Origin of the sequence: Rhizomicrobium electricum (assembly GCF_011762045.1) — a bacterium.
Classification (GTDB): Bacteria; Pseudomonadota; Alphaproteobacteria; order Micropepsales; family Micropepsaceae; genus Rhizomicrobium; species Rhizomicrobium electricum.
Map to the genome: position 1 here is coordinate 286,202 of NZ_JAASQS010000007.1, position 57,671 is coordinate 343,872.

Annotated in this window: 41 protein-coding genes and 3 pseudogenes (1 of these 44 cut by a window edge); 21 read left to right on the forward strand and 23 right to left on the reverse strand. The window is 61.2% G+C overall.

Annotated elements, in window-relative coordinates; all coding sequences use genetic code 11:
- From FHS84_RS15390 to FHS84_RS21925, 7 genes are all read left to right on the forward strand, one after another.
- Nucleotides 1-1,029, forward strand: partial view of an ATP-grasp domain-containing protein gene (locus FHS84_RS15390; protein WP_166935900.1) — the 3' portion only. It extends 99 nt beyond the left edge of the window; the window shows 1,029 of its 1,128 coding nt (coding positions 100-1,128); its start codon lies beyond the left edge, outside the window; its stop codon occupies nt 1,027-1,029.
- Between the two features lie 51 nt (nt 1,030-1,080).
- Nucleotides 1,081-3,201, forward strand: coding sequence for an exopolysaccharide transport family protein (locus FHS84_RS15395; RefSeq protein WP_166935902.1), 2,121 nt, complete (start codon nt 1,081-1,083; stop codon nt 3,199-3,201).
- A 278-nt stretch (nt 3,202-3,479) separates the two neighbouring features.
- Nucleotides 3,480-3,995: an invasion associated locus B family protein gene (locus tag FHS84_RS15400; RefSeq protein WP_166935904.1), complete on the forward strand. Its 516-nt coding sequence runs from the start codon at nt 3,480-3,482 to the stop codon at nt 3,993-3,995.
- Complete coding sequence (locus FHS84_RS15405) at nt 3,992-4,570, forward strand: invasion associated locus B family protein (protein ID WP_166935906.1); 579 nt, start codon at nt 3,992-3,994, stop codon at nt 4,568-4,570. Before FHS84_RS15400 ends, FHS84_RS15405 begins: the two co-directional genes overlap by 4 nt.
- Before the next feature lie 154 nt (nt 4,571-4,724).
- Nucleotides 4,725-6,287, forward strand: coding sequence for an MdtA/MuxA family multidrug efflux RND transporter periplasmic adaptor subunit (locus FHS84_RS15410; RefSeq protein ID WP_166935908.1), 1,563 nt, complete (start codon nt 4,725-4,727; stop codon nt 6,285-6,287).
- 18 nt (nt 6,288-6,305) lie between these two features.
- A complete protein-coding gene (locus tag FHS84_RS15415) occupies nt 6,306-9,413 on the forward strand; it encodes an MdtB/MuxB family multidrug efflux RND transporter permease subunit (protein ID WP_166935910.1) in 3,108 nt (1,035 codons plus the stop codon).
- Nucleotides 9,410-12,739: an efflux RND transporter permease subunit gene (locus tag FHS84_RS21925; RefSeq protein ID WP_166935912.1), complete on the forward strand. Its 3,330-nt coding sequence runs from the start codon at nt 9,410-9,412 to the stop codon at nt 12,737-12,739. Before FHS84_RS15415 ends, FHS84_RS21925 begins: the two co-directional genes overlap by 4 nt.
- 16 nt (nt 12,740-12,755) lie before the next feature.
- Here the strand turns inward: FHS84_RS21925 and FHS84_RS15425 are convergent, their stop codons facing one another.
- The 3 genes from FHS84_RS15425 to FHS84_RS15435 all read right to left on the reverse strand — a co-directional run bounded on the left by FHS84_RS15425 (nt 12,756) and on the right by FHS84_RS15435 (nt 15,192).
- On the reverse strand, nt 12,756-13,484 hold the full coding sequence (locus FHS84_RS15425) for an MlaA family lipoprotein (protein WP_166935914.1): 729 nt from the start codon (nt 13,482-13,484) through the stop codon (nt 12,756-12,758).
- Between the two features lie 90 nt (nt 13,485-13,574).
- On the reverse strand, nt 13,575-14,357 hold the full coding sequence (locus FHS84_RS15430; RefSeq protein ID WP_166935916.1) for a molybdopterin-binding protein: 783 nt from the start codon (nt 14,355-14,357) through the stop codon (nt 13,575-13,577).
- The gene (locus tag FHS84_RS15435) at nt 14,347-15,192 is read right to left on the reverse strand and encodes a cytochrome b/b6 domain-containing protein (RefSeq protein ID WP_166935918.1); all 846 of its coding nucleotides are present in this window, start codon (nt 15,190-15,192) and stop codon (nt 14,347-14,349) included. The genes FHS84_RS15430 and FHS84_RS15435 overlap by 11 nt, the downstream gene beginning before the upstream one ends.
- 140 nt (nt 15,193-15,332) lie before the next feature.
- On the opposite strand from FHS84_RS15435, the gene uxaC reads away from it, so the two are divergent.
- The gene (gene uxaC, locus FHS84_RS15440; protein ID WP_166935920.1) at nt 15,333-16,748 is read left to right on the forward strand and encodes a glucuronate isomerase; all 1,416 of its coding nucleotides are present in this window, start codon (nt 15,333-15,335) and stop codon (nt 16,746-16,748) included.
- Nucleotides 16,749-16,819: 71 nt separating this feature from the next.
- Here uxaC and FHS84_RS15445 read toward each other — a convergent pair whose 3' ends face one another.
- Nucleotides 16,820-17,521: a hypothetical protein gene (locus FHS84_RS15445; RefSeq protein ID WP_166935922.1), complete on the reverse strand. Its 702-nt coding sequence runs from the start codon at nt 17,519-17,521 to the stop codon at nt 16,820-16,822.
- A 163-nt stretch (nt 17,522-17,684) separates the two neighbouring features.
- Here FHS84_RS15445 and FHS84_RS15450 point away from each other — a divergent pair, with 163 nt between their 5' ends.
- Nucleotides 17,685-18,359 carry an HAD family hydrolase gene (locus tag FHS84_RS15450; RefSeq protein WP_166935924.1) on the forward strand — a complete coding sequence of 225 codons (675 nt, stop codon included), beginning with the start codon at nt 17,685-17,687 and terminating at the stop codon, nt 18,357-18,359.
- Nucleotides 18,360-18,388: 29 nt separating this feature from the next.
- Here the strand turns inward: FHS84_RS15450 and FHS84_RS15455 are convergent, their stop codons facing one another.
- The 3 genes from FHS84_RS15455 to dusB all read right to left on the reverse strand — a co-directional run bounded on the left by FHS84_RS15455 (nt 18,389) and on the right by dusB (nt 22,204).
- Nucleotides 18,389-18,967 carry a hypothetical protein gene (locus FHS84_RS15455; protein WP_166935926.1) on the reverse strand — a complete coding sequence of 193 codons (579 nt, stop codon included), beginning with the start codon at nt 18,965-18,967 and terminating at the stop codon, nt 18,389-18,391.
- Nucleotides 18,968-19,061: 94 nt separating this feature from the next.
- The gene (locus FHS84_RS15460) at nt 19,062-20,966 is read right to left on the reverse strand and encodes a potassium transporter Kup (protein WP_166935928.1); all 1,905 of its coding nucleotides are present in this window, start codon (nt 20,964-20,966) and stop codon (nt 19,062-19,064) included.
- Between the two features lie 242 nt (nt 20,967-21,208).
- A complete protein-coding gene (dusB, locus tag FHS84_RS15465) occupies nt 21,209-22,204 on the reverse strand; it encodes a tRNA dihydrouridine synthase DusB (protein ID WP_166935930.1) in 996 nt (331 codons plus the stop codon).
- Between the two features lie 121 nt (nt 22,205-22,325).
- Between dusB and FHS84_RS22265 the strand changes: the two genes are divergently transcribed.
- Nucleotides 22,326-23,717 (forward strand): histidine kinase dimerization/phospho-acceptor domain-containing protein, encoded by a 1,392-nt coding sequence (locus FHS84_RS22265; protein WP_166935932.1) that lies wholly within the window; start codon nt 22,326-22,328, stop codon nt 23,715-23,717.
- On the opposite strand, the gene recQ is transcribed toward FHS84_RS22265, so the two are convergent.
- Both recQ and FHS84_RS15480 read right to left on the reverse strand, forming a co-directional pair.
- Nucleotides 23,718-25,532 carry a DNA helicase RecQ gene (gene recQ, locus FHS84_RS15475; protein WP_166935934.1) on the reverse strand — a complete coding sequence of 605 codons (1,815 nt, stop codon included), beginning with the start codon at nt 25,530-25,532 and terminating at the stop codon, nt 23,718-23,720.
- A gap of 70 nt (nt 25,533-25,602) precedes the next feature.
- Nucleotides 25,603-26,271, reverse strand: coding sequence for an MBL fold metallo-hydrolase (locus FHS84_RS15480; protein WP_166935936.1), 669 nt, complete (start codon nt 26,269-26,271; stop codon nt 25,603-25,605).
- Nucleotides 26,272-26,443: 172 nt separating this feature from the next.
- Here FHS84_RS15480 and FHS84_RS15485 point away from each other — a divergent pair, with 172 nt between their 5' ends.
- Nucleotides 26,444-27,121 carry a FadR/GntR family transcriptional regulator gene (locus tag FHS84_RS15485; protein WP_166935938.1) on the forward strand — a complete coding sequence of 226 codons (678 nt, stop codon included), beginning with the start codon at nt 26,444-26,446 and terminating at the stop codon, nt 27,119-27,121.
- A 2-nt stretch (nt 27,122-27,123) separates the two neighbouring features.
- On the opposite strand, the gene FHS84_RS15490 is transcribed toward FHS84_RS15485, so the two are convergent.
- The 4 genes from FHS84_RS15490 to FHS84_RS15505 form a co-directional block, all read right to left on the reverse strand.
- Entirely contained in the window at nt 27,124-27,465 is a 342-nt protein-coding gene (locus FHS84_RS15490; RefSeq protein WP_166935940.1) for a TetR/AcrR family transcriptional regulator, read from the reverse strand.
- Between the two features lie 100 nt (nt 27,466-27,565).
- Nucleotides 27,566-29,098 carry a DHA2 family efflux MFS transporter permease subunit gene (locus FHS84_RS15495; RefSeq protein WP_166935942.1) on the reverse strand — a complete coding sequence of 511 codons (1,533 nt, stop codon included), beginning with the start codon at nt 29,096-29,098 and terminating at the stop codon, nt 27,566-27,568.
- A gap of 14 nt (nt 29,099-29,112) precedes the next feature.
- The gene (locus FHS84_RS15500) at nt 29,113-30,135 is read right to left on the reverse strand and encodes an HlyD family secretion protein (protein ID WP_208393901.1); all 1,023 of its coding nucleotides are present in this window, start codon (nt 30,133-30,135) and stop codon (nt 29,113-29,115) included.
- Nucleotides 30,136-30,148: 13 nt separating this feature from the next.
- Nucleotides 30,149-31,573, reverse strand: a complete 1,425-nt coding sequence (locus tag FHS84_RS15505; RefSeq protein ID WP_425061567.1) for an efflux transporter outer membrane subunit — start codon at nt 31,571-31,573, stop codon at nt 30,149-30,151.
- A 227-nt stretch (nt 31,574-31,800) separates the two neighbouring features.
- Here FHS84_RS15505 and FHS84_RS15510 point away from each other — a divergent pair, with 227 nt between their 5' ends.
- Entirely contained in the window at nt 31,801-32,583 is a 783-nt protein-coding gene (locus tag FHS84_RS15510; RefSeq protein WP_166935946.1) for a TetR/AcrR family transcriptional regulator, read from the forward strand.
- A gap of 328 nt (nt 32,584-32,911) precedes the next feature.
- On the forward strand, nt 32,912-34,114 hold the full coding sequence (locus FHS84_RS15515; RefSeq protein WP_208393902.1) for an alpha/beta hydrolase: 1,203 nt from the start codon (nt 32,912-32,914) through the stop codon (nt 34,112-34,114).
- A gap of 64 nt (nt 34,115-34,178) precedes the next feature.
- Here the strand turns inward: FHS84_RS15515 and FHS84_RS15520 are convergent, their stop codons facing one another.
- Genes FHS84_RS15520 through gtfA form a run of 6 tightly spaced genes read right to left on the reverse strand, consistent with a single transcriptional unit; the run spans nt 34,179 to nt 43,116 of the window.
- Nucleotides 34,179-35,900, reverse strand: a complete 1,722-nt coding sequence (locus tag FHS84_RS15520) for a glycoside hydrolase family 13 protein (RefSeq protein ID WP_166935948.1) — start codon at nt 35,898-35,900, stop codon at nt 34,179-34,181.
- A 45-nt stretch (nt 35,901-35,945) separates the two neighbouring features.
- Entirely contained in the window at nt 35,946-37,472 is a 1,527-nt protein-coding gene (locus FHS84_RS15525) for a carboxylesterase/lipase family protein (RefSeq protein WP_166935950.1), read from the reverse strand.
- A 50-nt stretch (nt 37,473-37,522) separates the two neighbouring features.
- Nucleotides 37,523-38,779: a ComEC/Rec2 family competence protein gene (locus FHS84_RS15530; protein ID WP_166935952.1), complete on the reverse strand. Its 1,257-nt coding sequence runs from the start codon at nt 38,777-38,779 to the stop codon at nt 37,523-37,525.
- A 17-nt stretch (nt 38,780-38,796) separates the two neighbouring features.
- Nucleotides 38,797-40,602: an alkaline phosphatase family protein gene (locus FHS84_RS15535; protein WP_243851127.1), complete on the reverse strand. Its 1,806-nt coding sequence runs from the start codon at nt 40,600-40,602 to the stop codon at nt 38,797-38,799.
- Between the two features lie 24 nt (nt 40,603-40,626).
- Complete coding sequence (locus tag FHS84_RS15540) at nt 40,627-41,550, reverse strand: ROK family protein (protein ID WP_208393903.1); 924 nt, start codon at nt 41,548-41,550, stop codon at nt 40,627-40,629.
- Nucleotides 41,551-41,577: 27 nt separating this feature from the next.
- Nucleotides 41,578-43,116, reverse strand: a complete 1,539-nt coding sequence (gene gtfA, locus FHS84_RS15545; protein WP_166935956.1) for a sucrose phosphorylase — start codon at nt 43,114-43,116, stop codon at nt 41,578-41,580.
- A gap of 136 nt (nt 43,117-43,252) precedes the next feature.
- Between gtfA and FHS84_RS15550 the strand changes: the two genes are divergently transcribed.
- Nucleotides 43,253-44,425 (forward strand): MFS transporter, encoded by a 1,173-nt coding sequence (locus tag FHS84_RS15550; protein WP_279589345.1) that lies wholly within the window; start codon nt 43,253-43,255, stop codon nt 44,423-44,425.
- Nucleotides 44,426-44,440: 15 nt separating this feature from the next.
- Here FHS84_RS15550 and FHS84_RS15555 read toward each other — a convergent pair whose 3' ends face one another.
- Nucleotides 44,441-45,469 (reverse strand): LacI family DNA-binding transcriptional regulator, encoded by a 1,029-nt coding sequence (locus FHS84_RS15555; protein WP_208393905.1) that lies wholly within the window; start codon nt 45,467-45,469, stop codon nt 44,441-44,443.
- Between the two features lie 1,180 nt (nt 45,470-46,649).
- On the opposite strand from FHS84_RS15555, the gene FHS84_RS15560 reads away from it, so the two are divergent.
- Together FHS84_RS15560 and FHS84_RS15565 are read left to right on the forward strand one after the other, a co-directional pair.
- Nucleotides 46,650-49,163, forward strand: a complete 2,514-nt coding sequence (locus FHS84_RS15560) for a TonB-dependent receptor (protein ID WP_166935960.1) — start codon at nt 46,650-46,652, stop codon at nt 49,161-49,163.
- A 117-nt stretch (nt 49,164-49,280) separates the two neighbouring features.
- On the forward strand, nt 49,281-50,198 hold the full coding sequence (locus FHS84_RS15565; RefSeq protein ID WP_166935963.1) for a glycerophosphodiester phosphodiesterase family protein: 918 nt from the start codon (nt 49,281-49,283) through the stop codon (nt 50,196-50,198).
- A gap of 14 nt (nt 50,199-50,212) precedes the next feature.
- Here the strand turns inward: FHS84_RS15565 and FHS84_RS23115 are convergent.
- Both FHS84_RS23115 and FHS84_RS22270 read right to left on the reverse strand, forming a co-directional pair.
- Nucleotides 50,213-50,431 (reverse strand): annotated as a pseudogene (locus FHS84_RS23115) (hypothetical protein); the annotation flags it as partial.
- Between the two features lie 38 nt (nt 50,432-50,469).
- A pseudogene (locus tag FHS84_RS22270) lies at nt 50,470-50,751 on the reverse strand (hypothetical protein); the annotation flags it as partial.
- Nucleotides 50,752-50,961: 210 nt separating this feature from the next.
- On the opposite strand from FHS84_RS22270, the gene FHS84_RS15575 reads away from it, so the two are divergent.
- From FHS84_RS15575 to FHS84_RS15590, 5 genes and pseudogenes are all read left to right on the forward strand, one after another.
- The gene (locus tag FHS84_RS15575) at nt 50,962-51,252 is read left to right on the forward strand and encodes a type II toxin-antitoxin system ParD family antitoxin (RefSeq protein ID WP_166935967.1); all 291 of its coding nucleotides are present in this window, start codon (nt 50,962-50,964) and stop codon (nt 51,250-51,252) included.
- Between the two features lie 115 nt (nt 51,253-51,367).
- Nucleotides 51,368-51,676: pseudogene (locus tag FHS84_RS23120) on the forward strand (DEAD/DEAH box helicase family protein); the annotation flags it as partial.
- 69 nt (nt 51,677-51,745) lie between these two features.
- On the forward strand, nt 51,746-53,911 hold the full coding sequence (locus FHS84_RS15580; RefSeq protein ID WP_425061568.1) for a DEAD/DEAH box helicase family protein: 2,166 nt from the start codon (nt 51,746-51,748) through the stop codon (nt 53,909-53,911).
- Between the two features lie 9 nt (nt 53,912-53,920).
- On the forward strand, nt 53,921-56,383 hold the full coding sequence (locus FHS84_RS15585; protein ID WP_166935971.1) for an N-6 DNA methylase: 2,463 nt from the start codon (nt 53,921-53,923) through the stop codon (nt 56,381-56,383).
- 3 nt (nt 56,384-56,386) lie between these two features.
- Nucleotides 56,387-57,115, forward strand: a complete 729-nt coding sequence (locus FHS84_RS15590; RefSeq protein WP_166935973.1) for a hypothetical protein — start codon at nt 56,387-56,389, stop codon at nt 57,113-57,115.
- A gap of 75 nt (nt 57,116-57,190) precedes the next feature.
- Here the strand turns inward: FHS84_RS15590 and FHS84_RS23125 are convergent, their stop codons facing one another.
- Nucleotides 57,191-57,421, reverse strand: coding sequence for a helix-turn-helix transcriptional regulator (locus FHS84_RS23125; protein WP_166935975.1), 231 nt, complete (start codon nt 57,419-57,421; stop codon nt 57,191-57,193).
- Nucleotides 57,422-57,671 lie beyond the last annotated feature (250 nt).

Sequence of the window (57,671 nt, forward strand, 5' to 3'; positions counted from 1 at the left end):
TATCGGCCGCTGGCGTCCGAAGAATCGCTGGCGGACGCGCTTCGCACCGCAGAGCCCGATTTTGTTATTCCCTGCGATGACCGCGCCGCGGCGCTGCTGGCGGGGTTGACGGCTTTTGCGCCGCGGCTCGAACGCTGCCTGGGGCCGCTTGCCGCCTATCGTGTGTTGATGGCGCGGGCGCCGTCGATGGCAGTCGCGCGGGAGGAGGGGGTCGTCGCGCCGTTGACCCGCGCGGTCGATAGCCTCGCCGCTTTGCCCGAAGCCCTGCACGAGGTGGGCCTTCCGTGCGTGATGAAAGCCGATTTTTCTTGGGGTGGGGCCGGTGTGAAGTTCGTGTGCTCCGCCGACGAGGCGCGACGTGCCTTCGTCAAGCTGCAGGGGCCTCCCTCGCGGCTCCGCAGCCTTGTCCGGGTGGTCAAGCGCCGGGATTTGCATTTTCTCGACGCCGCACGCAATCCGGTCAAAGCGACCGTCAATCTGCAGGCGTTCGTTCCCGGCAAGCCTGCCACCAGTGTGTTTGCGGCTGAAGATGGCAAGGTCCTCGCCGCCCAGCATATGGACGTCGTCACATGGCAAGGCGATGCCGGTCCGGCGACCGTGATGGCGCGCGTTTCCGACCCGGTCATGGATGACGCGGTCGCCAAGATCGCGGCACGTTTCCGGCTCAGCGGCTTGCACGGCCTGGATTTCGTCCGCGATGCGGCGGGCCTGCCGCACCTCATTGAGATCAATCCGCGTGCCACCCAGATCTGCCACTTGCCGCTCGATGCTGACTTACCCGCGGCCTTGCTGGGAGTGCCGGGGCGTCTGCCGGTAACGGATCGGAAACAAATTGCGCTCTTCCCGCAGCTCTTAACGGCAGACGCGCTGCCGCCGCACATCTTCCGCGACATTCCCTGGGACGATCCCAGAGTTTTGCGCTTCCAGAGCGGCGAGGCTTTGCCGGAGGCGGCGGAACTTGAAGCGATCGCCGAATTCGATCGGCCGGTCCGGCGCTTCGGTTATCGTCCGCCCGCGGGCAATCGTTAACCGTTCCTCAGCCGTAATGCGCGTAAACCTTACCGGTTAGGTTGGCGAAATATGTCCACACGCGAAGCGCGTCCGGTATCGACCACTCCGCCCGAACCCTCGTTCGGGCCGGCCGATTTCCTGCGCGTCGTTCGCGAGCGTGCCCGCCTCATCCGCAATGTGACGCTCGCGATCGTGGCGCTCACCGCTGCGGTGATGTTCGCGCTGCCGACGCGCTATTCGACCAGCGCGGTGGTGATGCTCGATCAGCGCAAGAACAATGTCGCCGATACGTCGAGTGTGTTGTCGGCGCTGCCCACTGATCCTTCCAGCGTGCAGAACCAGATCCAGGTGCTGTCGTCACGCGATCTGGCGCTGAAGGTGATCGACAAGCTGCATCTCGAGGCCGACCCCGAATTCAATCCGACGCTGGCAAAAGGCGGCCTGCCGGACCTCAATCCTCTGCATTACTTGCGTAGCCGTCCGGCCGGCGGACCGGCCGACATACGCGAAGGCGTGGTCAGTGCGTTTCTCAACAATCTTGATGTCAGTTCGCTCGGCCTATCGACGTCGCTCCAGGTGTCCTTCAGCGCCAAGGATCCGGCGAAGGCGGCGCGCATCGCCAATGCGCTGGCCAAGAGCTACACCGAAGACCAGATCGCGGTGAAACGCGACGCGGCGCGGCAGGCCGCAACATGGTTGTCGGATCGCATGCACCAGCTGGCGGCTCAGGTGCAGCAGCAGGAAGCCGCCGTCCAGCTCTACAAGGCCGAACACGATCTCGTCGAATCCGCCGATGGCAAGTCGCTGGTGGACGATCAGCTTCTGGCCATCAACGCCCAGCTCATCGCCGCCCAGTCCGATCTCGCCGAAAAGCGCGCCGCCTACGAACGCGTGTCGGCGCTGTCGCGCACCGGCAATGCCGCCGCCATCACGCCGGTGGTCAATTCCAAGATGATCGGCGATTTGCGTACGCAGGAAGCCGAACTGGTACGCCAGGAGTCCGATCTCGCCACCCGCTATGGACCGAACCATCCCAAGATGGTGGCGATCCGCAACGAGAAGCGCGACCTGTCGGCCAAAATCGCTCGCGAGGTGCAGGGCATCGCCGGTTCGCTCGAGAGCGATCTCGAAGTGGCGCGCGCCCATGTCGGCTCGATTCAAGCGAGCCTCGCCAAGGTCGAGCGTCAGGCGCGCGGGGAAAACATGGCACGGGTGCAGCTCAAGGCGCTCGAAGCCAATCTCGCCTCCACCCGCGCCACCTATGAATCGTTCGTTGCCCGTTTGCGTGCCGTGCAGGATCAGGACGACATCCAGATTCCGGAAGCGCGCGTCATCTCGACCGCTCCGGTGCCGACGGCACCGTCCTCGCCTCATCGCACCTTGTTCATCGGCGCCTCGATCCCCGGCGGCCTCCTGATCGGCATCCTGATCGCTCTCTTGCTCGAGCGGTTCGGGGCACCGGTTCGGGCCGCACCGACGCCTATCCGCCGGAGCGAACGCCCGGCCGTCGTGCCTCCCGCCGCCGCCCCGGCTTTCGCTCAGGCTCCGGCTCAGCCGGTCCCGCCGCCGCAGCCCGAACTTCCGCCTGTCCTTGCGGAATTGGCGGCGTCATCCGATCTGCGGCTGGCCGACTGGGTTCTCGATCACCCGGATTCGCCCTATGGCCGCGGCCTCGTCGCGGTGCTTGCGGCGCTGGCGTCATTCCGGAAGGGCCAAGCTCAGATCGTCAGTCTGACCTCGGCCGCGCCGGACGCCAGCCAGTCGGTGACTGCCCTGGCTCTGGCTCGGATGGCGGTTCGCAGCGGCTTGCGCACCTTGTTGATCGATGCGGAGAGCGGCCGTCTGGCACCGGCATCGCCCGCCACGGGGCTGGCCGCCATGGCCGCCGGCACCCCGTTCGCGACGGCGGTGCTCAAGGATCGCCGCAGTAACCTCTATTGCCTTTCGGCTCCGCCGTCGGTCTGGCCCCAGGCGGAAACCGTCCTCGCCGGGCTGCGGCAGACCTGCGATCTGGTCCTGGTAAATGCCCCCGCGGCCGGCTCTGCGGCCGTCTGGCCGCATCTGGCCCGCCTCAGCGACGTCGTCGTGCTGCAGAGCCCGGCGACGGCGGCTCCCAGCCTCACAGCCCATGCGCTGCGTTGGCTAGTCGCAATGCGCGCCCCCCTGTGCGGCCTCGTTGTTACCCGATAAGTCCCTGACCGGGCAGCGTTCTTGCCTGAGACCAGCCGCAACTAGGGGTACGGGTGATAACCAACCTTGCGAAGATTTTCGTTGAGATTGCGGCAAGATATGGATACGCGGAGCCTCGGATTTGGCTCGCAAGTCCGTAATTTCGATCCACCGTAACAAAGCGAACCCAAATGAGCGAAATATCTCCTCCGCCAACGCGCACGAGTTTCGTTGACGGGTTACCGCCTAGCGCGAGAAATGCCGCGATCTGGGCGGGTTTGTTCATCGTCGGTGCACTCTTGGGTTGGATTGGCCGCGGCGTGATCGCCGGACCGGCCGATGTCCCGACCGTGCAAGTGTACCAGGATTGGCGCGTGATCTGCCCGGCCCGCAAGGACAAGGACAAGCATTGCACGCTCATAAGCGATGTCGCTGACCCGCAGAGCGGCCAGACGGTCGCCAGCGTGTCGATCATGACCGAGATCGACAAAGACAAGAAAGAAAGCAAGGTTCTGGTCGTGAACGTCCCGCTGGGCGTTGCGCTTGAACCCGGCCTCGGCCTCAAGTTCGGCAGCGATACCAAGTCCGCCGCTTACAAGACCTGTCTCCAGGGCGGTTGCATCGCGGTTCTTCCGGACACGGACGACATCGAAAAGACCATCGGCCAGACCAGCGATGCTTCGATCGTGGTTGCCGGCCTCGACAACAAGTCCGTCGCGGTGCCGTTCTCGACCAAGGGTTTTGTCGAAGCGCGCAAGGCCTACAAGAACTTTGAAGCGAAGCGTGCCAATCTGTGGTGGAGGCTGTGGATATGAAATCTCTCCGTATTTCCCTGGCCCTGGCCGCCGCCCTGTTCGTCGCTCCGGCGATCGCGCAGGAAGCCGCTCCGCAGGCAGCGAAAGCCAATCAGCCGACCGATGTGAAAGAAATCGGCGACTGGACGGTACGTTGCATTCCCGGCAAGTCGGCTACGCCGTGCCACATGGTCGAGCTGCGCGTCGCCAAGAAGTCCGGCCAGCGCGTCCTCGGCGTGCTCCTGGCTTATGCGCCGTCGAATAACGCCACGCTGCTCCAGATCTCGGTGCCGCTCGGCGTTTCGCTGCAGAACGGTCTCGTCATCAACAGCGACACCTGGAAGTCGCCGCCGATCAAGTTCCGGCGCTGCGACCAGGGCGGCTGCTATATCGAGTCCGCCGTGGGCGACGACGTGATCAACCAGCTCGCCAAGGCGACCAACGCGAAAATGCAAATCGTGTCGGTCGAGGGCAAGCGCTTCGATCTCGCCTTCTCGCTCAAGGGCTTCACCGAAGCGCGCAGCGCGATGGTGGAACTCGCCAAGCAGAAGGCCGGCAAAGGTGCTGCTGCCGAACCCGCTGCTCCGGCACAATAGTCACTGGTTCCCTGTTCGTTCAGGATTAAAGGGCGCGCAGAATTGTCTGCGCGCCCTTAGTTTTAGCGACAAATCGGACAAACCTAGGAAAAATCGCTCTGTTATTCCGACCGGGTTCCGCGCCCAGCGCGTTTGACCCGTTAAGGGTGGAGCCATGAACGATCAGTCGAGCCGATTTGATACTGCCAAAAACGCAGCCAAGCGCAATTTCACCGAAGCCCACCGTCGCTTCGGGACAGGTGCCGACGGGGAGCTCAACGCCTACGGGCGTTGGCGCGAGCGCCATCCGCAATTGAACAAATGGCTCTGGATCGCGCTCGCGCTGGTGCTGGTCGGGCTGTTCGTCTGGTGGCTTCTGCCGACCGAAAGCAATGAGATGCCGCGCGGCATGGGCGGCCCTCAGCCGGTCGGTGTGGCGCGCGCTGTCAAGGGGCCGATCGACGTCACGCTCAACGCGCTCGGCACCGTAACCCCGCTCGCGACCGTCAGTGTGCGGCCGCAGGTCTCGGGACAGGTCATCCGCTTCACCTTCCATGAAGGTCAGATGGTGAAGGCCGGTGACGTGCTCGCCGAGATCGATCCGCGCTCGTTCCAGGCGGCGCTCGATCAGGCCAAAGGGCAGCTCGCCCGCGATATGGCTTCGCTCCAGAACGCCCGTCTCGAGTTGAAGCGTCAGCAGGCTCTGATGGCCGCCAAAGCCACCTCGCAGCAGAATCTCGACAACCAGATCGCGACGGTGAAACAGGACGAAGGCACCGTCGTTTCCGATCGGGCCAACGTACAGGCTGCCGAGGTCAATTTCGGCTACACCAAGGTCATCGCGCCGGTGGCCGGTCGCGCCGGTATCCGTCAGGTCGATGTCGGAAATTTCGTCAGCGCCGGACAGACCACGCCGATCGTGGTGGTGACGCAGATGGAGCCGATCTCGGTACTGTTCACGGTGCCCGAAGACAATGTCGGCGCCATCATGGAGCGCTTCAGTGCCGGCGAGGCCATGCAGGTCGACGCCTACGACCGCGCCCAGACGGAAAAGCTCGCCACCGGGCGGCTGACGGCCGTCGACAGCCAGATTGATACCACCACCGGTACGGTCAAGCTCAGGGCCATGTTCACCAACGAGGACGGCCGGCTGTTCCCCAACCAGTTCGTCAATGTGCGTCTGCTGGTCAATACGCTTCAGGATCAAGTCGTGATTCCGGCTGCCGCCATCCAGCGCGGCGCCTCCGGCACGTTCGTGTTCGTGGTACGCAACGACGAAACCGACAAGTCCAAGAAAGTCGTGTTGATGCGTACCGTGACGCTTGGTGTGCAGCAGGGCGACAAGGTCGCCGTCGCCAATGGACTTAATCCCGGCGAAACCGTCGTGACCGATGGTGCCGACCGCCTGCGCGACGGCGGGCAGGTCACCATTCCGGGCGGCGAAAAAGTCGTCGGCGTCAAGGCACCGGCCGGGACCGCCGCTGGCGGGTTGAGCGATGCCGACAAAGCCAAGCGTCGTGCCGCGATGCAAGCTGCGTGCGGTGCCGACATCAAGAAGTACTGCGACGGCAAGCAGGGGCCCGAGATGTTCATGTGCATGCGTGAGCATCGCGACGATTTCAGCGACACCTGCAAGGCCGAGATGAAGAAGATGCGCCGCCACGGCGGCGGTGCTGGCGGTGGCGGATTCGGTCGTCCTGGCGGCGGCCCGCCTCCAGGAGGACCGCCTCCGGGTTGATGTGAGGGCACCTATCCCATGAACCCCTCCGCACCGTTCATCAAACGCCCGGTGGCCACTTCGCTTCTGATGCTGGCGATCATGCTGGTCGGCATCCTCGGCTACCGGTTCCTGCCGCTGTCGGCGCTGCCGCAGGTCGATTACCCGACCATCCAGGTCGTGACCTTCCTGCCCGGCGCCAGCCCGGACGTGATGACGACCTCGGTGACGGCGCCGCTCGAACGCCAGTTCGGGCAGATGCCCGGCCTCAAGCAGATGTCGTCGATCTCCTCCGGCGGAGCGTCGGTCATTACCCTGCAGTTCGACCTCAGCCTGTCGCTCGATATCGCCGAGCAGGAGGTTCAGGCGGCGATCAACGCGGGCGGCAACATGCTGCCGCAATCGCTGCCGGCGCCGCCGATCTACAACAAGGTCAATCCGGCCGATGCGCCGATCCTGACCTTGGCGGTGCATTCCAAGACCATGACGCTGCCGCAGCTCGAGAATCTGGCCGAGACGCGCATCGTCCAGAAGATGCAGCAGCTCAACGGCGTCGGTCTGGTTTCGATCAACGGCGGCCAGCGGCCGGCGGTGCGGGTGCGGGCCAACATCCAGGCGCTGGCCCATTACGGCCTCAATATCGACGACCTGCGGACTACCATTTCGAACGCCAACACCAACGCGCCGAAAGGCAGCTTCGACGGGCCGTCGCGCTCCTACACGATCAACGCCAACGACCAGATCCAGACTCCCGAGGAATACAAGAAGATCGTTGTCGCCTTCAAAAACGGCGCGCCGGTCTATCTGTCGGACGTGGCGACGGTCGAAGACTCGGCCGAGAACACCAAGCTCGCGAGCTGGATGAACACCACGCCGGCGATCATTGTGAACGTCCAGCGTCAGCCGGGCGCCAACGTCATCGCCGTGGCGGATTCGGTAAAGAAGGTCCTGAAGGAAATCGAAGCGGGATTGCCGGGCTCGGTCCAGGTCGACGTCGTTTCCGACCGCACCAACACCATCCGCGCCTCGGTCGCCGACGTGCAATTCGAACTGGCGCTTGCCGTCGTGCTGGTCGTGCTGGTGATCTTCGTATTCCTACGCAATCTGTCGGCAACGTTCATCCCGTCCCTGAGCGTGCCCCTCAGTATCGTCGGCACTTTCGCGGCGATGTACCTGCTCGGCTATTCGCTCAACAATCTGTCGCTGATGGCGCTCACCATCGCCGCCGGCTTCGTGGTCGACGATGCCATCGTGATGATCGAGAACATTTCCCGCTATCTCGAGCAGGGGATGTCGCCGTACGAAGCGGCGATGAAGGGATCGGGCGAGATCGGCTTCACCATCGTGTCGCTGACCATTTCGCTGATCGCCGTGCTGATTCCGCTCCTGTTCATGCAGGAGGTGGTCGGCCGTCTGTTCCGCGAATTCGCCGTGACGCTCGCCATCACCATTCTGATTTCGGCCGTGGTGTCGCTTACGCTGGTGCCGATGCTGTGCGCCAAGCTTCTGCGCCACCGGACCGAAGGCAAGCCGCAAGGGCGCGTAGCCGCGAAATCGGAGGAATACTACAACCGCCTCGTCGCTGCTTACGATCGCGGCCTCATCTGGGTCTTGAGCCACCAGCGCCTGACCTTGCAGGTCACCGTCGGTACGCTGCTGTTCACCGTCTTCCTCTATGCGGTCATCTCGAAGGGCTTCTTCCCGGTGCAGGACACCGGTCTCGTGCAAGGCATCAGTCAGGCCGGACCGACGGTCTCGTTCGCCGAGATGTCGAAGCGCCAGGAAGCGTTGGCCGCCGCTTTGCTCAAAGACCCGGATGTCGCCGGCCTGTCGAGCTACATCGGCGTCGACGGCACCAACACCACGCTCAATTCCGGCCGTCTGCTGATCAATCTCAAGCCCAAAGGCGAGCGCAGCTCGAGTTTCGAAAACATTCTCGCCCGCTTGTCGAATAGCTCCCGCTCGGTTGCCGGCATTTCGCTGTTCGTGCAGCCGGTGCAGGATCTGACCATCGACTCTACGGTCAGCCGGGCGCAATACCAGTTCGTGCTCGAAGACGCTTCCACCTCGGTCCTCAATCATTGGGTGCCGCGGCTGGTCGAAAGCATGCAGAAGCGGCACGAGCTCGCCAACGTGTCGACCGACTTCACCGACAAGGGTTTGGCCGCCTTCGTGACCGTCGACCGCGACGACGCCGCCCGCTTCGGCATCACGGCGGCGACCATCGACAACGCGCTTTACGACGCGTTCGGTCAGCGCATCATTTCGACCATCTTCACCCAGTCGAACCAGTACCGCGTCATCCTCGAATCCGGCGGGCCGGAACAGAAATCGCTGGCGGCGATGGGCGATATCTATCTGCCGTCGTCGGGCGGCGGGCAGGTGCCGCTATCCTCCATCGCCCGTGTCGAAGAGCGTCTGACGCCGCTCGCCAACAACCATTTGGGCCAGTTCCCCGCCGCCACGGTGTCGTTCGATGCGGCCCCCGGCTATTCGCTCGGCAGCGCGGTCGATGCGGTGCGCAAGGCCGAGGCCGACGCGAAGCTGCCCACCAGCATCAACACCAGCTTCCAGGGCTCGGCGCTCGCTTTCCAGTCGACGCTCGGCAACGAGCTGCTCCTGATCCTCGCCGCCATCGTGACGGTCTACATCGTGCTTGGGGTGCTCTACGAGAGCTTCATCCATCCGGTCACGATCCTGTCGACACTGCCGTCGGCCGGTATCGGAGCGCTGCTCGCCCTCATGATCACCGGTAACGATCTCAATGTCGTCTCGATCATAGGCATCATTCTGTTGATCGGTATCGTCAAGAAGAACGCGATCATGATGATCGACTTCGCGCTCGAAGCCGAACGCCACGAAGGAAAGTCGCCGCGCGATGCCATCTATCAGGCTGCACTGCTGCGCTTCCGCCCGATCATGATGACGACCATGGCCGCCATGCTCGGCGCCATGCCGTTGATGATCGGCTCGGGCACCGGGTCGGAGCTGCGTCACCCGCTCGGCCTCGCCATCGTCGGCGGCCTTCTGGTCAGCCAGCTTCTCACCCTGTTCACCACGCCGGTGGTCTATATCTACTTCGATACGCTGGTGCAGCGCGTCCGCCGCCGCCGCGGTGGGCCTCCGGCGGGCGCGGTGCCGCAATGAATATCTCCAGGGTCTTCATCGAGCGCCCGGTGGCCACCACGTTGCTGACCATGGGGCTCGCTTTGGCCGGCATCGTGTCCTACTTCCTGTTGCCGGTGGCGCCGTTGCCCTCGGTCGACATGCCGGTGATCTTCGTATCGGCCCAGATGGCCGGCGCCAGTCCCGAGGTCATGGCGTCCACCGTGGCGACTCCCTTGGAGCGTCATCTCGGCACTATCGCCGGGGTCAACGAGATGACCTCGTCGAGTTCGGTCGGCTCGTCGCGCATCACGCTCCAGTTCGACATCAATCGCGACATCGACGGGGCGGCGCGCGACGTGCAGGCTGCGATCGTGGCGGCGCGTGCCGATCTTCCCGCTGCACTGCGGTCCAATCCGACCTATCGCAAGATCAATCCGGCCGATCAGCCGGTGATGATCCTGGCTTTGACTTCCGACACGCTGACGCCCGGCCAGATTTACGACTCCGCCTCCACCATTCTGTCGCAGAAGCTCAGCCAGGTTGGCGGCATCGGGCAGGTGCAGGTGTCGGGCTCGTCGTTGCCGGCGGTGCGCGTCGATCTCAATCCGCGGGCGCTGTTCAAATACGGAGTCGGTCTGGAGACCGTTCGTGCCGCGCTCAGTGCGGCCAATGCCAACGCGCCCAAAGGCGCGCTGGAAGATGGGCCCCGGCGCTACCAGGTCTATGTCAATGACCAGGCGCGCACCGCGAACGATTTCAAAAGCCTGATCGTCGCTTACCGCAACGGCGCCGCGGTGCGCCTGCAGGATGTCGCCGAGGTCAGCGACGGCGTCGAGGATGTCCGCAATCTCGGGATGGCCAACGGTAAGCCGGCGGTGCTGGTGATCCTGACCCGGCAGCCCGGTGCCAATATCATCGAGACGGTCGCCAACGTGAAAAAGGTGCTGCCGCAGCTTCAGGCCGCGCTGCCGCCTGCCATCCATCTCGACATCGTCAACGACCGCACCCAGTCGATCCAGGCCTCTGTCACCGACGTGCAGATCACCATGGTGATCGCCGTGCTCTTGGTGATGATGGTGGTCTACCTGTTCCTGCGCAACGGGCGCGCCACCATCATCCCTTCGGTTGCAGTGCCGCTGTCCATTCTGGGCACCTTCGGGGTGATGTATCTCTGCGGCTTCACGCTCGACGTCCTGTCGCTGATGGCGTTGACGGTGGCGACGGGGTTTGTGGTCGACGACGCCATCGTGGTGCTGGAAAATGTCACCCGCCACATCGAGGCGGGCATGCCGCGGCTCCAAGCGGCGATGGTCGGTACCGGCGAGGTCGGCTTTACTGTGGTGGCGATGAGCCTCAGCCTGATCGCGGTGTTCATTCCGATCCTTCTGATGGGCGGTCCGATCGGGCGGATGTTCCAGGAATTCGCCGTGGTCCTCGCCGCCGCGGTCGGCATCTCGCTGGTCATTTCGCTGACCACGACCGCGATGCTGTGCGGCCATCTCGATTTCAAGCACGGCGAAGGCGGGCAGGGTCCCATTCTGCGGCGGTCCGAAGCGGCATTCGAGTGGATGAAGCGCACCTATGCCCGCACGCTGGGCTGGGCCCTGATGAACCCCTTGACCATCATGTTTGTGTTCGTCGTCACTTTCGCCCTCAACATATTCCTTTGGATTAACATGCCGACCGGCTTGCTGCCGGCCGAAGATACCGGCCAGGTACAGGCCCAAATTCGCGCCGATCAAGCGATCAGCTTCCAGCTGATGCAGCAGAAGTTCACCCAGTTCGTGAAAATCATCGCGGCCGATCCGGCGGTCGACACCGTGTCCGGCTTCACCGGCGGTGGCGGCGGCGGGCCGCGCGGCGGCTCAGTCAATTCGGCGAACGTGTTCATCCAGCTGAAGCCGCTGCCGCAGCGCGGCGGCATGAAGACCAACGATGTGGTCGAGCGCTTGAACACCAAGCTGAAAGGCATCGCAGGGGCGCGTATTTTCCTTCGTGCGGCGGGCAATTTCCGCGCCGGCGGCCGCCAGAGCGATTCCAGTTATCAGTACTCCATGCTCGGCGACACGCTCAGCGATCTCGACACTTGGGTGCCGCGCATCACCGATGCGCTTCTCAACGTGCCGGAGATCGCCGATGTCAATTCCGACCGCCAGGATGCCGGGCTCGAAGTCCAGCTCCAGATCGATCGCGCCACCGCCGCCCGCCTCGGCGTTTCGACGACCCAGATCACCTCGACTCTCTACGACGCCTTCGGCCAGCGCCAAGTCTCGACCATCTACGAAGACCTCAATCAGTATCACGTCGTGATGGGTGTGGCGCCCGCCTTCTGGCAGAGCCCGGAGACTTTGAAGGACATCTACGTCTCGACCTCGGGTGGAGCGATTTCCGGTACCGCTTCGTCGGGCGCGGCCGCTGGCACGGTGGTGTCGTCGACCGCCCAGCTCACCGCCGCCGACGTCGCCAACGACGCCCGCCGCAATCAGCAGATGAACGCGCTGGTGACATCGGTCGGCGGCAGCGCCTCCACCGCGGCGTCGATTTCGACGCGGCAGGAAAAGATGGTGCCGCTCTCCGCCTTCACCTCGTTCGGCCCCGGCCTGATGCCGTTGTCGATCAATCATCAGGGCCCGTTCGTAGCGACGACCTTTTCGTTCGAACTCGCCAAGGGCAAGACGCTGGGCGATGCGGTCAATGCCATCCACCGCGTCATGGCGCAGTTGAACGTACCGATCTCGATCCATGGCGAGTTCGCCGGCAATGCGCGGCTGTTCCAGTCGCAGAATTCCGGTCAGCTCTGGCAGATTCTGGCGGCGGTGGTGGCGGTCTATATCGTGCTGGGCGTGCTCTATGAGAGCCTGATCCATCCGATCACGATCATCTCGACCCTGCCGTCGGCAGGCGTCGGCGCGCTGATTGCGCTCCTGTTTGCGCGCAAGTTCAATCAGACGATCGATTTCAATACCATCAGCTTCATCGGCATCATCCTGTTGATCGGCATCGTGAAGAAGAACGCGATCATGATGGTCGACTTCGCGCTCGATGCGGAACGCCGTCGCGGGCTGACCTCGCGCGAGGCGATCTACGAAGCCTGCCAGCTCCGCTTCCGCCCGATCATGATGACGACCTTCGCGGCCATTCTCGGTGCGCTGCCGCTGGCGATGGGCTTCGGAACGGGCTCGGAAATGCGTCAGCCGCTTGGCATCTCGATCGTCGGCGGCCTCATCGTCAGCCAGGTCCTGACGCTCTACACCACGCCGGTGATCTATCTCTATATGGATCGTTTCCGGTTATGGGCCGGTCGCCGCTGGAATCGCTTCTACGCGCGCCTGCTCGGCGATCCGATGCCGGAAGCCGGGGAATAGCCGCGCGGACGGAAGATCAGAAGTCCGGCGTGTCGGAGTCCGAGGTATCGGGGGCGCCGTTGCGGATTTCCGAATTGCGGTACTGCCGGTAGAGGCTGCGCGTCGTCGCGTAGAGATCGATCGAGGTGCGCTCGATCTGGTCCAACGTGTCGATGTTGCGCGCTCTGAGGTCGAGCACCGAAACACCCGAACGCACCGCATACCACGTATCGGATCCGTGGAAGCTGATATAGGTGGTGGGGTCGATGAAGATATCGACGATGCCGCCGGCGAGATCCCGCGGCGGCTTCGGTCCCATGAACGGCATCACCAGATAGGGGCCTTCGCCGACGCCGTAGACGCCGAGCGTCTGGCCGAAATCCTCGCTGTGGTCGGGAATGCCGATCATGGTGGCGACGTCGACGAGACCGCCGACGCCGAGCGTGACGTTCACGGTGAAGCGGCCGAGCGTTTCGCCCGCGCGCGTGCCTTCGCCCTGCAACAGGTCGTTACCGAAGGTGACGGGCTTGTCGAGCGTGGCCAGGAAATTGTGCACGCCGGTACGGGCGAATTGCGGCACGACGGTGTTGTAGCCCTGGGCGACGGGCTTGGCGAAATACTTGTCGAGCTTGGTGTTGAGATCGAAGATCGACCGGTTGGTCGACTCGTAAGGATCGTTCTGAGCGATGGCTTCAGGGTCTTTGCTGGCGGCGCAACCCGCCGCCAATACGCCCACTATGGCGATCGTGAATATCTTCTGCAGCATACAAAAGCCCACCCGGGGAAACGAACACGTACTGTTCAACGCAATGGTGAATATCGGGTTTCAAGCCTCAGCCTTCAAGGGGAATTCGGGTCAGATTCCGGCGTACCAGCTATACCCCTGATCTTCCCAATATCCGCCCCGTCCGCCGGCGATGCCGGACAGGTCCGTAACGAGTTCGATGCCATTGATGTACTTGGCCATTTTGTAGCCGAGCTGACGTTCGGCCCGGAGCCGGACGGGGGCGCCGTTCTTGACCGGCAAGGGCGCGCCGTTGAGTTCGTAAGCGAGAATCGTTTGCGGATGCGTCGCTTCCAACAGGTCCAGGCTCTCGTAATAGAACTGCGGCACGTCTCCCGCCGCCGCCATGTTGTCGGCACAGTGGAAGACGACGTAGCGCGCTTGCGGTCTCACTTTCGCGGCCGCCAACACGGTTGCGAGCGGAACGCCCGTCCATTTGCCGATGCAGCTCCAGCCCTCGACGCAGTCGTGACGCGTGATCTGGGTTCGTGACGGCAGCGCCTTCAACGCGGCCAGCGACAAGGAGAGGGGATGTTCGACCAAGCCGCTAACCGTAATGCGCCAGTCGGCAAAGCCGTTCGCCACATGGGCGCTATAGGCATCGCTGGCCGGATCTTGCGTACCGTTGGCGCGGAAGTCGGGCGCGATGTCGGCTTCGGCGTATTCGGGGGCCAGAGCGTGGCTGCCGGCAAACAGGCGCTGAGCCCGCAGGGTCAGTTTCTCGACTTCGCCCAGCAGATTGGCCACCCACGGCTTTTGCGACAGCTTCGTGCATCCGGACAGGGTCAGAAGGGTTCCGGCCGCGCCGATGCGCGCGAGAAAACGGCGGCGGGCAAGCGCGCGGTCAGTCGCCATGATTGTCCTCGATGACGTAGCGGCCGGTAATCATCGACTTCAGATTGTTCCAGGCGCCCGACAGAACCACCATGACGATATGGACGAGGAAAAAACCGAAAAACGAGAAAGCACAGAGAAAATGAATGGTGCGCGCGGTCTGGCGGCCGCCGAACAGCCATAACAGCTGCGGGAAGGCGGCATCCATGGTCGGCGACATCGTAAGGCCGGTTGCGAGCACGAGCGGTCCGAGCCCGAATATGACGATCAGGTAGCTGAGCTTCTGCAGGCTGTTGTAGCGCCGGGCCGCGTCGCCTTTGGGGAAACGCAGCTTGAGGTGCTCGATCACGGTGTGCGGCAGCGCCTTCAAGTCTCTCCGCGTCGGCAGCAGGTCGCGGCGGAGATGCCCGCGCCAGACGGCCCACAGCGCGAACAGCAAGCCGTTCACGGCGAACAGCCAGGCGGCGGCGAAGTGCCAGAGCCGGCCCATGGCGAGCCATTGGGGGGCGGGCAGGGTGGCCCAGGCGGGAAACCCGCGCGGTGTGGCAACGCCCTCGACGTTAGAGACGCCCAGCAGGCCCGTGGTGTTGATCCGGTGCTGGCCGATCCAGGTGTAGCCCTTGAGCCCGTCAGGGCCTTCCCAAGCCGTCATGGCGAGAACCGGGCGGGTAAACTCGGACGCCTCTCCCAGGTAGAGGGCCGGGTGGGCGTTGAAGATTTGAAGCCCGCTCATCAGCAGAACGAGCAGACACACTGCGTTCACCCAATGCGCGATCCGCGTCACTACGGCATGGCGGCGGACCACAATGACGGGGCCGGGCGGCGCAAGGCCGAAAATCCGTTGCCAGGACGGCATTTTCACGGCTCCCGCGATATTTCGCCGCGCAGCCTAACAGGGTCGGCCTAGACCTGCCAACCGGAGCCAAGTCTCTGATATCGATAGACATCGCTTGAACGGGAAGATTACCTTACCCCCGCCTTGCCAGAGGAACTTCCATGCCAACCCCGCTTCGCCTGCACCCCGATCGATTTTTTCAGCCGGATACCGATACCGGTAACATCGCCCGTCGCCTGTTCGCCAAAGTCGAAAACCTTCCGATCATCAGCCCGCACGGCCATACCGATCCGTCGTGGTTCGCCAATGACACGCCGTTCGAAGATGCGACGTCGCTGTTCCTGTGGCCCGACCACTATGTGCATCGGATGCTCTACAGCCAGGGCATCAAGCTGACCCAGCTCGGCCTCGCCCCCAAGGGCGGCACGGCCGAACCCGATCGCCGCAAAGCGTGGCGGCTGTTTGCCGAGCACTATTACCTGTTCCGCGGTACGCCCTCGCGCACTTGGCTCGACCACGCATTCTCGACCGTGTTCGGGATCGACGTGCGCCTCGATGGCTCGACTGCCGATCACTATTACGACGTCATCAAAGCAAAGCTGGCGACCCCCGAATTCAAGCCGCGCGCCCTGTTCAAGCGTTTCAACATCGAGACGCTGGCGACCACCGAAGGGGCAACCGACCCGCTCGTCCATCACCAGAAGATCAAGAAGGAATGGGACGGCCACGTCATCACCACCTTCCGGCCCGATGGCGTCGTCAATCCCGAGATCGACGGGTTCGTCCAGAACATGGCCGACCTCGCCGAACTCACCAAGGAGAATGTGGCGACCTGGAAGGGCTATCTCGCCGCCCTCAAGAACCGCCGCCAGTATTTCCGCGAAGTCGGCGGCGCGACGGCGACCGATCATGGCCATCCGACACCGATCACCGCCGATCTGCCGGAAGTCGAATGCCAGCGTATGCTCGACCGCGCCCTGAAGGGCGTGCTCACGCCGACCGAATGCGAGATGTTCCGCGGCCAGATGCTGACAGAGATGGCGCTGATGTCGATCGAAGACGGCATGACCATGCAGATCCATCCAGGTTCGTTCCGCAACCACAATCCGGAACTGTTTGCCGGCTACGGTCCCGACCGCGGCGCCGACATTCCGATGCGCGTTTCGTATGTCGACAATCTGAAGCCGCTGCTCGACAAGGTCGGAAACCGCGCCGATCTCACGATCCTGCTTTTCACGCTCGATGAATCGAACTATGCGCGCGAACTGGCGCCGCTGGCCGGCCATTATCCGTGCCTGACGCTCGGCCCGGCATGGTGGTTCCACGATTCACCGGAAGGCATGATCCGCTTCCGTCGCAACTGCACCGAGACGGCCGGCTTCTACAACACCGCCGGCTTCAACGACGACACCCGCGCCTTCCTGTCGATCCCGGCCCGCCACAACGTCGCCCGCCGGATGGATTGCGTGTATCTCGCCGAACTCGTTGCCACCAAGCGGCTCGATGAAGAAGAGGCTGCCGACGTCGCCGTGGCGCTCGCCTATCATCTGCCGAAGAAGGCCTATCATCTGAAATAGGCGTTCGGCAAACCCAACAAAAAAGCCCCCGTCTCGCGGCGGGGGCTTTTCGTTTTTGGTGATGTCGGAGCTTATTTCTTCTTCTTGGCTTCTTCTTCCGCCTTCTTGGCGTCTTCGGCCGCCTTGGCGTCGGCAGCAGCCTTCACCTTGGTCAGCTCGTCCTGGAGGAACTGCCGCGACGGATCGAGGCTCACCGCATCCTGCATCTTGGCGACGGCAGTGGCCGGATCGCCGGCCGTCAGCGCAACCTGCGCCTCGGCGACGTCGCAATTGATCCTGGCCGCCTTGTTGGTCGGATCGAGGTCCAGCACCTGTTTGAACTTCTCGACCGCACCGGCCGCATTACCGGCCTTGAGGAGGTTGACGCCTTCCTGATTGAGCGAGGCGCCCTTCACTGCGGAAAGGCTCTCCTTGACCTTCTTGGTTACGGCGTATTTGCCCGCCGGATCGAGCGCCACGGCTTCTTCCAGAAGGGCAACGGCGCCGGCCTGATCCTTGGCATTGAACTTGGCATTCGCCGCGTTGAGCAGCGTGATCTCGAAGTTCTCTTTGAAGGTGGCCGTCTTCTTGGCGTACTTGGCGATGGGCTCGAGCAGCTTGATGGCTTCACGGTGCTTGGCGACGGCGCCGTCGAGATTGCCGGCCTTTTCGAGATCCATCGCGGTGATTTCCGCTTCGTCCGCCTGATCGGCGATCGATTGGGCCTGTGCGCCCGGAAGAACCATGATGAAAGCCGCGAAGACGGCTGAAATACCCAGACGCGAGAACCGCATACGAATCTCCCCTTGCTGACCGTTCCCAGGGGAATAATTTTAGTGCAGGCTGCGGGTAAGGGCCAAGGCGGTGACGAATATGTCGCAACCCCGTCTTGCCGCTGTTTCGATTGCGCCCTATGCACGCAGTCGGCCCTTCTGGCCCAGATTCGCAAGGTGAACCATGCACATCCAGTCGGTCTTCCTGTTCGATCTCGATGGCACGCTGGTCGACAGCGTCTATCAGCATGTTCTGGCCTGGATGGAGGCACTCGACGCCGAAGGGGTCGAACTGTCGGTGTGGCGCATCCATCGCAAGATCGGCATGAGCGGCGGCCTGTTCGTCGACCAGTTCTTGCGTGAGACCGGTCTCACCATCACCCCGGAACTGCTGCAGCGCCTCAGGGAGCGCCATGCGGCGGCTTACAACCGCATCGGCAAAATGGTGAAGCCGCTGCCCGGCGCCCGCGAATTGCTTGCGGCGCTGGACGAGGGCGGTATTCCGTGGGCGATCGCCACCTCCGGCCGCATCGAGACCGCCAAGCCGAACCTGGACGCTCTCGGCGTCGATCCGGACAAACACGTCGTCGTCACGCGCGACATGGTGCGATACGCCAAACCCGATCCGGACTTGTTCCTCACTGCGGCCGAAAAGCTGGGGCAGCCGATCGAGAACTGCGTCGTGGTCGGCGACTCGATCTGGGACATGCTGGCGGCCCGCCGCTGCCGCGCTCTCGGCGTGGGGCTGCTGTCGGGCGGTTACGGCCAGGACGAACTCGAGCGCTCCGGCGCCGTGCGCGTCTACGAAGACCCGTCGGATCTGCTCAAACACCTCGACGAGGTGGGCGGGCGGCGCTAGCGGGACAACGGATTGCTTCGGATCGCCGGCTATTTGATGCGCCGGACGTGGTATTTGGTCGGAGAGTTGTCGATCTTCAGGACGAACTCGCCGCTCGCCTTGCGCCAAATCTTGACTTGGTTCTTGCGTTCCTGACTGAGAGGAACGCGATCGCCTAGCGCTGCGACCTGACGCCAGACCTGCCCGTTATCGAGCGTCACAACGAAGATGCCGTAATCGAAGGTGTAGGATTCGACCGTTGCGGTGGTGATTTCAGCCGGGAGCGGGTCGTCATCCGAATCAAAAAGGCTGGCCAAGAAACCCTTCGATTCCGGCCGAGCAGGCGTTGCCGGGGCGGGTGCCGGTGTTGCTGCTGCCGCCGTCGGGGTCGCTGCCGGCATCGGGGTTGTCGCCGGCATCGGGGCTGCTGCCGATGCCTGAGCTGTCGCTTGTGTTGTCAGCGATTTCACGACCGCCGGAAGCCTGTCGTAGCAGGTGTGGCGCGTGTTCGTGTCGGGCATCGACTCGCATTTGTTGATGGCAGCGATCAGCTCTTCGGCAAGGCCGGCGTGAGCGGCAGAGGCGCTGACCAAAAGCACGGCCACGGCCGCCATGAAACGCAAGTGCATGATGAATTTCCCCAGAACCGGGTGTGCTATAGCATAGTTGCGTGCCCCGTTGCAGCGGGCGGGCGCGAGACGCGAAGACCGTCGGCAGATCAGCCTAGAGCGCCACCTGTGCGCCTAATTCGACAACGCGATTGGTCGGCAGGCGGTAGTAGCGGGCCTGCGATTGGGCGTTGGTGACGAGCCAGGTAAACAGCGCCAGCCGCCAGCGGCGCAGCACCGGGGCATCGGCCGCCACCAGAGTATCGCGGCCGAGGAAATAGCTGGTCGTCTCGGGGTCGATGGCAAGTCCGAAGCGGCGGGCCTCGGCGAGCGACTTGGGCAGATCGGGGCTTTCGAAGAAACCGTGCCGGATGTGGACGGCAAAGAAGCCTTTGCCCAGCTTTTCGATATCAAGCTTCTTGTCGGCCGGCACGAACGGCGTTTCGGCAACGCGCACGTCGACGATCAGGACGCGCTCGTGCAGGACCTTATTGTGCTTGAGATTGTGCAGCAGCGATCCCGGTACCGCATCGGCGCGCGGCGCCAGAAACACGCCGGTACCCGCGACGCGCGTGGAAATGCGGTCGACATTGGCCAGGAACGGCGTCAGCGCGATAGCCGTGGTGTGATGGCGGTCGGTCTGCGCCCGGCGGCCTCGGCGCCAAGTGTCCATGACCACGTAAACGGCGGCGGCCATCAGCAGCGGAAGCCAGCCGCCTTCGAAAATCTTGAGCGCGTTGGAGGCGAGGAACGCGAAATCGACCAGCGCCAGCACGCCGAACAGCGGCACCACGATACTGGGCCGCCAGCCCCACTGTTTGATCGCGACGATGCCGACCAGGATGGTGGAAAGTCCCATCACGCCGGTCACCGCGATGCCGTAGGCCGCGGCGAGATTGTCGGAGGTGCGGAAGATCAAGACCACCAGCACCACGCCCACGGCGAGATAGACGTTCATGCGCGGGACGTAGATCTGGCCGGATTCCTCAGCCGAGGTATGGCGGATTTCCATCCGCGGCAGCTGGCCGAGCTGCACCGCCTGCCGGGTTATCGAATAGACGCCGGTGATGACGGCCTGGCTCGCGATGATCGTGGCCATGGTGGCGAGCGCGACCAGCGGATAGTGGGCCCAATGCGGTGCAATCGAGAAGAATGCGATGGCGGCATGGTCGGGATCGCGCAGAACCGAGGCGCCTTGGCCGAAATAGTTCAGCAGCAGCGCCGGAAACACGAAGCCGAGCCATGCCACGCGGATCGGCCTTTTGCCGAAATGCCCCATGTCGGCGTAAAGCGCTTCGCACCCCGTTACCGCCAGCACGATCGAGCCGAGCGCAACAAATGCGGTCCACGGTTCTTCGACGAATAGCATCAAGCCATAGACCGGATTGATCGCCAGTAGAATTCGCGGCGTCTGGACCAGCGAAACGAGACCGAGAGCGGCGATCACGACGAACCACACCACCATGACCGGGCCGAACAGGCGTCCAACTCTTTCGGTGCCGTGCGACTGGATGACGAACAGCCCGACCAGGATAACGAGCGACAGCGGCAGCACCAGATGATCGAAGGCCTTGTTTTCGACTGCGAGTCCTTCGACTGCGGACAGCACCGACATCGCCGGTGTCAGGACGCCGTCGCCCAAAAAAAGCGCAAGGCCGAAGATCGCCGCCGTGCCGATCGCGGTTTTTGCCGGTCGCGACAGGCGCCGCACGCGATGCGCCATCGACGCGAGGGCGAGAATGCCGCCTTCGCCGTCATTGTCGGCGCGCATGATGAGCACGACATATTTCAGCGTCACCACGACGATCAGCGCCCATACGATGAGGCTGGTCACGCCCATGATCGCGCCCTGCACCGAGAGGTGGTGGCCGGCCGCGAGTGCCGATTGTTTGAGGGCGTAAAGCGGACTGGTGCCGATGTCGCCATAGACGACACCGAGCGCGCCGATCGTCAGCGCCACATTGCGCTGGGCGTGGTCGGCAGGCGGGGAAGCTTCGATGGTGGTGCTCACTCTGTCCATGCACATGCCCCCGAGCGTCGGAGCCGGAGGGCGGCGGAAAATAGCTTCGTCCACCGGCCCCGCAAGAGGGAGTTCCCTCGAAAGTCGCGATTTTACGCTGCTTTTCCGCGTTCGCCTGACGAATTCATGAAAGCGGCCATCGGCCTATATCGGTTCCACACGAAACCGCATCGTCAAATATATGGAATTTATATTTTCGCCGTCAGCGTCAGCGTCAGCGTCAGCGTTCGCGTTCCCGAACGTTAGGATGCGCTGGACGACCACAGTGCAGTCAAACCGGCTTCCACCGCTTTGGGATCGGCGAGGCGGCAGAGGTGCGATTTGGCGGCCCGCCGCTTTTCGGCATCGACGGGCAGCGGTGCCTGTTCGACATACCAGGCAAGGTGTTTGCGGAAAATCTTCACGCCGTTCTTGTCGCCGTAGAACGCGACGCTGTCGGCAAGATGATTGAGCGCGATAGCGAGCCGTTCCGTCATGGACGGTTCCCTTACCTCGGCACCGGTGCGCAGATGCCGGTCAATCGCGGCCGCGATCCACGGCCGGCCGCAGGCGCCGCGCCCGATCATCACCGCATCGGCACCCGATTGCTTCAATGCTTCGCGGGCCGAGGCGGCATCGACGATATCGCCGTTGACGATCACCGGCACTTTGACGGCGGTCTTGATCGCCTTCACGGCATGCCAATCGCAATCGCCTTTGTAGAACTGGTTGCGGGTCCGGGCGTGCACCGTGATCGCCCGGACGCCGCATTGTTCCGCTCGGACCGCCAGTTCCGGCGCATTGCGACTGGCATCGTCCCAGCCCAGCCGCATCTTCAGTGTCACCGGACGCGTGGTACCGGCGACCGCCGCGTCGATCAGCCGTTCGGCATGATCGAGATTTCGCATCAGTGCCGCGCCGCACAGGACGCCGGTGACCTCGCGCGAGGGACAGCCCATGTTGAGATCGACGATGTCGGCACCGGCCTCTTCCGCCAGTTTGGCGCCGAGCCCGATCCAGCGGGCTTCCCGGCCGACCAGCTGCACCACGTTGAGGTCGTCGCCATTGAGGCGTGCCCGGCGCACCACATCCGGGCGCCCGCTGGCCAGCGCATCGGCCGCCACCATTTCGGTCACGGTATAGCGCGCCCCGGCGCGCGCGGCGGCCCGACGGAATGGCAGGTCGGAGACCCCGCTCATCGGCGCAAGCAAGGCGCGCGTGCCAATAGTCACGCTGCCGATCTGGAATTCGTCCTGCATGGGCGAGGGTTTGGCAGAGCCGCGTCCGCCGTACAAGTCGTGCCCTTCCGCGCTACTCGCGTTAAACGCGAAGGGAATTTTTACCTTGTTCCGGCAGGATGGAGGGCGGAGGACCCGTGCAGTGCCCACACTTTTCGCCCTTGCAGCCCGACGGCTGCAGCCGAAAACCGCTATCGAAGCGAACCTGCAGATCGACCTGATGCGGTCGGTTCACGCCAACGTTCGTCCGGCGGGCACGCTGGTGTTCGGATTGTTTTTCGGCGCTTTCGCCTTGCAATGGACGACAGTGGCGTCTGCCGCGATCTGGACTGCGCTGATCGTCCTCTACCCGATCCTCACGGCGCCGCTGAGACGGCGCGTCTTCCTGGCACCGTATGAACAGGGTGAGGCCGGTGCTTTCATGGTCAAAGCTCTGGCATTGATGCTGCCGCTGCATTTCGTTTGGGCGGCCTATGTGCCGATCTGCTGGATCGACGGCAATGCCGGCAACAATGCGTTTCTGGTGATCTTTCTGCTCGCCGGTCTGATCTCGGCCGTGCAGATTTATGGCCCCTGCATCCAACTGTCGTTGCCGGCTTTGCTTGTCTACGTGCCGGTAATTTCGACCCATTACCTGCACACCGGCAACCGGCTCGATGCCGTTCTGCCGGTCATCCAGTTCCTGTTTTGCGGTCTGTTGGCGATGGTGGCGATCCGCCATTACAAGACCTTCCGCGAATCCGTTTCGCGACGGCTCACCATCGAGGCTCTGGTCGGACAGTTGGAAGCGGCACGCGATGCTGCTCTGGCTGCCAACAAGGCCAAAAGTTCGTTTCTGGCGTCGATGAGCCATGAATTGCGCACGCCGCTCAACGCCATTATCGGCTTTTCCGAAATCATGAGCCAAGGCGTGCTCGGGCCGGTATCGCCGGCCAAGTACGGCGAATACGTCGCCGACATTCACGACAGCGGCGTGCGGCTTCTGGCGCTGATCAACGATTTGCTCGACCTCTCCAAGATCGAGGCCGGCCGCCGCGAACTGGTCGAGACCGAGCTTTGCCTTGCTCCGCTGCTGGACGATCTCGCGGCCGAAGCCGAGAGTGCGGCGGCTGCCGCGCATGTCGCTATCACGATTGCCGCCCCCGCAGATTTGACAGTGCGGGCCGACGAACAGGCGTTGCGGCAGATCGTGCAGAACTTTCTTTCCAACGCGATCAAATATTCGCGGCCCGGTGGCGAGGTCGTTCTGTTCGCGAGCCTGGCGGAGGGCGGCGCGCTCCAGGTCGGCGTCGAGGACTGCGGTATGGGCATGGACGAAAACGGCATCCGCATAGCCCTGGCGCCCTATTCGGCCTTGACGCATGTGACTGCGGTGGCGGGGCGCGGTACCGGCTTGGGTCTGCCGCTGGCACGCGCGTTGATCGAACTTCATGGCGCCGGCTTCCATATCGAAAGCAAGCCCGATGTTGGCACGCGGGTGTGGTGCGAGTTCGGCTCCGACCGCGTCAGTGCCGGCATCCATAAGGCAGCGTAATCAGTCGCCGTCGCGGTAGGCTTTGATCGTCGCGATGAAGATCGGCCCGAATTCCTTGAGCTTGGTGGCGCCGACGCCGTTGATGGCCGCAAAGGATTCCAGATCGCGCGGCGCCTTGCGCGCCATTTCCTGCAGCGTCCGGTCGGGAAAGACGAGGTAGGCCGGCACGCCGCGATCCTTGGCCATGGCCAGGCGAAGCTGCTTGAGCGCCACGAACAAGTCCATCCGCGCTTCGGGAAGTTCCGCGGCCTCGGCCGCCCTGCGTTCCTTGCGCGTTGGGCGATGCTGACGGGCCATGAAGCGGCGCTTGCCGCCGAGCAGAAGTTCGCCCTCGGGCGAAAGCGACAGTCCGCCATAACCGGCGACGTCGTGGATCAAAAGTCCGCCCGCCACCAATTGATGGATCAGCGAACGCCATTCTTCCTTCTTGTGCGAGCGTCCCGATCCGTAGCCGTCCAACCGGTCGTGGCCGCAGGCGGCAATCTTCTCCGTCTCGGCGCCGCGCAGAATATCGATGATGTGAGCCGCGCCGTAGCGCTCGCCGGTGCGCTCGATGAGGTCGAGCACCATCCACGCCTCGCCGGTCGCATCGGCCAGCGTCGCCGGATCGAGACAGGCATCGCAGTTGCCGCACTCCTCGCCTTGCTCCCCGAAATAGGCGAGCAGCGCCTTGCGGCGGCAGGAGGAGGCTTCGCAATAGCCGATCAAGGCGGACAGGCGTTGGTGCTGACGCCGCTTGTGCTCGTCGCTCGTCTCTTCCTGGTCGATGAACATCTGGCGCATGCGAATGTCGCCGCGGCCGTACAGCATATGCGCCTCGGCCGGCTTGCCGTCGCGGCCGGCGCGGCCGATCTCCTGGTAATAGGCTTCGAGGCTCGCCGGCAGGTCGGCGTGAAAGACATATCGCACGTCGGCCTTGTCGATGCCCATGCCGAACGCGATGGTTGCCGCCATCACCACATACGGCTCCGACATGAAGGCATTCTGGTTGGCCTCGCGAATCTCGTCGCTCATGCCGGCGTGATAGGCGAGTGCCCTCACGCCTGCCTCCACCAGCAGGGCCGCGGCTTCTTCGGTGCGCTTGCGCGACAGGCAATAGACGATGCCGCTTTGGCGGGGATGGGCTTTGACGAAATCGAGGAGTTGCTGCTTCCAGCCTTGTTTCGGCGCCACGGTCAGGCGGATGTTGGGCCGGTCGAAGCCCAGCACGATCTCGTCGACCTCGCCGCCGAACAGATTGGCGCGGATGTCGGCGCGCGTCGACTCGTCGGCAGTCGCCGTCAGTGCGATGATCGGCACGCGCGGAAACGCTTCGCTGAGGCCGGCCAGCGCCGCGTATTCCGGGCGGAACGCCGGACCCCACTGCGAAATGCAATGCGCTTCGTCGACCGCAATCAACGACAGCGAAAGTTTACCGAGCGCCTTCAGCATCGCTGCGGTCATCAGCCGTTCGGGCGACAGATAGAGAAGCCGTAATTGTCCCGCCGCCGCACGCCGCCATACCGCGACGTTATCGTCGTAGGGACGCGACGAATTGATGGTGTCGGCCGCAACACCGGCGAGTTGCAGCGCGGTGACTTGGTCCTGCATCAACGCCACCAGCGGCGACACCACGATCGCAAGGCTGCCGAGTGCCAATGCCGGAACCTGAAAGCATAAGGATTTGCCCGATCCGGTCGGCATCACGGCGAGCACATTGCGCCCGCCCATGAGCGCGTTCATCGCGTCTTCCTGGCCGGGCCGGAACTGCGAATAGCCGAACACGTCCTTGAGGATTTGCCGGCACGACGCAGGACGGATTTCGGGAACGCTCATGGCCTTCGAATCAGGAGATTGGCCCGCATACTATCCGTTCGAGATGCCGCGGACGTGCGCTGTAATGTGCTTAAGAGTTGCGGCCGGTCACGGCGTCGCCGACGAACGGATTGGAACGGCGTTCCTCGCCGAAACTCGACACCGGACCATGGCCCGGCACGAACTGCATCGCGTTACCGAGCGGCCAGAGCTTTTCCAGGATCGAATGGATCAGCGCCGGATGATCGCCGCCCGGAAGATCGGTGCGTCCGATCGAGCCGCGGAACAGGACATCGCCGACGAACGCAATATTGGCCTCGCGCGAGACGTAGACGACATGGCCGGGCGTGTGGCCGGGACAGTGCACCACGTCGAACGTGACATTCCCGAACGACACCGTATCGCCGTCCGCAAGAAATCGATCCGGCGTGCATGCTTCGGCATGCCCGAAACCGGGGATACGCCGGTTTTCCGCCAGAGCATCGAGCAGGAACGTATCGTCCCGATGCGGACCTTCCAGAACGGCACCGGTCCGCCGCTTGAGGTCGGCCGCGCCCGAGGCATGGTCGAGATGGCCGTGGGTGAGAAAAATCTTCTCGACCGTCACGCCACCTTGCGCCGCCGCGCCGATCAGCCGCTCGACATCGCCGCCCGGATCGATGATCGCGCCCTTCTTGGTGTCTTCACACCACAGAAGGGTGCAGTTCTGCTGATAGGGCGTCACGGGAAGGATGGCGGCACGGAAGGACGGGGACGGCATGCGAATCTCGGGTTTGGGCGATAGCTGTTGCCAAACCTGTAGGACAAGTAGGCTCCGAGAGCTACCTCGACGTAGTGACGCCTGCTACATTCTGCCCGAGGAGACGCTTGGGCTACCTCCTCGAAGCGCGCGTACCGGAACGCCGAACTGCTAACGCCCATGGGGTTGCCTGATGACGGGAACGCGGCTTGCCGACCAAGCCTATTCGGGAATTGTCGATCTCATCGCCTCGCGCCAGTTGGGCGTGGGCGACCGGCTGCCGTCGGAAGCCCAGCTTGCCGAGATGTTCGGCATGTCGCGCTCCATCATTCGTGAATCGCTCGTCAGGCTCGCGTCCGACGGGATTACGGAGGCCCGGAGGGGGGCTGGGTCGTTCGTCAAGCACCGGCCATCGGACCGCCTGATCGCCTATGCCCCGACGTCCGAATTGTCGGCCATACTGGGAACCTACGAAGTGCGCTTCGTGCTGGAATCGGAAGCGGCCCGGTTGGCGGCCATCCGCCGGTCCGCCGTGGACCTGATGGCCATCGAAGAGGCGCTGGCCAAGCTGCGCGAGAAGCTTTTGTCGCACGAACCGGCGCACGTCGAAGACATGGAGCTTCACCGCAAGATCGTTCTGGCGACCGCGAACTCCGCATTCCTCACCGCGTTCGAAGCGCTCTTCGATGAAGTCGACAAAGTGATGCGGGCCGGCGTCGAGATCTCGCGGGCGCGACCGCCCGAAGTGATCGGGGCGATGATGCGCGAGCACGAGGCCGTTGTCGAAGCCATCCGGGCGCAGGATTTCGAAGGCGCCGCCCTGGCCATGCGCTGGCACTTGTGGGAAGGCCGCAAGCGGCTGATGCCATAGCCTCAATGCTCGATATGGGCGCCGGCGCTCATATCGACCGCCGCCAGAAGTTCGGCCTTGTTGGAAAAGTAGCAGTACAAGGTTCCCTTGGAAACATTGGCCCGGTTCGCGACGTCTTCCATCCGCACGCTTTCGATTCCGTGTTCGGCAATGGCGGCTTTGACGGCAGCCAGGATCTCAACCGGACGGTCGTGCTTGCGGCGCTTCCAGCTCCGCAAGTGCCGTTTGGGCTTGCCTCCTTCGGCCGCCTCCAGGGGTTCGGTCTTCTTGTGAAAAGCAGAGGGGCTCGCAGCAGCAGTTGGCTGGCTGGCCGGCGTGATCGATTCTGCGAATTTATCAGCCATACTCATCTTCTCGTTCCTTTCTGCGCGCAGCGTGCGAGTGCGTCTTCCTGGCGCTATACCAATGCTTCCCGTCATGCTGCCTGGGGTTACAGCCATAACTTCAGTGTCCGATATGCGCGCCGGTGCTTTTCGGCGGGCGCGGGGCGATCCAGACGAGGACCGCCGCGACGAGCGTGATGAGGCCGAGGCCGAGGAAGGTGTTGTTGGTCGCCTGCATCACGCTTTGGCCTTGCGCCACCAGATCGACCATGGCGCGGGCGTGTTCGCCGTCCATGCCGGCGTTCTGCGCAACTTGAATGGCACTCGAAGTGTTCTGCATCGCGCCGACAAGTTGGTCCTTGCAGGCCTTGATCTGATCGTTCCAGGCCGCCACCACCACGGCGGTAGAGATCGCGCTCGCCAGCGTGCGGACGAAATTGAACTGGCCCGAGCCGTTGGCGATATCCTTGTCGTCGAGCGACGAGGTCGACATCTCGATCAGCGGCACGACGGTCATCACCATGCCGGCGCCGAACACCAGTTGCGGCCACATCAACTGCCAGAAAGTGATCTGATCGCTGTAGACCACGCGCATCAGGTTCGCGGCGGCCACCAGGATGAGGCCGACGAACACGATCCCCCGGATGTCGTACCGTTTCATCAAAGATGTCGTGATCGGCGCGAAAATCAGCATGGTGACGCCGGAAAGCGCCGCGTTGTATCCGGCCCAGGTGGCGGTGTAGCCCATGTTGGCTTGCAGCCACATCGGCACCAGCACGATCGAACCGCCGAACATGGTGCTGAAGGCGATACCGATGACTACCATCGACACGGCGAAGGCTCGGTTGCGGAAGATGCGCAAGTCGACGATTGGCTTGAGGTCGGTCCATTCCCAGATCACGAAGCAGATGAAGCCGACCGCCGCGATGATACCGAGGACGGTAATGAACTGCGAATTGAACCAGTCCTTGTCCTGGCCATTGCCGAGCATGATCTGCAGGGCGCCCACCCACACCACCAGGAGCGTGAGGCCGATATAATCCACCTTGGCCTTCTCGCCCTTCGTTTCATGCGGCATCAAGATCCGCCAGGCGAGGAAGGCGATGCCCAGCGCCAGAGGCACTTTGAAATAGAAGGCCCAGCCCCAATAGACATTGTCGCCGATTATGCCGCCGATCACCGGGCCGGCGATCGGAGCCAGCACGGAGCCCATCGACCACACCGTCAGCGACAAGCTCATGTGGCGCTGGGGTACGGTCTTGAGCAGCAAGGTCTGCGACAGCGGAATCAGCGGCCCGCCGCAGATGCCGAGCAGCACGCGGAAGGCGATCAGCATGTCGAGCGAGGTCGCCATGCCACACAACAGCGAGAACACGGCGAAGCCGACAATGCAGGTGGTGAAAACCTTGACCGGCCCGAAGCGACCGGCCAACCAGCCGGTGAGCGGCACCATGATGGCTTCCGCCACCGCGTAGCCGGTAATCACCCAGGTGCCGTTCGACGGCGAGGTCGCCAGCGAACCGGCGATATGCGACACCAGCACGTTGGCGATCGTGGTGTCGAGGATGGCCAGGAAGTTGGCCAATGCCAACACAATCACGACCGCAACGAGTTGCATGCCATGGGGTTCGCTGGAGTGCCCGATGCCGCTCAATTACTTGGCTCCGCTTATTTCGAAACGTCGACCGAGGCGGCCATCGACAAGCCGACCCGCAGGGGATGGGCTTTCAATTCGTCCGCCGCGAGCGTGATGCGCACCGGCACGCGCTGCACCACTTTGATCCAGTTGCCGGTCGCGTTTTGCGCGGGGATCAGGGCAAAGGCCGAACCGGTTCCGCCGGCAAGACCCGCGACGCGGCCGTGGAATTTCACCGACGAGCCGTAAAGGTCGGCGGTGAGTTCTACCGGCTGGCCGGGGCGGACTTTCGCAAGCTGATCTTCCTTGAAGTTGGCGTCGACATAGACCTGGTCGATCGGAACCACGACCATCACCGGCACGCCGGCCTGCACGCGCTGTCCGACCTGCACCGAACGCTGCGAAACGATGCCGTCCACCCGCGCCCGCACCACGGTGCGTTCGAGATTCAGCCGGGCGGTGTTGAGGGCCGCTTTGGCCGCCAGCACTTCGGGATGGCTTTCGACGGTCGTATTCTGAATGAGCGCTTCGGCGGCGTTCAAGGCGGCTTTGGCGGCTTCGAAATTGTTCTTGACCGCCGCCAGTTCCTCGCCGGAGACGGCGCCGTTTTTGACGAGGCCCGTGCGGCGTTCGTAGTCGAGCTTGGTGCGCTCGTAGTCGGCTTTGCGCGCATCAAGGGCGGCGAAGTAGCCCTGCACCTTGCGGATCGTCAGGCGGTAGGCCGCGTCGGCCTGATCGACCGCCAATTGCGCATCGGCCGGATCGATCCTGAGCAGCACATCGCCGCGTTTGACGCTTTGCGCGTTCTGCACCAGGACTTCTATGGCTGTGCCGCTGGTGAGCGGGGTCACCTGAGCGCTGGAGGCCGCAACATAGGCATTGTCGGTGCTGACATACCGCGTCCCCTCGACAAACCACCAGACCCCGCCTGCGAGCGCGGCCGTTCCCAAAAGGACGCCGAGAGCCGCGAACGCCCGTTTGCGCATCTGCTTTTTGCGATCGGCCTCCGACGGAGAAGGCACAGCATCGCCGTCATGCCAAGCTGGCTCACTCATTGGAACAAACTCCTTAGTTTTGCTTTATGGCTGCGCCGCCGAGGGCGCGGACGAGTGCGATGTCCGACGCAAAGGCGTTGGCCTCGAGATCGGCGACGGCACGGCGCTGCTGGATGAGCGAGGTTTCCGCCGTGAGCACGTCGATGTAGCGGGCCAGACCCTTGCCGTAGCGGGCCTTGATGACGGCATAGGACTGCCGTGCCGAGGCCAGCGTATCGCGCGCGTGCATCAACTCGGTCTCGGCGCTGCGGCGGTTGGTGTAGGCATTCGCCACGTCGCGCAGGGCGCCGGTAAGCGTCATGTCATAGGCGGCCACGGCGGCGTCGTAGTCGGCGCGCGCTTTGGTATAGATTCCCGTCAGCCGCCCGTAGTCGAACAGCGGCAGGGTGATCGCCGGGCCGAACGAGCCCATTTCCGAGCTGGCAGTCAAAAGAGTCTTGGCGTCGAGCGTCATCACGCCGAAGTTCCCGACCAGATCGATGTTGGGATAGAAATTGGCGTTCGCCACGTCGATGGCCGAGGCCGCGGCTTCGGCGCGCTTTCGCGCCGCCACGATATCGGGGCGCCGCCCGATCAGATCGATGGCCAGGTGCGGCGGCAATCCGGCGGGTTTCAAAACCGCGGCGTGGGCCGGCGGGGTGATCGAAAGACCGCGATCCGGGCCTTTGCCCATCAGGGCCGCAAGCTGGTTGCGGGTATTGGCGATCAACCGCGCCACGACATCGGCCTCGGTCAGGGCCGCCGAGACCTGGGCTTCGGCCTGCGCCAGTTCCCCCTGGTTCTCGAGATGGTGATTGAAGCGCTGCCGCACCAGTTCGGCACTTTCCTGGCGCTGATGCACGGCTTCAGCGGCCAGATCGCGTTCGGCATAGAGCTGAACGAGATCGGCATAGACCGTCGCCATCGCGGTAGAGAGCTGAAGCCGGGCTTCCGCTTCATCGGCTTTGACCGCTTCGGCGGCACTGGTCGCCGCAGCCAACGCCGCCCGGTTCTTGCCGAAGAGATCCAGTTCGTAGCTCAGACCGGCCGACAGGCTCGCCATGTGATGCCAGCCTTTTGGGATCGCCGCACGAAAGCTCTTGCCCATCTGATTGCTGCTCATCTCGTATTCCTGCAGCGATCCGGAGGCATTGAGCGTCGGCCACAGATCAGCTTCGGCAATTCCGGCTTCGGCCTCGGCGGCGCGCACGCGCGCGGCGGCAACCTTGAGCGACGGCGAATCCTGCAAGGCTTCCGCGATCAGCGCATCGAGTTGCGGGTCGCCATAGGACTTCCACCAGTCTTCCTTCGGCCAATCCGCGACCGGGGCCTTGAAGCTTTCGGTAGTGGCGAACTCCGCCGGATCCTGCGGCACAGGTTTGTCGCCCAGGTTCGGTGCGCAGGCGGCGAGCAGAAAGAGAAGGGCAAGGGCGGCACCGTTGCGGGCACCGCCCTTGATACCCCCCGCTCGGCGGAGGGGGTGTGGCCTTGCAGTGGGGTTTGCAAAGCCATCCGCACGGCTTTGATCGGGGGATATGGGCTGCATAGCGGCTCTTGAAATGAAGGCTTCCGTTTAGTACGGTACTGTACCGTACCAATTGGAAATTGCCGGAAGCCGACATGAGAGTCAATAAAAAAATGTACGGTACCGTACCGTTCCAAATTCGCAGTTAATCATCGGTTTGAATGGGAATTTTTCTCAACCCGGCCGTGCCGTTAGCCGTAAGCGGGAGGAGTGTTGCCTCCCGCTATCGCCTCGTTCGGGGCGTGAAAAATGGATTATGGTACGGATCTGGTCAGACGGAAGTAGCAGGTGTGAAGATGACAGATCGCGTGAAACGCGATGACCGGCGGGAGCAAATCATTGCCGTGGCCCGCCAGGCCTTTATTCGCGACGGCTATGCCGCCACGTCGATGTCGAAGATTTCGGAGGAGGTCGGCGGCTCGAAACGCACGCTCTACAGCCTGTTCCCCTCCAAACAGGACCTTCTCATCGCAGTGGTCGACGCTGAAAGCGCGCGCCTGTTCGACGAGCTTTACAATTTTACTCCGCCGGTCAGCGATCCACGCACGGCGGTGGCGCTGTTTGCCCAGCGTTTTATCTCCATGCTCATATCGGACGATCTGGTCGAGTTCGAACGCATGATTATCGCGGAATCGAAAAGGATTCCGCAGCTCGGACAGGCCCTCAATGAATTCGGCGTCAAGCGCGGTATCGAGCGGCTCGCTCCCTTGGTGGTACTGGCGGTCGAGAAGGGCTTGTTGGGCCGCTGCAATCCTCGGCACGCGGCGGAGTTCCTGCTTGATCTTTGCGCCTGCCACCTGCCGCGGTTGCGGTTGTGGAATGTAATCGAAGCCACCACGCCGGATCTGATCGAGAAAGATGCCTATCGCGTGATGATCGCATTCCTCTCCGTGTACGGCACCGACGAGGTGGCACGCGAAGTCCGACATCTCGTCCGCACTTGACCGGCGTCGGGGCTGCCAAGGCATCGTAGCCGGGCGGTCGCACAAGTAGGATCGGCGGCTGTCGTCTTGTCTACAGTCGTAGCGACCACCTTTTGGCTTTCGAAATCGTCGCGCCCTTCGGCATCGCCTGCGCTCGCGGCAGAGCCGTCCGTGACCGCGCGGTGTCGGAATCTGTTTGTTTCACGGGATCGCACCGAGGTTCGGCCTCCTCGGGGAGGGATCGGTGCAAATTCCCCAGTTACAAACGATTGCATAGAGGGCCGGGAGCGCGTAGCATAATGACAAATAAACGTCGTCGGCATGCGGCGAAACAGGGAGAGACATTTCGATGAAAAAGGTTCTGCTGGCGCTCGTTGCTGCCATGTTGGCCGCGACAGCCTCGTTGGGCGCCGTCACGGTCGAGCGGGAAGCGGCGGCAGGCGGAGGCACAGACAGCGAGCCTTCGGCGACCAATGTCCCCGGAGCTGCGTACCCCCGGATTTTTCGGGATAAGCGAGTGGAGTTTCGCATTGTGGCGCCCGCCGCGAAGGCGGTCGCGGTGGAATTGCTGAGCGGCAAGCGCTTCCCGATGACCAAAGACGCTGGTGGCAGCTGGAGCGTTGTCACCTCACCGTTGGTTGTTGGGTTCCACTACTATTCGCTCAACGTCGACGGTGTTTCGATGAACGACCCAGGAACAAACACGTTTTTTGGCGCCAATAAGGCCATGAGCGGCGTGGAAGTACCGGAAGACGGCGCGGCAGCGGATGTTGTCGCCGATGTGCCGCATGGCGATGTCCGCATCCGCATTTACAAGTCCAAGGTCACGGGGCAGTGGCGCCGCGCTTTCATCTATACTCCGCCTGGTTACGACCGGGACGCCGCGCGCTATCCCGTGCTCTACCTGCAACACGGCAGCGGCGAGAACGAAACCGGCTGGACCTTCCAGGGCCATGCCAACTTGATCTTGGACAATCTGATCGCCGCGAAGAAGGCCGTTCCGATGATCGTAGTGATGAACACCGGCTATGCCTCCCAAGCCGACGGTCCGTTCGTTGCGCCGCCATCGTCTTCGCCGCACCGAAGTTCGGCCGATTTCATGACGTTCGAGCGGGTGATGACTGACGACGTCATTCCAATGGTCGACTCGACGTTCCGCACTATCGCCGATCGCGATCACCGGGCGATGGCGGGGCTCTCGATGGGTGGCATTCAGGCGACCGACTACGCTACCCGTAATCTCGATCTGTTCGCCTATATCGGCGGGTTCAGCGGCTCGATGGGATTTCTTGAGCCAGAGGCGCACGATCCGGCAACGGCGTTCGGCGGCCGTTTCAAGGATGGTGCGAGCTTCAACAAACACGTCAAGCTGCTGTGGCTCGGCCTTGGTACGGCGGAGGGACCGCGCTTCCAGAAAGGGATGGGTGCGTTCCGATCTGTGCTGGACAAAGCCGGCATCAAATACGTCTTCTTCGCGTCGCCCGACACCGAGCACGAGTGGTTGACCTGGCGCCGCGATCTGAACGACTTTGCGCCGAGATTGTTCAAATAGGGGTGGCGGACCGCCGCTTCGCGTTGGATCTACGGCGAATATCCTTCGCCGTAGATCTCGCGACTTAGCGAACCCGCAGAACCATGACGCCGTAAGGCTTCAGGGAGATTTCCTGCAGCGATTTCGCAGGCCGCTGCTGCGGCGAGTTCAACAGCACCGTCACTCGCTTACCGTGAGCCGGTTGTCCTGCCAGCGCGATGCGAATCGTCTGCGGCGCGGCGGTGAAATTGCATGCGAAGACCACGCTTTCTTCGGCGGTGCGCCGTTCCCAGGCCAACACATGCGTATCGCTGGTGTTCAGCATGACCTGTTTGCCGTCACGTACTGCTGCGTTGGTCTTACGCAAGGCGCCGAGTTGGCGGTACCAGTTCAGCAGCGATTGCGGTTCGCCGTTCTGAACCGCGACGTTGACAGTGGTTTGCGGTGGAACCGGTAGCCAGGTCGTGACCCCCGCCGGAGAAAAACCCGCATTGGCCCCTGCTATCCACTGCATCGGCGTGCGTTCTCCGTCGCGGCCCTTGTCGTACGGCCAGCCCGTGCGTCCCACCGGATCGCGTACGTCCTCCCGGCGGACCGGCGGTGTGGTGGCCATGCCGATCTCGTCGCCGTAGTAGTACATCGCCGCACCGCGCGCACCGAGCAGCACGCTGGCCAGCACGCGGCCGATATCGTCGTTGTGGATGCCGTCGCCATAGCGGTCCCAGCGTGGATGGTCGTGATTGTCGAACACGAACAGGGCCGGATTGCCATCGAGGCCGTTCTGCACTTCGGCGATGAAGTCGCGAAAGCGGGCGACATCCAGCTTGTCGATAAACGCCCCCTTGAGGTCCATCGGCAGGTGCAGCTCGTCGTCCTTGGCTCCGTACAGCTTCCTGAGGTCGGCAACGCTCTCGACGTGTGTTTCCCCGATCAGCACGACTTCTTTGTTCGAGGTTTCGTCCACCACCTTGCGGAGCTGGCGCAGAACGGCGTGCGTTTCGGGTCCATAGCCGTTCCGTGTGCGGTTGAGCTTGGGATTGCCGAACGTGTCCAACACGGGTTTACCCGTTGCATCGGTGACGATGGGCTCGTCGCGCAATGCAGGATCTTCGAACAGAGCGCTCACGGCATCGAGCCGGAACCCGGCGACCCCGCGCGCGATCCAGAAGCGCAACACGTCCTCCATGGCCGCGGCCACTTTCGGATTGCGCCAATTGAGGTCGGGCTGTTCGGCATAGAACCGGTGCCAGTAGTATTGGCCGGTTTTGGCATCGTAGTCCCAGCCTGGGTGATGGAAGGACGATATCCAGTTATTGGGCGGCTGGTTGGGACCCTTGCCGTCGCGCCAGATATACCAATCGCGTTTGGGACTGTCGCGCGAGGTCGCCGACTCGACGAACCAGGGATGCTTGTTGGACGTGTGATTGAGGACGAAGTCGATAACCACGCGGATATTTCGCTTTTTGGCTTCCGCGATCAATCGGTCGAAATCGGCGAGCGTACCGTACGCCGGGTCGATATCCAGATAGTCTGAAATGTCATAGCCGAAATCGATCTGCGGCGAGGGGTAGATCGGGGTCAGCCAGATGGCATCGACGCCGAGCGATTTGATGTAGTCGAGACGCGCCGTAATCCCATTGAGATCGCCGATTCCGTCGCCGTTCGAATCCTGAAAGCTGCGTGGATAGATTTCGTAGATGACCGCGTTTTTCCACCACGGCGTGGCGGGCGCGGCCAGCCCCGCGCCGGCTTGCAGCAGCACCGCCAACGAAACGCCGGCGCAAAGTCTAGCAAATGCGTGCGACATGGCCTTCCTTTTCCGGGGTTGGCGCCGCGATGGTTCGGGACCGCTTCACTTGCCGGGGTGAAGAGTCTGGAAGCGAAGCTGGGCGGCGCGAGGATGAGTTTGCATGCCGAGGGAGCGGTCGAAGACCATGACGTCATCGCCGGTTTTGGTCACCGGCGTCCACGTCGGCAGGCCCGCGCCGTTGGGGTCCAGTGTCGTGGCGAAGTTTACCCAATAGGCCATCATGGCCGTCTGAAGTTTGCGGTCGTCATCAGGCACCGGTTTGTTCCAGTGGTTGAGAAGACCGAAGGTGTAGGGCAGTTCGGCACCGTGATCGGCACCCAGTTTCAGGCCGAACACCGGCTCCTCGCTGTTGTAGCCGCCGCGGTCAACGTACGAGAAATAGTAGAGGTATGCCTGGGATCCGGTGGCGGCGATCTGTCTGGCCAGGCTCTGTTCGCCGAACGCAGTCAAATCGGCGAGACGGCGTTGCTGGAATTCCTTCGCTTCCAGATCGCTGTTGCCGGGGTAGAGGGCGAGGAATGCCCCGGCATCGGCGCCATAATCCTTCTGTGCCTTTGCCATGTAGTCGCCGGCGGATAACGCCGACCGGATCGAGTGCTGCGCCTCGTCCGAATTGGAGCCGATCAGCACCGATACTTTGTTCTGCCTGCCTGCCCGATAGATTTCATCGGCGCTCTGCGGCAGGAACCGGCCGTCGACATTGGCGGAAACGGGCACACCGGTTTTGTTTGCCGCCAGCAGCTTGTCGGCCGACATGGTGCGCAAATCGGCCAGGCGATTGGCGCCTACCGAGCGGGCAAGTTCCACGCCCGCGGCTTCACCTTCTTGCAGCGACCGCATCGGCACCGCAGCGTAGTTGCTTCTCAGGCTTTGGATGATTGCGGCGCGGAATAGTCCCTTTGATAGCGGCGAGGCGACATGACTGGCGACCGAATAGGCGCCCGCCGACTGTCCGAAAATCGCGACCTTGGCCGGATCGCCGCCAAATGCGGCAATATTTTTCTGCACCCAGCGCAACGCCGCCACTTGGTCGTAGAGGCCGTAGTTGCCGGAGCTGTTGTGGCCGGATTCTTTGGATAGTTCGGGATGAGCGAGAAAGCCGAAAACATCCAGGCGATAGTTGAACGTAACGACCACCACGCCCTTCTTGGCGATCTCTTCGCCGTCGTATAGCGGTTCGGCTGCCGAGCCGACGCGCAAGCCGCCGCCGTGAATCCACACCATAACCGGCAGGCGCGCGGCGGCTGCATTGGCGGGAGTCCAGACGTTCAGATAAAGGCAGTCTTCGCTTCTAGGGAATTGGGCTTGTGGAAAAAGCTGGGCGCAGCCGGCGCTGAATTTGTCGGCTTTGCGCACGCCGCTCCAATTCCGTGCGGGTCGCGGCAGCGTCCAGCGAAGTTTGCCGATGGGGGGCTGGGCATAGGGAATGGCCTTGAAGGCGGTAATGGCGGCATCCCGTCCGGGCACTCCGCGCACCAAGCCGTTTTCGGTTTTGACCGGCGATGAGATCGCGGCTTGGCAAGGTGCCGTGGCCAGGATGGCGATACACGCAGCCCATGCGATTTTCATGAAAATCCTCCCTTTATCCAGTCGCCTGCCACCGGCGGCACTTGGAACCGTCACGCGCAGGTATAAGGCCCAAACTGGGCGATCACCCGGTCGGATTCGTCGGCGTTATCGGTGATGAAAACGTGATAGGTCTTTCCGCCGGGCGCCACGCGCACCACGACATGGCCATTCTGGCTTTTCATGTCGGCGACTTGCCGGTTGGCGATCCGGGTTTCCTGCTTCATCGCGGTTGAGAAGATATCTCGCGGCCCTGTGTTTAGCCGCGTTCCCATCATCGCATTCAGCGTGTCCATGCAGGGGTGCGCAGAATCCCATGCGAACAGCACGAAGACCCTGGGACGCAAGGCGCGGATAAAGCCCGGCCCACTGGCACCGGTGACGCCGTGATGGTCCATGACCGCGACCTCCACCGGACCGGCGATCTGCGCCACCGGCGTTTCAATGTCCTGCCATGGCGCTTCGCCGTATTGGGTTCCGCAGGTCAGATCGCCGCCGGTGAAATAGTCGAACGGGCCGTAGCTCAGGCGCAGCGCCAAGCTGCACATATTTTCGCTTGGATAATCGGCGGGTTTCAGGCTTGCAATCTCGGGAAAGAGGTGACGGCTTTCTTCGTTCACGCCGGTCCACACTTCGCCGTTGGCAGCCAGATTGCGGACCACGAAGTCGGGATAGCTCCTTGGCTTGTGCTGAAGCGCGATCTGCCGGGCGGAACCGACGCGGACACGCTCCACCGAACGGCCGCGCTTGACCTGGCTGGCGATGAACTTGCGGTAGTTGCCGGTCCAAGGATCATTCTGGGGAATGGGGTAGTCGTAGGTTGGATAGCAGCGGTCGATATAGCGGCGGATGGGAACGACTGCTTCGACGTCGGTGACGCCCGTCAGAAGATAATCATGGTCTTTGGACGGTGGCGAGCCGGCGGTGGTCTCGCCCATGTGATCGCCATGGAAGTGGGTCAGCACGAAATAGTCGATTTCGCCGTGGCCCGCGGCCTGCAGATGCCGCTTGGCGTAACGGCCGATCCACTCGCCGGGCCGGCGCGAGCCATCCGGTATGGGAGCGACGGTGTATTCCAGCGAGGCATACGTCGCGCCTGCATCGACCATCATGCTGGTTCCGTCCGGGCACACGATCAGCGTGGCGTTGCCGCGTCCGGTCGAGATGTGATGGATGTCGAGCGTGCCCGGCGTCCATGGCGCCAAGGGGCCGCCGGCCAGCGATCCGGTATGTGCTGCTGCGGAAGCGGCGAGTGCGCCGCCGCCAACACTCTGAAGCACGGTTCGCCGGCTGATGTGCGTGCTGTTCATTGTCTTCTCCTGGTTGGCTATTGTTGCGGTATTCCGACCATGCGTCCGGGAATGCCGCCGGCATCGAAATATTTGGTATCGCCCACCATCTGCATGACCACCACGGTCTGCACCCCGTTGGGCGCCTTGTCGGACGCGATGGTCGATTTGAGGACCTTCGGCTCTTTCCCGCCTTTCAGGGCTTCGCCGATGACCCGGCCGTGATGCTTGCCTGTCCCCGGCAGGGCGATGCCGAGCAGATGCGCAGCGGTCGGCGCCACATCCATGTTTCCGACGGGCGACGTGATGACGGCACCGGCTTTGAAGTCCGGTCCGATGGCGGCCATGAAGTTGCGCGTGTCGGCACGGCTGAAGCTTCCGTGATTGCCCTGGCCGACGTGCAGGCTGATATCCGATACCTCTGCCGCACAAAGCAGTTCGCCCAGTGTGCAAGCTGGATTCACGAAGGTACGGAAGCCGACCACGATCGTCGCCGTCGGAAGCCGGGATGAGCCGATCAGATTGACCTGGCTCATGGGTAGTGCCCCGGCAAAATCTTTCTTGTCGCCGCCGTTCATGAGATCGTCGTTGACGAACAGGGCTCCGACGTAGGGCGCATCCAGCAACTTGGCAAAAATTCGCTTGGCGATCTGCCGCCGGTTGGGACCCGCTGGGATGTAAATGTAGTCGTTGTTGTTGTTGGTAATCAGGGCTTGCGGGGCATCCGGTGTGGCGCCGATCAGGACATCGCCGTCCTTGGGCGTTTCACCTTTGGCAAAATCGATCGGCGCATTGTTCCGGCTGGGATCGAATGTCTTGGCGCCAAGCCATCCGGCGACATCGCGGGCCAGGAAGCCGAACGGCAGTTCGGGACCGCTGACGCTGCCGTTGGGCGCAGGTACCGACTTGGCGATGGTGGAGAAGCCGTGATCGGCCACCACCAGAACGTCGGTGTTGTCGTCCAGGCCGAGCCGTTTCAGGGCGTCGAGAATGATCTTGAGCGAAGTATCGGCGTTGTAGATCGCCATCCGCCCGTTGGCGGAATTGATGCCGGGCGTCAGCATCCCGTCACTGTCCGCAGCCATGTGCTGGGTGATGTCGGGATCACGCGACCAGAACAGCATGGCAAACGGCTTGTTGGCTTGTTTCAGCCGCGGCAGCAGCACCTGCGAAACGACGGACGCTTGCCACGCCTGCTGTGTCAGGTTGGGAACGGTGGTGGCGGCAGGCTTGTCCTGGCCGGCCGCATGCTCGGCAGCACTTATGAGTTCGCCGCTCAGTGTCGGGCTTTGCGGACTACGACCGGCAGCTTCATCGAGGAAAATGCCGACCGGTCCGCCGATATCGTCGTTTCTGCTGTCGAGCGCGGACAGATACTGAATGGCCAGCGGCCCGCGTTTGCCGACCAGAACCGTGTTGAGCCCCGCTTTACGTGCGGCTTCGATAATCGTCGTCTGGCCGAGATAGTCTTTTGGCCAAAGCTTCTTCACTTCCCGCAAGGCGCAGTTGTCTTCGGCAAACGCGACGGTCGACCCGTTGGCGCAGCTAAGGGGGGCATCGACGTTGAACCGGTTGCCGTAATTGCCGTTGTCGCCCGGATAATGCCCAGTGGCGATCACGGCGGCGTTGACCGTCGTCAGAGTCGGATAAACGGAATGGCTGTTGGCGAAGTCAACACCTTCGCGGCGGACTTTTGCCAGAGTCGGTGCGGTTTCTGGTGTAACGCTGTCGTAGCGGAGACCGTCGGCTACGAAGATGATCACGTTGCGCTGGCTGGGAGGCGGCCCGGCGACGGCGGCCGTCAAAGCGACGCTGGTGGCTAAGGCAAGCGCGGATACGCGCATCACGATGATCCTTCCCGTTTCCGGTTACTTCCCGGCGAGCAGCCAAGCATGTTCGGCAAGCGCCAGACCGCCTGCTAATCCCGAATTGTCTCCCAGACCCGGCGCCTCGATCGACGCCATCAAGGTCTCGTCGTCCGCGAAATAGCCGCGGGTGAGAGCGACCGCGCTCTTGCGGATGCCGTCCAGTAGGCCGGGTGTCTTCATGACGCCGCCGCCGAAGATGATTTTCCGCGGCGAATAGGTTGCGGTAAGAGCCGATGCCAGCTGACCGAGATACCAGCCGATGATCGCGTGGGCCTCGTGGTCCTGAGGCAACTCCGATAGCGGCTTTCCCCAGCGCTTGGCGATCGCCAGACCGCAGGCGACCCCTTCGAAACAGTCCCCGTGGAACGGACACACGCCGGGAAACGTCAAATCCTTTGGGTGTTTGCGCGGGAGGATATGGCCGACTTCCGGGTGTCGGGCGCCGTGCAGCGGACGGCCGTCGATCACGAAACCTGCGCCCAGTCCGGTGCCGACCGTGATGTAAACAACCGCATCGGCGCCTTGTGCAGCACCCCAGCGAAATTCGGCCAAAGCGGCACCGTTGACATCGGTGTCGAACCCGACCGGCTTGCCGAACGCCTCGGCGATCGCGCCGGCTACGTTGACATTGCTCCAGCCTGGTTTGGGTGTGGCGAGGATCGAACCCCACTGCGGCGATGACGGGTCGACGGCGGCCGGACCGAAGCAGGCAATGCCATAGGCGGCGCATTGTCCGATATCGCGTTCGGCATCGCGGAAGAATTTTACCGCACGCCCCAGCGTCTCCTCCGGCGTGGTGGTGGGAATGCGGGAGCAACGGCGCATTTCATGCGGATCTCGACCAAGCGCGCAGACGAACTTGGTTCCCCCAGCTTCGATGGTGCCGAACAGCGGGCCCTGCATCACCATGTACCTCCGCGGCATCGATGGCCGCCTTTGTCCGCGACGGCGCTATGTCGGCACGCGCGCCGATGTTGTCTGGCGGCTGTTTTCCGATTCGCCGAAGCTGATGGTTTTCACGCTGCTGTCACCGGCCTTCGCCGCGTCCGGTGCGGTGTACTGCAGTTCGCCGTGCATGGTTTCGAAATCGATCGCCATGCGGACGAAGCTGGCATCCTTCATCCATTGCAATTCAAGACGGCAGTCGGTCGTCGGCAGAAGTGTGAAGGTTCCGGCAAAAGCTGGATGGGTGTTGCGCAGTCGGATCAGCTCGATCAACTGCTGTACCACGGGGCGGGCCAGTGCGGCGCTGATCTCGGGCATGCCGTAACAATGACGATTGATATCGCGACCAATATGGGTGCGGGCGAGTTGGTCCATATCGTTTCCGCCGGCGAGAAGGCCGACATAATAGACTTGTGGAATGCCGGGCAGCAGGAACTGGATGGCGCGCGCCATGAGATATTGCGCTTCGTTCCGTCCCATGGCGTCGAAGTAGGTGCAATTGATTTGGTAGATGTCGAGGTTTGATGCGGCGTTGCCGGTCGCCTTCCGGCTCTGCCCGCCGGTGCGATCATGGATGGTGTCCACGAGTGCGGCGATGTCGCGCGCCGATAACAGGCCGGGATGGGTATCCGGCGTTCCGCCAATCGCACCGACGTCGATGATGCCGATGCCGTCGTGGGTGTCTAGAACCGTCAGGGCATTTTTCGGGCGAACCGCAATCCACTTCTTCAGTGGTTCCGGATCGCTCGCAGCGAAGGCATGCAGGATCAACGGGGGCAGGGCGAAGTCGTAAACCCAATCCACCTTGGCGGCGATTGCAATCTGCTGGCGGTAATAGGAGTGGACCTCTACCAGCACTTCCATTCCGAGTTGATGAGCCTTGGCGGTCAGTTCCGAGATGAAATCGAACGTCTCGGGAATCATGAAGCAATTGGTGCCGGCTCGCTTGATGGCGTAACCCACGGCGTCCAGCCGGATAGCCTTGACGCCGTTGGCCGCGAACGTGCGCATGATGCTATCGAGATAGGCTACGCCTTGCGGGTGGCGCACATCGATGTCGACCTGCTGCGGCGTGAAGGTCGTCCATAGCGTGCGTTTTTCGCCGTTTTGCAGGGTGGTCGGCGTGAACGGGTGGCCAGGCCTTGGCCGATAGATTTGCGCCAGATCGGCTTCAGCGGGTTCTCCGGCGAACACCGCTTCCTTGGTGAGGAACAGGCCATCGTAGGGCGAAGCCGAGCCATAGCGTGAAAAGTCGCGGTATTGGGGAGCGTGAATCGACATATGGTTGACGATCAGGTCGGCCATGACGTCGACATCGGCGGAAAGCGCCTTGATGTCGTCCCAGCGGCCAAGCCTGGAGTCGACCTTTGTATGGTCGATGGGATCGAAGCCGGCATCGGAGCCGTCGATGGGATGAAAGAAAGGCAGTATGTGAACGGTGGCGAACACGCCGTTCAGCGGTCCTGTCAGGAGCCGGTGCAGGCCCTGGAGCCCTTGGCCGCCAAAACGGTCCGCGTAGGCAATGAGTTGAACCTTGTTTTTCATGAGGATCGGTATACAATCGATTGCAGAAGAAATCAAATAGGTTTCGGCTGCAATGACCGCCACGATGAGATCTGAACCCGAAAAAGGCCGAGTGCATCAGCGGCAGGTGGCAAAATGGCTCACGTGCCTGATGTTTATGATGTTCGCCATGACTAGCGATGCCGTCGGCAGCGTGATCCCGGCGATCATTCGCGAGTTCAATCTCAGCATGAAGGCGGCGGGCTCCTTCCATTATGTGCCGATGGCCGCCATTGCGATCGGCGCCATCCTGTTCGGTTTCATGGCCGACCGCTTCGGCCGCAAGCGTACGATCATCGTTGGCTTGGCCGTTTACGGCATCAGTTCGCTGCTGTTCGCATTCGGAAATCACTTTCTATTCTTCGTCGTTCTGCTTGGCGCGGCGGGGTTTGGAATCAGTATTTTCAAGATCGGCGCCCTGGCGCTGGTCGGCGACTTGTCCGAAACGGCCGAGCAGCACAGCGGCGTTATGAACACCGTCGAAGGCTTCTTCGGGTTCGGGGGCATCATCGGGCCGGCCATCGTGGCGGCGCTTCTGATCGCTGGCATGTCGTGGAAGTGGCTTTACGTAATTGCTGCCGTCATTTGCGCGCTATTGATCGTCCTGGCGTCCGTGACGCGGTTTCCCGCCGATAACAGAGCGCCGCGCGCCGAGCCGGTCAGCATCGGTGATACGCTCGCCATGCTGAGGGATCCGTACGCGCTCGGCTTTTCATTCCTTATCATGCTTTATGTCACGGTTGAGGTGGCGATCTACGTCTGGATGCCGACCTATCTCGGGCACAGTCAGGGTATGGCGGCGCGACTTGCCGCCGGAGCATTGACGGTGTTCTTCGTGCTACGTGCCGGAGGCCGCTTCATGGGTGCCTGGCTGTTGGCGCGGTATTCCTGGACCATGATCCTGGCCGTGTTCGCGCTGGCGATTTTTGTCTGCTTCCTGGGGGCGCTGCTGGGCGGGCCGTCGCTGGCGGTATTCCTGCTGCCGCTATCCGGTGCGTTCATGTCGATGATGTATCCGACCTTGAACTCCAAAGGCATCAGTTGCTTCCCCAAGGCCGAGCATGGCGTGATCGCCGGTGTCATCCTTTTCTTTACGGCCGTTGCTGCCGCGGCGGGGCCGCTGGCGATGGGAGCCATCAGTGATGCCTATGGCGATGCCCGCTACGGCTTCTGGCTGGCAACGGGGTTTTCCTTCCTGCTGCTGCTCGGACTGGTCTACAACCACATCGCAAACCCGGCGCGGAAACGCCTGTTCGCGCTCGGAGTGTCGGAATACGGACCCGCGGACTGAACCGATCGGTGGCGGTTACGGACATCCGCTGGAAGCTCGGATCACCAGCTGCGTCGGAATGATGGCCGACGGCGTCTTCTCTCCGTCGATGCGCCGGAACAGGAGATCGACCATCGTCCGGGCGCCCTGCTGGATATCCTGGCGTACCGTGGTCAGCGGTGGATTGGTATGGGCGGCCAGTGCAATGTCGTCGTAACCGACCACGGCGATATCGCCGGGAACCGTCTTGCCGGTGTCGGTGATCGCCCGGATGGCATTGGCCGCTATGATGTCGGTCGCGGCGCAGATGGCGTCGAGCGCATGTTTCCCCGCGATGAGCGATTTCACGGCGGCATACGCCCCGTCGGCGGTGAGATGCGAGGATGCCAGGTATGGTTTCTCGATGTCATGCGAACTGTGTTCGAGAGCCGCACGGTATCCCTTGTAGCGCAGCAAAAATTCCGGCGCGTTGGTATCGCCGACGAACACGATTTTCTGCCGGCCGCAGGCGAGCAGATGTTCTGCGGCGAGGCGGCCACCCTCGATGTTGTCCGAACCGACTGTACAATAGGATTGACGGGCGACCTGGCCGCCCCAAACCACTAGAGGCAGAAACTTCTTGGCCATCGCTTCGATGGCTTTGTGTTCCGTACTTTGGCCGATGATGAGAATGCCGTCGGGTTGGTTCGATGCAATCAGGTTTTCCAGCCAGCGATCCATCGGCGGCAGAATCTTCTGCAGGTGCACGCCGTAACCGCGCTGAGTGATCTCGTCGGCAAGGTAGCCGAACATCTCGACGAAGAATGGATCGCTTAGGGGCTGCTGCGATTCGTGACCGAGCGGAATGGCGACGCTGATCGTTTGGCTGCGGCGCAGCCGGAGGCTACGAGCGGCGGAGTTGACCACGTAGCCGCAACTGCGGGCAATGCCGGCAATCTTTTTGCGGACGGCCTCGTCGACCAGCGGGCTGCCGGCCAGTGCGCGCGAAACCGTCGAGGTATGCACCCCGGCGATCTTGGCAATGTCCGACATCTTGATGTTCGACGGCGTACTCTTTTTGGGCATTGCAGTTCCCTATGCGCGCACACCCTGAAGTCTATTCTGTTGCGATCGGTATACCATCGCAGGGTTCCGGTCAGGCTCGGTCACGCAAAGCTCCACACTTTGAGTGGTCGCATCCAGGCGGCAATTTGTCCAGGGTTCTGGCCATTTTTGGGGCGGTCGGCGTCTCCGCTGCGATGATTGCAGGCCGGTCGGAGTGGGGCGCAGTATCACATCGGTGCCGGCGTTGGCTCGGGAGCTGTTATTGGCCCTGGTTTCGTTGCTGAGCCGATCGTAGCGACGGTGATGAGGGCGCCGCTGATCTTGTCGTTTCCGAGGACGATTTCCCGCACAAAGGAATGATCGAGTATGCCCCTGACCCCGTCAGGCCCACGACCGGCCTGACGCGAGACGTCCACCTTCGCGGCACCGACTCTGAGCCCGTGCATCTTGCGATGTGCCAAGCATTGCGATGCAGCATAGCGCTACGAACCAGACTTTCATGGTGAGCTCTTTTCAAATTTTTGCTGGTCCCCGGATTCGGCAGAGCGTGAGCAGCCTCTCCGCGGTCGGGAGCCGCCCATGCGATCAGGGCTAATGGTCTCTGTCTCCGTTATATTTTACAAACGATTGCAATTTTGTAAAGCGGCTTCGCAGCCCGATGGGATCGGTGTGGAAGTGGTCTGGCTGGTGGGGTCTATGAATGCGGATGGAGGCCCTTGATGTGTGGTGCGTGCGCTCGTGGCGATGGGAGCGATAGCGGTGTTCCCGTTGTCATTGCGGGGCGGGAGACCAACCAACAAAGGCAGGGGTTTGCCCAGCGAGGCGGGGTGCGGATTTTTGCTTCGGCGAACGAAGAATCTGCATTCTAGTGCGAGTTTCTCTCGCAGCCGGCCGATTTTACATATAGCCGGATCCGCTTCTGCGGATTGTTGCTGCGCCCCGCCACGTCTCGCGTCGAAGCAGCGACGAGGCATCAATCGCTTTGGTGTGCCAACATCTTTTGTATTGCTCCCATCCGCCGGTGTCCGCTTCGGAGTGGCGCCCTATTGGCTCTGTGGCAATTTTGACGCGCGCGCCAATTCCCGCGTGATTTGGGCCATGCATACGATTGCAAAGTGCGATGGTTGTGTTATGCCAGATGCCAGAAAAATGGTCCGAGCCGCGGGAAGTTGGCCGGATGGGAGGACGAGAGGACATGAATATGACGAGACATAGCAGTGTTCTGGCTCAGCGTTCCGGGTGGCTCCTGAGCTGCGCCGTGATCGCACTGGCGGGTATGCCGCAAGCACAGGCTCAAACTGACAAATCAACGGAAGCGGCCCCGATCGAGACCGTTATCGTGACCGGCACTCCGATCGGCCGTGCCAAAGTCGATGCCGCTTTTTCGGTGAGCACGATGTCCGAGGAGGAACTGCAGCGCGCCGCTCCCCTCAGCGTCGTCGATATGCTGAAGAGCGTTCCGGGCTTCTCGGCCGAGCCGTCGGGCGGTGAAGGCGGCGGCGGCAACCTCTACGTACGTGGCCTTCCGGGCGGCGGCTGGAAATATGTTCAGTTGCAGGAAGACGGCCTGATCCTGTTCGGCGAGCCGCAAGACTCCTTCCTCAACATCGACTCGTTCGATGTGACCGACATGATGACCCAGCGCGTCGAAGTCGTACGCGGTGGCACGGCGCCTGTGTTTGCCGACAACGCCCCCGGCGGTATCGTCAATATCATCACGCGCCGCGGCACCGATACGCCGGAAGGCGCGATTTCCATCACCGGCGGCAACCACGGCTACATCCGTGGCGATGGCTATTCGTCCGGCCCGCTGACCGACAAGATCACCTACGCGGTCGGCGGCTATTTGCGTCAGGACGACGGATATCGCGAGCCTGGATTCACGGCGGACCGCGGCGGCCAGATTCGCGGCAGCCTGTCGTTCAACCTCGGCGACGTGCATATCGACGTCGATGCCAAGTACCTCAACGACCGTAACATCTTCTACACGGCGTTGCCTTTGATCGATCCCACTGACTCTTCGAAATCGCTGTCGAACGTGCTCAGCCCGCTGTACGGCACGGTGGTGTCGAAGGCACTCGAATACACCACCCTGAAGAGCTTCAATGGCAGCGACAATTTCACCGAATCTATGGATCTTTCGGATGGCATTCACACCAAGGTCTTCCAGACCGGTGTCAGTCTCACCTGGAACATCAGCGATGGCCTGATCCTGACCGACAAGATCCGCTACGTGAACGCTCACGTGGTTTACAACGGCGTGTTCTCCGGTTCGTCGCCGGTTTCGGGCACGGCCTATCTGGCCAGCAGTCTGACCAAAGCGGTTGCCGGCTTCGGCGCGTCGGTGTCGTCGGTCAAGTATGTCGATGCCACGACGGGTTCGAATTTTGATCCGTCGCGGGCTTCGGATGGGCTCGTCATGGAAACCGGTCTCTACCGGGTCCGAACGAATCTCAGTTCTTTCGTCAACGACTTGCAGCTTACCAAGGAATTCAATGACGGCCCGTTGGGCGGGATGCTTGGCAAGCACACCATTTCGGCTGGTTTGTTTGTCAACTACTACAATTTCTCCCAGAACCGGCTCTACAGCAACATCCTGGTTTCGGTTCAAAACCAGCCGCACTTGCTCGACGTTGTCGCCTTGAACGCATCCGGAAATACGGTCGGTTATGTCACCGACCACGGCTTCGCGCGCTATGGCAGCGGCGTGTACGCCGGCGACGCCAACGGCTACTATTTGGCCCCCTATTTCTGGGATACCGTCAAGTTTGGTGATCTCTCCGTCGATGTGGGCGTCCGTTACACCCGCTATCACGCGGATGGCGGCAACTATGCCACCGGCACCAGGAACCTCGGCGATGCCACCACGTTGGCTGATAACAACGTCATTGGCCTGACTGGCGTTTATAACCCGCGCAGCGACAACAGAAACGCATTCAACTGGTCGGCTGGCATTCAGTACAAGTTCATTCCGCAGGCCGAAGTTTTCGCGCGCTATACGTCGGCCGAACGTCTACCGACGCAATCGACCGTCTATATAACGGACGTCACGCCAAACACGCCCATCAAGCAGGCCGAAGGCGGGGTCCGCGTGGTTTTCGACAGCCTGTCGTTCTCGGCGACGACGTTCTGGAGCCGTTTCAAGAATCTTTCGACCAGCACGGCGATCATCAATCCCGACGCCTCGATTGGAACGCTCTACCTGAAGGGCGATACCCAGACGATCGGCGAAGAACTTGAGTTCGAATGGAAGCCGATCGAATTTTTCAGCATTCAGGGATCGGCGACTATTCAGAACCCGGAAACCCAGAGCCTGACCAACACGTCGACTGGTCTTGTATACCCCGGTATGGACGGCAAGCAGTTGTCGCGCATTCCGAAGTACATCTATTCGGCAACGCCGACGTTCTATTACAACGTCTTCGGCAAGCCCGTAGAGGTGTCGGCGACCGTGTACTATATGGGCAAGCGCTTTGTGGACTACAGCAACCACACGGAACTGCCGGCGTTTACGACCATCGACCTGAGCATTTCGGCGCAATTGACGGAGAAGATCGATCTTCGACTGAATGCCCAGAATTTGACCAACACCAACGGCATCACCGAAGGCAACCCCCGTACCGACACCGTCGGCGGTCAGGAGACCTCCGACGTCAATTACGGACGGCCCATCTTCGGGGCGATCTACAAGATGTCGCTGACCTATAAGTGGTAAGAAATACCGGACACTCCCCAGTGTATTAGGCAACTTGGCTGCATATGCCTCTCCCCTACCAGGCATATGCAGCCAAATTCTTTTCAGACGGCCTGGAACGGCCGTCAGGAGGCGGCGATGAAAGCGCTGAGGGTTTCTGCTTTCGCGATTGCAATGGCTTTGGTGGCCTTTTCTGCGCCGGCAAGCGCAGCCGGGCTCAAATCCTTCCATGACCCTGCGCGTTCGGTGTTGGTGGCCTCGCATCGCGCCTGCTGGAAGATGGCATCGGAAAATGCCATCGATGGGATTCGCGCCTGCATCGCGCGCGGCATCGATATGGTGGAGGTGGACGTCCGAACTACGAAGGACGGACATCTCATTCTGATGCACGACGAAACCGTCGACCGGACCACCAACGGCCATGGCGCGGTCGCCGACCTGGCTGAGCAAGATGTTACGGCGCTGTTGCTGCGCGAGCGCGGCGGCGGAGAGAAGAATGTACTAACCCGCCGCCATGTACCGACACTTGCCGCCGCGCTGGCGGTCGTGCGGAACAGGATCCTTGTCAATCTCGACGTCAAGGCTGCCGCGCTCGACCAGGTCATCGACGAGGTGGTTGCGGCACACGCACAAAGCAGCGTCCAGCTGAACGTTTCCCTCGACGTCGATCCGGCCGTCGTCGCACGCGCCAAAGCATCGGGCATCGCGCTGCAGCTGGTCGACATCGAACGCGATCGCAAGCTGAGCGATTCCGAATTTCTGGCCAAAGTAGAAGCGCTGCAGCCGGATGCGGTTCAGGTCATCTTCGATCGCGATGCTGCCATCGACCGCCTTCATGCACTTCTTGGCAATCGCGGCGGCGCGCTGTTCGTCAACACCATGACCAGCGATATCGCCACCGGTCATCCCATGAACCTGTCAGGTTCTTATACGGACGCGGGTGCTCTCGAAAATCCGGACGCGGTCTGGGGGCGGCTGATCCAAACCGGTGTTTCGATCATCCAAACCGACGAGCCCCAATCTCTATTGCAGTATCTGTCCCGTCGGACGTGGTGACACTGTCCCGCCCGGCGGGCTGTCTCTCCGGCGCCTCGGTTTTCGATCTTTCGAAGGGCGCCTAAGACGGCGAAAGGCGTGATGTCCACCGTCTGCCAATAACAGGGAAAAATGCCGGTCTCGAGCCGGCGCAGGACGTCCTGACAATAAATGGTGTCTCCGGGCGACGGCACGCGTTCCACGGGCCTGGGCAAGGGACGTTTCCGGGTAGACGCCATCCACCGAACCGGCATTTCAGCCGCCAATACCGGCCGCCGCTCGGCAAGACATGCAGGTAGAGGCCTTCGCCGTCGGTTTTCTTATAGGGCTTGTCCTCAGGGCGGGCACCTTTGCAGGCCGCGTCGGTGAGGGGCATGGGGGCATTTTTCCTCTGCCGGATTTCACAGATGCCCCCAAATATGCCCCCAGCCGGTTGAGATGGCAGGAAACGTCCTTGGACGGCACGGTGCAGATTATGCCTGATTTTATTGGGTTTTTGAAGGTTCTGCGGGATGTCTTGAGACACCCTGGAAAGGAATTTTGGCGGAGCCGGAGGGATCCATAAGTTTTGCATAAGGTCAAGAAAAACAAAGACAATTCAGCTTTTGAATTTTTCAGATACCCCCAAATATGCCCCCAATTTTTACTCAGAATTTTTGTCGCCACCTCATCAAGGTGGCACGCTGGGAATTTGTACTTTGGGCATCCAAGCACGCCAAGCCATCCCGTCCTGCACTCGGGGGCGATACTATGCTATAGTATCCGCCTCTTGTGAGGAGAAGCCATGCCAAGCGAAGCGAAGCTGAGTGTCACCCTAACTGAAGAGATGGCGGCCATGATCGGCCGGGCCGTCGAGTCTGGCGATTATGCGAGCGCCAGCGAAGTTGTTCGCGAAGCTTTGCGGACTTGGAAGCTGCAGCGCGGTCAAGCCGAGCAGGAGCGCGTATTGCTGCGTGATGTGATCGCCCGGAGTATCGCCAGTGGCAATGTTGGTGAAGTCTCGGCCGAGACCATCAAGGCCGAAGGCAGGGCGCTTCTTGCAGCCCGCCGCACGGTCGAGAAAGCGAAGGTATGAAAAGGGTAGGCGAAATTGTCCATCATCAACCGGTGTTTAGCACTTGCATGCGGTCGTTAGGGGACCTTTTGTTAATTGGTCCGAATCATCGGTAGGTGAACAAGGGGGGGGCAACGTGCCAAACGGGGGCAACGAGGCCACAGCGCGGATAAAGATCAACAAGCTGCTTCAGGAGGCTGGTTGGCGCTTTTTCGCGGATGAAAGCGGCCCCGCCAACATCTGTCTGGAAGCGCACACCAAGATCACGACGAATGATCTGGACGCGTTAGGTGCGAATTTCGAAAAAACCGCGAACGGCTTCATCGATTTCCTTCTACTCGATCAAAGGGGCTTTCCCTTCTTGGTCCTAGAGGCCAAGGCTGAGGACAAGAACCCGCTGGTCGGCAAGGAGCAGGCCCGCAAGTACGCGCGAGCCCAAAACTGCCGGTTCGTGATCCTGTCGAACGGAAACTTGCACTACTTCTGGGATTTGGACCGCGGCAATCCGTACGTCGTGACCTCGTTCCCTAACCCGATATCGGTCGCCGGTTATCAGAAGGTCACTCCCGATCCGCAGCGGCTCATCGACGAAGCGATCAACGACGATTACATCGTTCTAACGCAACGCCCCAACTATGCGTCAGAAGCTGGCTGGAGAAATGAAGCCGAGCGTCATGCCTATGTTCAGGCGAATAAGCTCCGATTTTTGCGTCCCTACCAATTGAATGCCGTGCATGCATTGCAGCGGGCGGCTAAGGAAGACAAAGATCGCTTTCTGTTTGAAATGGCCACTGGAACCGGCAAGACCCTGACCGCGGCCGCCATTATCAAGCTATTCTTGCGGACCGGAAATGCCCGGCGCGTGCTCTTTCTGGTTGACCGGCTTGAGTTGGAAGACCAAGCCAAGAAAGCGTTCGCCGCGTTATTGTCTACAGACTTTCATACCGTCATATACAAGGAAAACCGTGACGATTGGCGGCGGGCCGAAATCGTGGTGACCACGGTGCAGTCGCTTCTTTTCAACAACAAGTACCAGCGCAAATTTTCCCCGACCGACTTCGACCTCGTCATTTCAGACGAAGCGCATCGCTCGATAGGTGGCAACGCCCGTGCCGTGTTCGACTATTTTGTCGGATATAAGCTCGGACTGACCGCAACCCCAAGAGACTATCTCAAGAACTTCAAGAAGGGCTGCCCGGCGACAAGCGATCCTCGTGAGGCAGAGCGGAGGCTCTTGCTAGATACCTATCGCACCTTTGGCTGCGAAAGCGGGCAGCCGACGTTTCGGTATTCCCTGCTTGACGGCGTGAAGGACGGCTATCTGGTCAATCCTATGGTGGTCGATGCGCGTACGGAGATAACCACAGCCTTGCTGTCGGAGCAGGGCTTCGTTGTTACGTTCACCGATGATGAAGGCGAAGACCAGCAACAAGCATTCAAGCAGCGCGAATTCGAAAAGCGGTTCTTCTCCGAAAAGACCAACCAGCTATTCTGCAAGACGTTTCTGGAAAACGCCTTGCGCGATCCGATAAGCCGCGAAGTTGGAAAGTCGATCATTTTCGCCGTCAGTCAGAACCACGCGGCAAAGCTGGCGCAAATTCTCAACCAAATGGCTGACCGAATGTTTCCCGGAAAATACCAATCCGATTTTGCCGTGCAGGTTACATCGCAGATTACGGACGCGCAGCAATTCACCATCAATTTCGCCAACAACAACTTGCTCGGCAGCGGCAACTTCATTCCGAAATACAAGACGAGCAAAGCGCGTGTTTGTGTCACCGTTGGTATGATGACAACGGGATACGATTGCACAGACATTTTGAACATCGGCTTGCTCCGCCCGATCTTCTCACCGACCGATTTCATCCAAATCAAAGGGCGCGGCACGCGCAGGCATGATTTCTTTGAACAAGTTTTCGATGAAGATTTGAAGGCCGGTGTCACCGACCATCAAAAGCGTACGTTCAAGCTCTTCGACTATTTTGCAAACTGTGAGTACTTTGAAGAGGAATACGATTACGACCAGGTTCTTATACTGCCTCGCGTTAGCCTGGGCGATGACGATGGCGCTGGTGGCGGGATGCGGGAACCGACCAGAACCTATGAGCACTTGGGTGCCGATGTCCTTGCGACCATTCAAGAAGAGGCCATCGGCCTTGAAGGTATGCGTGTTGACCGGATGTTCTTCGATAGGTTCGAGGATGTCGTGCGCAAGAATGACGCCATCGCCAAGGCGGTTGAAGATGGTCATTGGGATCGTGTGATCGATTATGTCAACCGGGAAGTCTTCAACAAGCCCGAAGAGTATTATACGCTCGACAAGCTTCGCCGCGCTGCTGCCGTAGACCGACGAATTACCTTGCGGGAAATTCTCGAAAAGATCTTTGGCTTAATCCCGAAGTTCAAATCGAAGGACGAATTGCTCGAAGAGGAGTTCTCGAAGTTTGTCGCCGATGCCAAGCCGACCGACGCCGCGTCGCTTCCCGCCATCAAGAACTATTTCAAGGCATATGCCACATCTGACCGCCTGCGGCATATCATCGAAACTCGGCAGTACACCGATCTGAACACCAATCCGGTTTTCAATAGCCGCGACTTCCGCGCGGTCCCAGAAAAGTACCGCACCCTGATCCCTGCCTATATCAAGGACTACGTGTCCCTGAACCAGTTCCTGGCTTAGAAAGTCACCATGCTCGATTCTGAAACCAAGCGCCGCATCGATACCGCACGCGACATCCTTGTCGGCAAAGTGCCGGACCCCAAAAGCCAGGTCGAACAAATCACTATCGCCATGATCTATAAATTCATGGACGATATGGATGCGGAGAGCGAAGAGTTTGGCGGGAAGCGCAAGTTCTTCTCGGGTGAATATGCACGTTATGGTTGGGCCAAGCTCATGCGTTCCGGTCTGGGCGGGCATGAAACTTTGAACCTCTATGCCGAGGCCATCGGCAAAATGCCGGAAAATCCCGGCGTACCGCCATTGTTCCGGGACATCTTCAAGAACGCCTATTTGCCCTATCGTGATCCCGAGACCTTACGCGAATTTCTCAAGATCATCGACGAATTTACCTACGATCATTCCGAGCGTTTGGGCGATGCTTTTGAATACCTGCTTTCGGTGTTGGGTTCGCAAGGCGATGCGGGCCAGTTTCGTACCCCGCGCCATATCATCGACTTCATGGTCGAAATTGTTGATCCAAAAAAAACAGAAACGGTGCTCGATCCCGCCTGCGGTACGGCGGGCTTTCTGATTTCTTCCTATAAGCACATCTTTAAGGCGAGTATGGGCGCCGATGGCCAGAGCACCTTGACGCCGGATGATAAGGGGATGTTGGCAAAAAATTTCACCGGTTACGACATCTCGCCCGATATGGTGCGCCTGTCGCTCGTGAATCTCTACCTGCACGGTTTTACCGATCCGCATATCTACGAATATGACACGCTGACCAGTCAGGAACGCTGGAACCAATATGCCGACGTGATTTTGGCCAATCCGCCTTTCATGTCGCCTAAGGGCGGGATCAAACCGCATAACCGCTTTTCGGTACAATCGAAGCGCAGCGAAGTGCTGTTTGTAAACTATATGGCCGAGCACTTAACGCCGAGTGGGCGCGCAGGAATCATCGTACCCGAAGGCATCATTTTTCAAGGCCAAAGTGCTTACGTTCAGTTGCGCAAGATGCTGGTGGAAGAATATCTCGTCGCCGTCATCTCGCTGCCCGCTGGCGTGTTCAATCCCTATTCTGGTGTCAAGACTTCCATCCTGATTTTCGACAAGACATTGGCGAAACTAGCCGATACGATTGCATTTTTCAGGGCTGAAAATGACGGTTTCAGCCTTGGCGCCCAGCGGCGATCCATCGAAAAAAATGACCTGCCACAAGTGAGCGGTGAGCTTAGGGAGTATCTTCGCCGTTTGCGCGCACGCGAAACGTTGGACGATTTTCATCCAATCGCGGGCTTCGTCGTTGCGAAGGAAAAAGTGGCGGCGAATGGCGAATTCAACTTGGGAGGCGAGCGGTATCGGGAAGGGAATAATGTAGCGGCGAAGAGATGGCCTTTGGTCGAGTTGGGAAAAATCGCCCGACTGATAAACGGACGCGCCTACAAACAAGAAGAACTGCTATCGGAAGGCCCAACCCCGGTCCTTCGGGTTGGAAACTTTTTCTCTAATCGCGGCTGGTATTACTCTGATCTAAATCTGGAAGACGAAAAATATTGCGATGAGGGAGACCTACTTTATGCATGGTCCGCATCGTTTGGTCCGCGCATCTGGCAAGGACCGCGAGCAATATATCACTACCACATTTGGAAGATTGAGGTGACGGCGGCAGTTGACAAGATGTTCTTGTTTCATCTCCTTGCCGCTGATTCCGAAAATATCAAGTCTGAGGGCAATGGCATCGCAATGGTCCATGCGACCAAGAGCGGAATGGAACGGCGTAAGTTTCCTCTCCCCCCACTGGAGGTGCAGAAAGAAATTGTAGCGGAGATTGAGGGCTACCAGAAGGTCATCGACGGCGCCCGAGCCGTTCTCGACAACTACCATCCTTGCATTCCGGTAGATCCTGAGTGGCCGCAGGTGCCAATAGGTGAGATTTGCGCGATGGGTGGCAAGATAACTACCGACGTCGACTTGTCGAAACCATATTTCGGGGCGGATAGCTTTGAAGCAAATACAGGTCGATTGCTGAAATCTGAGAGTGCCGCGACCCAGCGGGTGAATGGCCCAGTATATGAGTTCAGTGGAAAGCGGCTACTCTACAGCAAAATACGACCATACCTGAACAAACTAACGGTTATCGAGGCGGACGCTTATTGCAGTTCTGATATGTATCCGCTTGCCGTTGACGAAAATAGGGCGGATCTCACTTTCATTGCTACGACTCTTCTATCTGACCGTTTTCAGCAGTCGATCCGTGGATTTTACGAGCGCGCAAGCATCCCGAAGATAAATCGAGAGCAACTATTTGGAACAGTGATAGCTCTACCGCCACTTAATATTCAGCAAGCCATCGTTGCCGAAATCAAAGCCGAGCAAGACCTCGTCAACGCGAACCGCGAACTTGTCACCCGCTTTGAGAAGAAGATTCAAGTCACTCTTGCGCGAGTTTGGGGCGATGCCGCTCCCTCGCTGGATGGAGCGTGAGTGATGGACGAGGCGCTAGAGCTAGAAAACTACCTGCCTATTTCCTATCGAACCAGCAGCGAGGAAGAATACGTTTCCTTTCTCTGGGACGCGTTCAGCACCAATTACACCCACGGCAAATACCAGTTTGCCTTTCTCGCCTATCACATGATCACGATGAGCTTCGTCTATTTCAACGTCTGGCAAATCAAGCAGGCTCAGCCCAACAGTTTTGCATACGGAGCTATCGGTTTTAGCAAAGATATTGAAAAAGGCCTGCTGATGGCAACGTCGCCATTTGATTTTAGCGCGGTGAATGAAAGCAGCATCCTGCGCTTTTTGAAGTTGATTTCCTGCGATAACGACAAAATCGGCAACTACACCAGGCTTGTGAAGGATCGTAACGATTCCGCGCACTCCAATGGGCATATCTATTTCAATAGCTTGGACGCGCTAGATGCTAAGATCGCCCAAATTTTGCGTGCGGTCGAAGAGATACAGAGTCATTCAAAATCGGTGATTGAGCACATCTATCTCGACTTCCTCCGCCACTCCTGCGATCCCGAAGACCGCGAGAACGTTGATGCTGGCGATCAAATTCGGGAAGTGCTGGTCCACGGCAACTACCTCTCGCGCAAGGACATCGAAATATGCGCCTCGTGCAACCTTGATAGCCTGCGCACCCATGAACGCTTTGCAGATGTAGAGGCCATGCACAACGATCTACGCGCTTATTGCGAAAGGCTGGAGTAGGCTGGAGGGTGCGCGCACCCTCGACAAGGTGGCGCGGCAACCTTGAGGCGCGCTGACTGCATGTTTAAAAATGGACTAGCTTTGCCCTTGCGCGAACGGTGTGATTGCGGCGGAGTTTTCGAGATAGTGAGTTGGATCGATGATCCAACGGTTCACCGCGGATTCATGCCAGCCGCGTCCGTGCATGCTGATAACCACTTGGGACGGGAATGTGCCGTCTTTCATTTTGCGGTAAATTGTCGAACGGCTGAGGCCTGTGCGTTGGAGGACGGTTCGCATCCGTAGGATTCGTTCGGGTTCTGGCATGTCGTAATCCCGTGGCTGTTTGGTTGGGCTCTCGTCCATATGATGTTGGTGATTGCCAATCTTCAAGAGGCCTCTATGCGTTCTGGCAGCGGATGCGTGCCTGTGTCGGTGATTGGCGGCATAAAGGTGGTATCGTCGTGTGTTGGTGTCTGGTTTTGAGAGCGCGGTCGGGCTGCTAATGCTTCCTCCGGCCACTCCCATATTTCTACCAAGTTGCGCCGTCGATCCGATCCCAAGCCCCTGTCCGTTT

Excerpts from the sequence above, each read along its gene's own strand:
- uxaC (WP_166935920.1), top strand. The coding sequence starts at position 15,333 with ATGCCAACCCCGCTTCGCCTGCACCCCGATCGATTTTTTCAGCCGGAT.
- FHS84_RS15445 (WP_166935922.1), bottom strand. The coding sequence starts at position 17,521 with ATGCGGTTCTCGCGTCTGGGTATTTCAGCCGTCTTCGCGGCTTTCATC.
- FHS84_RS15520 (WP_166935948.1), bottom strand. The coding sequence starts at position 35,900 with ATGTCGCACGCATTTGCTAGACTTTGCGCCGGCGTTTCGTTGGCGGTG.
- FHS84_RS15490 (WP_166935940.1), bottom strand. The coding sequence starts at position 27,465 with ATGGCTGATAAATTCGCAGAATCGATCACGCCGGCCAGCCAGCCAACT.
- FHS84_RS15565 (WP_166935963.1), top strand. The coding sequence starts at position 49,281 with ATGAAAGCGCTGAGGGTTTCTGCTTTCGCGATTGCAATGGCTTTGGTG.
- FHS84_RS15425 (WP_166935914.1), bottom strand. The coding sequence starts at position 13,484 with ATGCTGCAGAAGATATTCACGATCGCCATAGTGGGCGTATTGGCGGCG.
- FHS84_RS15540 (WP_208393903.1), bottom strand. The coding sequence starts at position 41,550 with ATGCCGCGGAGGTACATGGTGATGCAGGGCCCGCTGTTCGGCACCATC.
- FHS84_RS15415 (WP_166935910.1), top strand. The coding sequence starts at position 6,306 with ATGAACCCCTCCGCACCGTTCATCAAACGCCCGGTGGCCACTTCGCTT.
- FHS84_RS15575 (WP_166935967.1), top strand. The coding sequence starts at position 50,962 with ATGCCAAGCGAAGCGAAGCTGAGTGTCACCCTAACTGAAGAGATGGCG.
- FHS84_RS15405 (WP_166935906.1), top strand. The coding sequence starts at position 3,992 with ATGAAATCTCTCCGTATTTCCCTGGCCCTGGCCGCCGCCCTGTTCGTC.
- FHS84_RS15590 (WP_166935973.1), top strand. The coding sequence starts at position 56,387 with ATGGACGAGGCGCTAGAGCTAGAAAACTACCTGCCTATTTCCTATCGA.
- FHS84_RS15435 (WP_166935918.1), bottom strand. The coding sequence starts at position 15,192 with ATGCCGTCCTGGCAACGGATTTTCGGCCTTGCGCCGCCCGGCCCCGTC.
- FHS84_RS23125 (WP_166935975.1), bottom strand. The coding sequence starts at position 57,421 with ATGCCAGAACCCGAACGAATCCTACGGATGCGAACCGTCCTCCAACGC.
- FHS84_RS15430 (WP_166935916.1), bottom strand. The coding sequence starts at position 14,357 with ATGGCGACTGACCGCGCGCTTGCCCGCCGCCGTTTTCTCGCGCGCATC.
- FHS84_RS15410 (WP_166935908.1), top strand. The coding sequence starts at position 4,725 with ATGAACGATCAGTCGAGCCGATTTGATACTGCCAAAAACGCAGCCAAG.
- FHS84_RS15535 (WP_243851127.1), bottom strand. The coding sequence starts at position 40,602 with ATGCGCGTATCCGCGCTTGCCTTAGCCACCAGCGTCGCTTTGACGGCC.
- FHS84_RS15585 (WP_166935971.1), top strand. The coding sequence starts at position 53,921 with ATGCTCGATTCTGAAACCAAGCGCCGCATCGATACCGCACGCGACATC.
- FHS84_RS15560 (WP_166935960.1), top strand. The coding sequence starts at position 46,650 with ATGACGAGACATAGCAGTGTTCTGGCTCAGCGTTCCGGGTGGCTCCTG.
- FHS84_RS15460 (WP_166935928.1), bottom strand. The coding sequence starts at position 20,966 with ATGGACAGAGTGAGCACCACCATCGAAGCTTCCCCGCCTGCCGACCAC.
- FHS84_RS21925 (WP_166935912.1), top strand. The coding sequence starts at position 9,410 with ATGAATATCTCCAGGGTCTTCATCGAGCGCCCGGTGGCCACCACGTTG.
- FHS84_RS15500 (WP_208393901.1), bottom strand. The coding sequence starts at position 30,135 with ATGAGTGAGCCAGCTTGGCATGACGGCGATGCTGTGCCTTCTCCGTCG.
- FHS84_RS15450 (WP_166935924.1), top strand. The coding sequence starts at position 17,685 with ATGCACATCCAGTCGGTCTTCCTGTTCGATCTCGATGGCACGCTGGTC.
- FHS84_RS15550 (WP_279589345.1), top strand. The coding sequence starts at position 43,253 with ATGATGTTCGCCATGACTAGCGATGCCGTCGGCAGCGTGATCCCGGCG.
- FHS84_RS15555 (WP_208393905.1), bottom strand. The coding sequence starts at position 45,469 with ATGCCCAAAAAGAGTACGCCGTCGAACATCAAGATGTCGGACATTGCC.
- FHS84_RS15525 (WP_166935950.1), bottom strand. The coding sequence starts at position 37,472 with ATGAAAATCGCATGGGCTGCGTGTATCGCCATCCTGGCCACGGCACCT.
- FHS84_RS15455 (WP_166935926.1), bottom strand. The coding sequence starts at position 18,967 with ATGCACTTGCGTTTCATGGCGGCCGTGGCCGTGCTTTTGGTCAGCGCC.
- FHS84_RS15395 (WP_166935902.1), top strand. The coding sequence starts at position 1,081 with ATGTCCACACGCGAAGCGCGTCCGGTATCGACCACTCCGCCCGAACCC.
- FHS84_RS15510 (WP_166935946.1), top strand. The coding sequence starts at position 31,801 with ATGGGAATTTTTCTCAACCCGGCCGTGCCGTTAGCCGTAAGCGGGAGG.
- FHS84_RS15515 (WP_208393902.1), top strand. The coding sequence starts at position 32,912 with ATGAAAAAGGTTCTGCTGGCGCTCGTTGCTGCCATGTTGGCCGCGACA.
- dusB (WP_166935930.1), bottom strand. The coding sequence starts at position 22,204 with ATGCAGGACGAATTCCAGATCGGCAGCGTGACTATTGGCACGCGCGCC.
- FHS84_RS15485 (WP_166935938.1), top strand. The coding sequence starts at position 26,444 with ATGACGGGAACGCGGCTTGCCGACCAAGCCTATTCGGGAATTGTCGAT.
- recQ (WP_166935934.1), bottom strand. The coding sequence starts at position 25,532 with ATGAGCGTTCCCGAAATCCGTCCTGCGTCGTGCCGGCAAATCCTCAAG.
- FHS84_RS15480 (WP_166935936.1), bottom strand. The coding sequence starts at position 26,271 with ATGCCGTCCCCGTCCTTCCGTGCCGCCATCCTTCCCGTGACGCCCTAT.
- gtfA (WP_166935956.1), bottom strand. The coding sequence starts at position 43,116 with ATGAAAAACAAGGTTCAACTCATTGCCTACGCGGACCGTTTTGGCGGC.
- FHS84_RS15530 (WP_166935952.1), bottom strand. The coding sequence starts at position 38,779 with ATGAACAGCACGCACATCAGCCGGCGAACCGTGCTTCAGAGTGTTGGC.